Here is a 54762-nt window from a genome sequence, read left to right as displayed (position 1 = left end):
GTGGGCTTTGAGCCGGTACAGCAGGGCGGAGCGATGGGTCGAGGACGGCAGCGACGTTCCGCCGAGCCGTTCGCTCAACGCCATCGCCAGCAAGTCGACGGCCTGCTCCGACAGGGCTGCGGCGCTGTTGGGCGCGAGCCGGTCCGCGCTCTGGCAAAGCCTGAGGATGAAGTCATAGGCGAGCCGTTCAATCGGCGCGTCGGCCCCGAAGCTGATCGCTGTGAGAGTCTCGGTGCCGCCCAGCCGTCGGTGCAACATCTCGCGGGGCACCTTGAAGATGGTCTGCGAGAAGGTGTCCCTGAACTTCAGCTCGTAGGGACGTGTGGTGTCGTAGAGCGCGAACTCGCCGGGATGGATCACGGTCTCGCGGCCGTCCTGGACCACGCCACCGTCGCCGCGATTACCGAGCGCGACCAGGACGTAGTCCTGATCCGAGCGCGCGATGCGCGAGGGCGTGCGGAAGACGTGCTGGCGGTCGGAGCAGACCTCGGAGCAAGCGGCTTTCCCCAGCGAAGCCTGCGTGACCGAGCCGTGAAAGGCGCTGCCGAGGTCGGATTTGCAGTCGAGCCCGACGAAGACGTCGCAGACGATGTCCTGCCAGAGGGCAAGCCGCCGGTAACCGGGGCTGCCGTCCGTCGTGAACTGGATGGTCATCGGCCGCCCTCCCTTTCGCATCGAGCAGAAACCACTTGGCGCAGATCCAGCCTGACCGCAGGCAAGTTCCGTACCGGGGCGCTATCCATTCCAGTCGAGTTTTTGTTCCGCCGTGGTCGAGCGCGCGGCTGCCCGGCTTGGTCCAATACACTGCATCGGACGTGGTCTCGGATCAACCGGCAATGGAGGTGGCAATGGGCATCGAACATCCGAAATACAAGGTCGCGGTGGTGCAGGCGGCACCCGCCTGGCTCGACCTCGACGCCTCGATCGACAAGTCGATCGCTTTGATCAGGGAGGCCGCCGAGAAGGGTGCCAAGCTGATCGCATTTCCGGAGGCCTTCATCCCCGGTTACCCCTGGCATATCTGGATGGACTCACCGGCCTGGGCGATCGGACGCGGTTTCGTGCAGCGCTATTTCGACAACTCGCTATCCTATGACAGCCCCCAGGCCGAACGGCTGCGTGACGCCGTCCGCAAGGCCAAGCTCACCGCCGTGATCGGCCTCTCCGAACGCGATGGCGGCAGCCTCTATCTGGCGCAATGGCTGATCGGACCCGACGGCGAGACCATTGCGACACGCCGCAAATTGCGACCGACCCATGCGGAGCGCACGGTCTATGGCGAGGGCGACGGTAGCGATCTTGCAGTCCATGGGCGAGCCGACATCGGCCGCATCGGCGCGCTGTGTTGCTGGGAGCATCTCCAGCCGCTGTCGAAATACGCGATGTACGCCCAGAACGAGCAGGTGCATGTCGCGGCCTGGCCGAGCTTCTCGCTATACGATCCCTTCGCGCCAGCCCTCGGTGCCGAGGTGAACAATGCCGCCTCCCGCGTCTATGCGGTGGAAGGCTCCTGCTTCGTGCTGGCCCCTTGCGCGACGGTGTCGCAAGCCATGATCGACGAGCTCTGCGACCGGCCGGACAAGAACGCGCTGCTGCATGTGGGCGGCGGTTTTGCCGCGATCTACGGGCCGGATGGCAGCCAGATCGGCGACAAGCTCGCGCCGGATCAGGAAGGGCTCTTGATCGCCGAAATCGATCTCGGCGCGATCGGTGTGGCCAAGAATGCCGCGGATCCGGCCGGACATTATTCGCGGCCCGACGTCACGCGGCTGCTGCTCAACAAGAAGCCCTACAAGAGGGTCGAGCAGTTCGCGCTGCCGGTCGACACTATCGAGCCGGCGGACATTGGCGCGGCAGCGAGCTGATCGCTGCGATCGAGGGAGGGTACGATCATGGAATCCGCAATTCCCGCGCATCTCGAAACCCAGCGCATGCGTCACAAGCGCGTGCCGGATGATTACCAGCCGCCATATCCGTCGTTCGTGGCACGCTACAAGCCCGGGGTGGGCCGCGTCGTGATGGCCTATTTCGGCGTCCAGTATCGTGGGGCGGCGCCGGCGGCTGCGACGGAAGCGCTCGCTGAAATCGACAGGCTGTTCGCCGGCGAGAGCAGTCCCTCGCATTGGGACCGCGCGCACTATGTGGATCAGGCCGGCCACGCCAACATCGTGTCGGTGGCCTATTGGGACGACATCGCGCGCTTCGACGCCTGGTTTGCACCGGCGCGCGAGGCGTGGACCGGAAAGCAACGCGAAGGGATAGGCACCTTCATCGAGGTGCTGCGTCCCGCCGTGGCGCGGCACGAGACGCTGTTTTCCTCGCTAGGCAGGCCCGAAGGTGTCGCGGTGATTGCAGATGGCATGAGCGGCGAGGTGCAGGAGCACGCCTATTGGGGCGGCATGCGCGATCGCATTCCGCTGTCGCAAACCGATCCGATGTCGCCGGGCGGCAATCCCGAACTGGTCCATGATGGCGCGCGGTTGCGCGTAAAGGCGCACGACAATCTCTGTCTGATCCGCTCGGGTCAGGACTGGAGCGATACCGAGGCGTCCGAGCGGAAGCTCTATCTCGACGACGTCGAGCCGGTGCTGCGCGAGGGCATGGATTTCTTGCGCGACGATGGCCCTTCCATCGGCTGCTATGCCAATCGCTACATGCAGGTGCTCTCGGCCGACGGCAAGGCGAGCGAAAAATCCTACGGCCAGAGCTGGTGGAGGAGCCTGGCTGCGCTGGAGCGCTGGGCGGAATCGCATCCGACCCATGTCAAGATCTTCGGTGCGGCGATGAAATATCTGTCGACGCTGGGGCCTGCAGCGAAACTGCGGCTCTATCATGAGGTCACGGTGGCCGCGGCAGACGAGCAGTTCTTCGAATATCTGAACTGCCACGCCAAGACCGGAATGCTGGCGGCGGTGGAGACCGTCAGCGCCTAGGCCACACAATGGCCGAGCAGTTCCGGATGCGCGGCGCAGATGTGATGCGCGCCGGCGTCCCGCAGCTCGGCCTCGTTGCCATAGCCGTAGAGCACGCCGATCGCCGTCATGCCGTTGGTCCGGGCGCCGATCACGTCGTGGCTGCGGTCGCCGATCATGATCGCTTGCCGCGGATCGACTTCGGTCTCGGCGAGCGCGTAGCGCAGCAGGTCACGCTTGTCGACGCGCGTGCCGTCGAGCTCGGAGCCGAACACGCGCTCGAAATACGGCTTCAGCCCGAAATGTTCGACGATGCGGGTGGCGTAGACCGCAGGCTTGCTGGTCGCCACGAAGATGCGCGCGCCGGTTGCGGCGAGCGCCGCGAGCGTGTCGTGGATGCCCGGATAGAGTGAGTTCTCGAACAGCCCAACCTCGGAAAACCGTTCGCGGTAGAGCAGGAGCGCCTGATCAGCCAGTGCCTCGGTTCCGGTCAGCGCCTTCAGGCTCGCATGCAGCGGCGGCCCGATGCACCAGGTCAATTCGTCCTGGCTCGGGACCGACTTGCCAATTTTTTTGAGGGCATACTGGATCGAACCGGTGATCCCGGGCTTTGGATCGGTCAGCGTGCCGTCGAGATCAAAATAGATTGTCCGCATTCTGGCCGGGCTCAGCATTGCTAATTCCGGCCGTTGCTAGTTGCCTTGGGCCCCGAGATCAAGGGCCGATATTGGGAGCGACATGGCGTTGGTCGGGGCTCAGAAGCTGATCTGGTGGGTGCTCGCGGCGGCGGTCGTCATCACGCCCGTGCACGCCGAGGATGCTCCGGTCCCTCCCACGCAGCTTGGCCCCGAGGCGCCGGCGAAACCGGGAGCAGGCGAGCCTGTGCGCGAGAGCGACACACGGGAGTCGATCTGCCTGATCGTGGAGGCCGCCGCGCGTGATGCCAACCTCCCGCTGGAATTCTTCGCCCGGGTGATCTGGCAGGAGAGCCGATTCCAGGCCGATGCAGTGGGGCCCGTCACTCGCAGCGGCGAACACGCGCAGGGGATCGCGCAATTCATGCCGGGCACTGCGAGCGAGCGGGGGCTGCTCAATCCCTTTAATCCGGTCCAGGCGCTGCCGAAGTCGGCCGAGTTTCTCAACGAGCTGCGCAATCAGTTCGGTAATCTCGGTCTCGCTGCGGCCGCCTACAACGCCGGCCCGCGGCGCGTGCAGGAATGGCTCGCCGGCACCGGTGGCATGCCGGAGCAGACCCGCAACTACGTCTACGCCATCACTGGCGCGACCGTCGACGCCTGGGCCAAGGCCGGCAGCACCGGCAAGGGGCCGCCGAGCTCGCCGCCGACGAGCTGCCGCGACCTGATGGCGCTGTTGAAGCGCGCGCCGAACCCGTTCGTCGCCGAGCTCGAGCAGCATGTCGAGCTCGCCGCGGCCAAGATCTGGGGGGTGCAGCTCGCCGCCGGCTTCGACCGCAACAAGGCGCTGGCGATGTACTCCCGCGCCGTCACGCGCCTCAGCGGGGTGATCGGCGAGCGCGATCCCAGCCTGTTGAGCTCGGTGGTGCGCAGCCGCGGCTCGCACGCCTTCTACCAGGTGCGTATCGGCGCTGATACGCGCCCCGAAGCGGATGATCTCTGCAATCGCATCCGCAAAGCGGGCGGCGCCTGCTTTGTGCTGAAGAACCGGGCCGCGCGCGGATAGAAACGCAACCATACCTACCGGCGCCGCCTCCACCTGATGACCCGCCGCTCGCGATGGTCTTCATGCTGGCCGGCGAGTGCTGGTTAGGCTAAAACGCCTTCGAACAGCCAAGGAACTGAAGAGTATGGTTCGCGAAAACGAACTCCGCGGGGGCGAGATCGCCATCGAGCTGCCATCGACGGAAGATGCCGGCCTCGTCTTCATTGGTCGCATTCGCACGCCATGGACCTCGCGGCTCGAGACGCCGCGACAGGGCCGTGCGGATGGCCCGATCTGCCGGCTCGAGATCTTCGAGCCGTTCGTGCCGGCGATCAAGGGAGTCGACTTCTATAGCAATCTCGAAGTGCTCTATTGGCTCGACAAGTCGCGCCGCGACATCGTGTTGCAAAGCCCGAAGAACAACGAGAAAACCCGCGGCACGTTTTCGCTGCGCTCGCCGGTCCGGCCCAATCCGATCGGCACCTCGATCGTGAAGCTGGTCGGTATCGAGGGCAATGCCATCCTCGTGCGCGGTCTCGACTGTCTCGACAACACGCCGCTGATCGACATCAAGCCCGACCGCTGTGAGTTCACGCCGCTGGCCGCGCCGCAGCCGGGCGATTTTCAGACGGAGTGAGGATCAGTCCTTCAGCGCCGCGATCAACTTGGTCGCGTTCTCTTCCAGCACCTTCACGTCTTCCTTCCGGCTCGCGGGCGGCAGCATGGCGACACCGTCGTGGCGAGGCATCACGTGCATGTGGAGATGAAACACCACCTGTCCGCCGGCGGGTTCATTGAACTGCTGCACGGTGATGCCGTCGGCCTTGAAGGCCTTCATCGCGGCCGCCGCGATCTTGTGCGCACCGCGGGCAACATGCGCGTAGTCGTCGGGCTTGATGTCGAGAATGTTGCGGGCAGGGGCCTTCGGAATCACCAGCGTATGCCCTGTTACGCGCGGCATGATGTCGAGGAAGGCGAAGATGTGCTCGTCCTCATAGACCCTGTGGCAGGGAAACTCGCCGCGCAGGATCTTTGCGAAGATGTTGTTCGGATCGTAGGCGGTCATGGCGGCGGCTCCCGAGAACTTTGCGCTGCGACTTTTGCGCTTACTGTCACCAGCCCCGCGCGCGCGTCAAGACGGCTCGTCGATGCCTTTCCGGAAGGGACCAAGCTCGGCAAGCTCCCGTCCGGCTTCCGCAACATAGGCCCGCTCACGCTTGAGATAATCGTCGATGGCGCGGCGGAGGCCGGGATCGGCGATGAAATGGGCCGAGTGTGTCGTCCGCGGCAGGTAGCCGCGTGCAATCTTGTGCTCGCCTTGCGCGCCGGCTTCGACATTCGTGAGACCGTGTTTGATGGCGAAATCAATCGCCTGATAGTAGCAGACTTCGAAATGCAGGAAGGGATGATGCTCGACCGCGCCCCAGTTGCGGCCGAACAGCGTATCCGAGCCGATGAAGTTGATAGCGCCTGCGATCCAGCGGTCGTTGCGGCGCGCCATCACCAGCAGCACGTCCTGGCTCATGGTGTCGCCGATCAGCGAGAAGAATCCTCGGGTGAGATAGGGCCGGCCCCATTTGCGCGAGCCGGTCTCCATGTAGAACGCGAAGAAGGCGTCCCAGGCGTCCTCGGTGATGTCTTTTCCGGTGAGCCAGTGGATCGTGATCCCTGCCGCGAGCGCGTCGCGCCGCTCGCGCTTGATCGATTTGCGATGCCGTGAGTTCAGCGTCGCCAGGAAATCGTCGAAGCTGGCAAAGCCCTCGTTGCGCCAGTGGAACTGCTGGTCGGTGCGCTGGAGGAAACCGTGCCGCGCAAGCAGCTTCCACTCCGCCTCGCGCGCGAAGGTAACGTGAACGGAGGAGGCCTTGCTGACGCCGCACAGCGCCACCAACCCGCTCGCCAGCGCGTCCGCGATGCGCTCGTGGTCAACGCCGTCGCGGATCAGCAGCCGCGGTCCTGTCGCGGGCGTGAAGGGAACCGAGACCTGCAGCTTTGGATAGTAACGCCCGCCGGCGCGCTCATAGGCGTCCGCCCAGCCGCGGTCGAAAACGTATTCGCCCTGGCTGTGTGATTTCAGATAGCAGGGCACGACGCCGGCGACGCGGCCATCGATCTTGGCCACGAGGTGCCGCGGTGCCCAGCCGGTGCGGATTGTGGCTGAACCCGAGTTCTCGGCGGCCGAGAGAAAGGCGTGCGAGACGAACGGGTTGTAGGCAGGCTTTGAGAGGCCGAGGGAATCGCCTGGAAACCCGGATGAGGTTCCCACCGCATGCCCATTGCAGGCCCTGCCAGGATTGGCGCAAGCGTCCCAATCCTCCGGCGAGATTTCGCCAATGGACGGTACCGCCTCCAGGGTGATTTCGGATGATGCCATTGCGCCCAAGATCGTGCATTGCAGCAGCGACTTCAAGGGTCGGGAACATCAAGCTTACGGCACGAAGCCTTCAAAGATCATCTGATCGGCAGATTGTCCGACCCGCACCCGCTGCTCTGACGTGCGCACGGTCCAGCCGAGCAGGGCGCAACCGAAGACGTTACGGGCGATCCAGGGAGCCGGTGCCGGGAGATGATCGACCTTGAAAGCCACGAAATGGGGCTGGGTCTGGAAGCCGTGGCGCAGGTACAGCATGCCGTCGCGCTGCTCGGGGGTCAGATAGGCCCAGTACTCGTCCTCGTAGCTGCGCTGCGCGACGATGCCGCGCGGGCGGGAGGGCAGGAGTTCACGGAGCGCCAGCACTTGGTCGGGATCAAAAGACATCCCGACCGCGCGACCCTGATAGGTTGCCAGCACCTCGGCCATCCGCGTCACCAGCTTGCGGTCGCCGTCGAAGTGGCTCTTCACCTCGATCACCAGCGGCACGCGGCCGGCGACCATGGTGCAGAGATCGCTGAGCGACATCATCCGCTCTGGCGTATCCTTGAACGTGATCGCCTTCAGCTCGGCCGCGGTCTTCGCGACCACCGGGCCGCTTGCCTCGGTGAGACGGCCGAGTTCATGGTCGTGATGCACCATGGCCTCGCCGTCAGCCGAGAGCTGGATGTCGACCTCGATCGAGAAATTGGCCGCGATCGCCGCCTGCACCGCGCCGGGCATGTTCTCGACGATGCCGCGGGAAATGTCATGCAGGCCGCGATGGGCGACCGGCCGCGCTGTCAGCCAATCCGGAGCTCGCACGATGCCGGCCTCAGGCGACCTCGAAGATGCCGTCGACCTCGACCGCCGCATCCGCCGGCAGCGAGGCGACGCCGACAGTGGTGCGGGCGTGACGGCCCTTGTCACCGAAGGCGGCGACCATCAGGTCGGAAGCGCCGTTGAGCACCTTCGGCCCGTCAAGGAAGTCGGGCGCCGAGTTGATGAAGCCGCCGAGGCGCACCACACGCGTGACCTTGTCGAGATCACCGAGCGCCGCCTTCACCTGTGCCAGCAGGTTGATCGCGCAACCGCGCGCGGCCGCGGCGCCGTCCTCGACCGAAACGCCGGCGCCCAGCTTGCCCTTGGCGATCAGCTTGCCGGCGGGATCGAAGCAAACCTGGCCGGACACGAACAGCAGATTGCCGGTGCGCACGAACGGGACGTAATTGGCCACCGGGGTGGGAGCCTCGTGCAGCTTGATGCCTTGTTCCGCCAGCTTCTGCTCGACCGTGCCCGCCATGTCTCGACCTCGATGTCTGGAAAACTCATCGCCTCGGGCGCGTTTAGCGACGGCCCGGGCGCGCCATGTTTCGCCCATCGAGCCGACACATGCAAGCCGGGTCCGGAGGTTCAACGGAGAGGCGCAACTTTACGTGAAACCGCCGCAGTTGCGACGCAATGGAACGGTCATTAAAGTGTCGAATCTGCGCGTCCTCAGGGAACAGACATGGTGCACCTTTTCCGGACTTCGCTCGGTGTGATGGCGCTCGCGATGGCCGTGCTCGGCTCCGGTACCGGCGCGCATGCCTCGAGCGCTCCATTTCTCGCGCACCAGGCGCTCTACGATCTGAACCTCGTCAAATCGCGCTCCAATTCCATCAGCGGCGCGCGCGGTCGCATCCTCTACAATTTCGCCGGCAACAGCTGCGAAGGCTACACGTCCGAATTCCGCCAGGTCTCCGAACTCGACAGCGGCGAGGGCAAGATCACGCTCAGCGATCTCCGCTCCAATTCCTGGGAGGACGCCGCCGGAAAGAGCTACCGCTTCAAGATCGAAACCCGGATGAACGAGACCGAGGCCGGCCTGGTCGACGGCTCGGCGGTACGTGACGGCGACCACATCAACGTCAAGCTGAAACTGCCTGCGCCGAAGAATTTCACGCTCGACGGCAAGATCGTGTTTCCGACCGAACAGATCCAGCGCATCATTGCCGCCGCCAAGGACGGCAAATCGCTGCTGGAGCTGTCCGTCTATGATGGCTCCGACGATGGCCAGAAGGTCTACAACACGCTGACCGTGATCGGTCAGCCGATCCCCGCCGACCGTACCGCTTCGCCCGATCCGGCGACGGCGGACGAGCACATGAAGTCGCTGACGCGCTGGCCGGTGACGGTCAGCTATTTCGACCGCGACGTCCCGCAGAAGGAAGGCGAGCAGACGCCCGTTTATGCGATGTCGTTCGAGCTCTACGAGAACGGCGTCTCGCGCCAGCTCGTGCTCGACTACAACGACTTCGTGATCTCCGGCGCGATGGGCAAGTTCGACGTCAAGGACAGCAAGCCCTGCAATTGAGGGGCGAGGCTAGCCCCAAGGCTATCCCCAAGCCTAGCCCCAAGCACAGTCTCCGGCTACCCTCCCTTCCAACCATAAACTCAGGGAGCCAGCCCATGCCGAAGCTCGATCATCTCCGTCCCAGCGGCCTGCATCACAATCCCGCCTATTCCCACGTCGTCACCGCCTCCGGCGCGCGCACGATCTACATCTCCGGCCAGGTGTCGGTGGACGAGGAGGGGCGTATCGTCGGCGAGGGCGATATCGCCGCGCAGACCACGCAGGTGATGCAGAATCTCGGTCACGCCTTGAAGGCGGCCGGCGCCACCTACGCCAACGTGGTGAAGATCACGACGTTCGTCGTCGGCTACAAGCCGGAGCTGCGCCCGATCATCGGCAAGGCCCGCTCGGTGTTCTTCGAGGGCATGGAGCCGCCGGCCTCGACGCTCGTCGGCGTCACCGCGCTTGCCGCGCCGGAATGGCTGATCGAGATCGAGGCGATCGCGGTGGCGGATTGAGGTGATGCGTGACTCCGCAAAAGTGAAAAACAACCCCATGCACAGTACACACGCGGCGTGATGTTTCGCATTTGCCGAATTTCGTTTGACGCGTCGGGCAAAACAGTGGCATGATGCCATGCTGACGTGTTTCGAAAAGCGGCGAGCATCCGGGCTACAAAGGCTTCGTTCTGGAAAGCTCTTCCAGCATAGCCATCGCCTCGTGGGCGCGATCGGTAGGCACGAAGAGTGATCGTGATGAAACGGCCGACACGGCGTTCACGCTGAACCCGGCTGCGGCGAGACGCGTGGTTATGGCTGCCAGGTAGCCCACGGCATCGAGTGCGGAGTGAACCGTCAGCGTGATCAGGCGCGAGGGGAGCGCGTAAGGCAATCCGGCCGCTTCGGCTTGCTCGCGCGATATCACCAGCGTTGCTCCTTCGCGTTCGCGGAACGTCAGTATCGGGCTGATGAAGGCGGGAATGCTCGCGCTCGGCGCAATCGTGCAAAACACGAAGATGCCGTCCAGCATCTCCGGCTTCATGTTCTGCAGCAGTGCATCAAGATCGCGCTCGCCTGTCATCATCCCAGCCCTCCAGCCGCGCGAGCGGCTGTGGGAGCGACGACCAACATACCTTTGTATATCCCCTCCAATCCTTCTCATACGCCGATCTTACCCTGGTAGAATTGAGCGACGGCCGGAGATTCTTACAATTTGAATCCAGTCGGGTCATCACGAGGAGCTCAATGAACATCGTCATCCAAAAGCTCAACGGCTTGTGGCACCTCATCGTCGGGTCTTCTCAGATACGGACTCCGTTCCTGGAGACGCAGGATCGGCAGCTGGTCGTTCGTTACGCCAGGCGCGTCTATCCGGGTGCGCTCATCTTCGAAGGCGACTGAAGTCGAGCGGGACGCGGTGACTCCTGCGCCTTCTCCGGTCCGTCATAGGCGATGCCGCGGATGACGGCGGCGCTGCCGAACTTCTTGCGCAGGCTGTCCACCGCGCGCTCGGCGTGGGCGGCGCGGCGGTCGAGCATGTCGGTGTCGTCGGCGGGGGAGCCGTCGCGCAGGGCGCTGACGCCGGCGCCCATCAGGCGAAACGCGGTGCCGTCGATCTCCTTCGCCAGCATCTCGCGGCAGATCGAGAAGATCTTTGTAGCGAGCTGGGTCGGTGCCGCAATCGACTGCGAGCGGGTGCGCTGGCGGAAATCGGCGGTTTTCAGTTTCAGCGTGACGGTCGAGCCCGCAACCTCGCTGCTCTTGAGCCGCGACGACGTCCTCTCGCACAGCCGCCACAGGATCTTTTCCAGCGACGCGAAATCACTTATGTCGGTCTCGAACGTCGTCTCGCTCGAAATGGTCTTGGCGCCGCGGTCAGGCTCGACGCGGCGATCATCAATACCGCGCGCGAGCCGCCACAGCCGGCGGCCGTCACTCGGAAACTGCCGCATCAGCTCGATCTCGTCGGCCTTCTGAAGATCGGCGATGATGCGGAAGCCGCGCTGCAGAAGGCGTTCCTGCGTCGCCGGCCCGACGCCAAAGATGAAGCCAACGGGCTTTTCCGCCAGCATGATGCGTGCTTCGTCCTGATCGAGCGCGGCAAAGCCGCGCGGCTTGTCGAGATCGGAGGCGATCTTGGCCAAAAACTTGTTGCAGGACAGGCCGACCGAGACGCTGATGCCGACGTCGCGCTCGACGTTGCGGGCGAACCGCGCCAGCACCTTTGCCGGGATCATGCCGTGCACCCGCTCGGTGCCGGAGAGATCGAGAAAGGCCTCGTCGATCGAGAGCGGCTCGACCAGCGGCGTCAGCGCCTGCATCGCCTGCCGCACCTCGCGGCCGACGCGGACATACTTGGCCATGTCAGGCGGGATCACGGTTGCATGCGGACAGGCTTCCAGCGCCCTGAACATCGGCATGGCCGAGCGCACGCCATAGGTGCGCGCGATATAGCAGGCGGCCGAGACAACGCCGCGTTTTCCGCCGCCGATGATGACGGGCTTGTCGGCGATGTCGGGATTGTCGCGCTTCTCGACCGTCGCATAGAAGGCGTCGCAATCGACATGGGCGATCGTCAGGCTCGCGAGCGTGCGGTGCCGGACGAGGCGAGGGGAGCCGCAGGCGGAACAGCGCCGCCCGCCGATATCCAGATCAGCCAGGCAATCCCGGCAGAAGCACCGAGGCCCGGCCGGGTCGGGGAGGGTCACGGCACGTCGCGCTCCCAATTGGGATCGCCGAGCGCATCGCCCAGCACCTGCCGCGCTGCGGCAACGTTGGTCGGATGCAGTTCCGACGCCTTGGCAAAGGCCTTCACGGTGTCGTCATCGCGCAGCACGAAATCGAGCACGCTGAGCAGGAAATTCGGGTCCGATGCGGCGTTCCGGAGCGTCTCCGGGCCGACCCCTGTCTCGGCCAGGAACAGGCCCAGCCGCTCAGGGTCGCCCGCAACAAAGGACAGCGCCTGAATCGCAACGATTTCAGCGACTTCGCGGGGGTTGTGAACAGGCTTTTTCACGGGCCCGGTTTGCCTTTCCGTTAACTTTCGGTGTCTACTTTGGACTATGCCCGAGTCTCGAGGCTGAGTCTCGGGGTTGAGTCTTGCTGGCCAGACAAGCAACTGGAAACCACATCGCAGAAAGTGGCCCCTTGGGTTTAACGAAACTCAAGCGAATTCGAGGCTAGTTTGAATCCAGTTTTCGAAGCGCCGGAAAGCGGCGCCTGAGGCGTCACATGCATCGGTCTTTGGGACCAAACAGGAGGGCGGGATGGCTAAGACCGTCCTGATCGTGGAAGACAACGAGCTCAACATGAAGCTCTTCCGCGACCTGTTGGAGGCCCACGGCTATCAGACGTCAGGCACCAGCAACGGCTACGAGGCGCTCGACCTCGTGCGCAAGATGCGGCCCGATCTGGTGCTGATGGATATCCAGTTGCCGCAGGTCTCGGGCCTCGAGGTGACGCGCTGGATCAAGGACGATCCGGAGCTGCGCGCCATTCCCGTCGTCGCGGTCACGGCGTTCGCGATGAAGGGCGACGAGGAACGCATCCGCGAGGGCGGCTGCGAAGCCTATTTGTCCAAGCCGATCTCGGTCGGCAAGTTCATCGAGACGGTCCGGCGTTTTATCGGATAGGAAGTGAGTTCACAGTGTCCGCGCGTATCCTTGTCGTCGATGACGTTCCAGCCAACGTCAAACTCCTCGAGGCCCGACTCTCCGCCGAATATTTCGACGTGATGACCGCCTCGAACGGCACCGAGGCGCTGGCGCTGGCCCGCCGCGCCGAATGCGACATCATCCTGCTCGACGTGATGATGCCTGACATGGACGGCTTCGAAGTCTGCCATCGCCTCAAGACCGACCCGGCCACCCACCACATTCCCGTCGTGATGGTCACCGCCCTCGACAGCCCGTCCGACCGCAATCGCGGCCTGGAAGCCGGCGCCGACGACTTTCTCACCAAGCCCGTCTCCGACGTCGTGCTGATCGCGCGCGTACGTTCGCTGACGCGGTTGAAGATGATGACCGATGAGCTGCGCATGCGCGCCATCACCTCGCTCGAGATCGGCATGCAGGCGCCCGAGCGCAGCGCCATCGCCGATGCAGGCAAGGGTGGCCGCATCCTGCTGGTGGACGACCGGCCGTCCTCCTACGAGCGGCTGGGGACGATCCTCGCCGCCGAGCACACCATCGACGTCGAGCCCAATCCGACGGAAGCCCTGTTCCATGCCGCCGAGGGCAATTACGATCTCCTGATCGTTTCGCTCGACCTGAACAATTTCGACGGGCTGCGGCTCTGCAGCCAGGCCCGCTCGCTGGAGCGCACGCGCCACGTGCCGATCCTGGCGGTTGCGGAGGCGGAAAACTCCACGCGGCTGCTGCGCGGCCTCGAGATCGGGGTCAACGATTACCTGCTGCGCCCGATCGACAAGACCGAGCTGCTGGCGCGCGCCCGCACCCAGATCCGCCGCCGCCGCTACACCGATCATTTGCGCGACAACGTGCAGAATTCGATCGAGATGGCGATCACCGACGCGCTCACCGGCCTGCACAATCGGCGCTACATGGAGAGCCATCTGGCGACGCTGGCCGAGCAGGCATCCGCCCGCGGCAAGCCGCTCGCGCTGATGATCCTGGACATCGACTATTTCAAGTCGATCAACGACAATTTTGGCCACGACGGCGGCGACGACGTGCTGCGCGAGTTCGCGGTGCGCGTGCGCAAGTCGATCCGCGGCATCGATCTGGCCTGCCGCTATGGCGGCGAGGAGTTCGTCATCGTGATGCCGGAGACCGATCTCCACGTAGCCGGCATGGTCGCCGAGCGGCTGCGGCGCTCGATCGCGGGCGAGCCCTTCGCAATTCACAAGGGCACCAAGCGCGTCGAGGTCACGATCTCGATCGGGCTGACCACGCTGGAGCAGAAGGGCGAAGCGGTCGCCGACGTCCTCAAGCGCGCTGATACCGCGCTGTACCGTGCCAAGCACGACGGGCGCAATCGCGTGGTGTCGCAGGCGGCGTGAGGCCACAAACTTCGCCGTCATTCCCCGCGAAAGCGGGGAATCCCGTACGCCGTGGCTTGTCGGCCAGAACCTCACTGTCTCTGGAATACTGGATCGCCCGCTTTCGCGGGTGATGACACCGAGAGGTGCGGCGACGGTGATTACTGTCGCGGCCGCTTGCCCTTCACGGGCTTCGCTGCCTCATCGCCCACGTCCACGCCGGCATTCCGCAGCAGCACCTTCGCCGCCTCCTTCGCCGCGCGGGCCATGGCGGGATCGTCACGCACCAGATCCTGCGCGATCGAGCCGTCGACCAGCAGCACGAGTTGCGTCGCGAGCGCGTCCGCATCGGCAACACCAAGCTCGTTCAGCCGCTCGCGAAACCAGACCCGGCGGCTTTCCTTGAAGGCGATGGCGATCTTCTTCACCGCGCGGTCTGTCGGCCCGAGCTCGGCGACCGCATTGACGAACGGGCAGCCGCGAAAATCCTTCGCTGCGAAACGCCGCTCGAGCGAATCGAAGGTGCCGAGAATCTGCTCGGCCGGCGGCTTGTCGGAGGGGCGGGCGCCGACGAAGCGACGCTCCAGATAGGCCGCGATCAGCGCGTCCTTGGAGGGGAAGTGGTTGTAGAGCGTGCGCTTGGAGATGCCGATCTCGGCCGCGATGGTGTCGACGCCGATGGCGCGAATGCCTTGCAGATAGAACAGCCTGTCGGCGGTCTGAAGGATCCGCTCTTTCATCGTCTGTGGTGCGGGCGGGGGAGCCATGCGTCGACAAATATCCTCTTCGCTTGACAGCACCCGTCACCTATAGACTAATTACACAGGTCTGTGTAACCAAAATTATCGCGAAATGCAGATGCCGGCGCGCGTTCAGCGCCCACGAGGGAGACCAAAATGCCCCTGTTGCAGGTCCTGCGTCCGGCCTTGCCGATCCTGATCGGCGCCTCGATCATGCTGACGCTGAGCATGGGGTTGCGTCAGTCGCTCGGCATCTTCATGCAGCCGCTGACGCACGACATCCACCTCTCGGTGTCGGACTTCACGCTGGCGCTGGCCGTGCAGAACCTCGCCTGGGGCTTTCTCCAGCCGCTCGCAGGCGCAATGACGGTGCGCTTCGGCTTTCGTCCCATCATGATCGTGGGCGCGCTGATGTACATCGCCGGCCTCATTCTGATGGCGACGGCGAACGGCCTCGTCAGCATCATGACCGGCGCAGGCGTGCTGATCGGCACCTCGCTTGCCTGCACCGCGGCCGCAATCGCGATGTCGGTGGCGGCGCGCGCGGTGCCCGCGACGGTGCGCTCGACCGTGCTCGGCATCGTCTCCGGCGCGGGCTCGCTCGGCGCGCTGTTGTCGGCGCCGATCGGGCAGATGCTCAACGAGGGCTTTGGCTGGCGCATTGGGCTCGCCGGCTTCGTCGTCATGTCGGTGCTGATGATCCCCGCCGCCTGGTACGCCGGCCGCGTCGACGCCATTCCGCTGCCCAAGCCCGCCGTCGACGACATCGGCGACGCCACGGCCGCGTCCGTCGCGAGGGCCGCCTTCGGCAATGTTTCTTTCGTGGTGATGACCTGTGCCTATCTCGTCTGCGGCATGCAGCTCGTGTTCCTCACCACGCATCTGCCGTCATATCTGGCGATCTGCGGTCTCGATCCGATGCTGAGCGCGCAGACGCTCGGCATGATCGGCGGCTTCAACGTGCTGGGCTCGCTGTTCTTCGGCTGGGCCGGCCAACGCTGGAACAAGCTGGCGCTGCTCGGGGGCATCTACATCCTGCGCTCGCTCGCGCTTGCCTGGTATTTCATGCTGCCGGCGACATCGTTCTCGACGCTGCTGTTCGGCGCCATCATGGGCTTTCTCTGGATGGGCGTCGGCCCGCTGGTCGCCGGCGCGGTCGCGGAGATGTTCGGCCTGCGCTGGCAGGCCATGATCCAGGGCCTTGCCTTCATGAGCCACCAGATCGGCAGCTTCCTCGGCGCGTACGGAGGAGGGCTGATCTACGACGCGCTCGGCTCCTACAGCCTGGCCTGGCGCATCGGCGTGGCGCTCGGGCTTGCCGGCGGCATCATCCAGGTCGCGTTCGCGCTGATCAGGCCGGCGCCGCCGCCGGCACCGGTGCTGCGGACGGCGTAGCGACGACTCGACAGCAGCCGCTCCAATCGCGCCTATCGCGGACGCGGGCCGCGGTCCGGATGAGGCGGCCGTTGCGCATAGGGGTTCAGCAGGCACATCGCGGCAAGGCCCACAGTCTCGGCCTGACACTGTTCCCACGAACCATATCGGCACGAAATCCAGCTGACACCGCCCCTTTTCCACTGCTGAAGGCAAACCGGATCGTTGCCACCGAAGCGTTGAGCTCCAGCTGGCGTGGGCGCGGACATCATGATGCAAATGACGAGCAGAAAGGGAAGGGCGCGCATGACGTGACTCCGACGATTTGCAGATCCTGCTTCGGAACCGCGGACACAGAGAGTCCCTGCCGCCACGGCAATCATACTTCGGCACGCCCGCGCAGCAAAGGACGTGCAATGAGGTGCACTCCGTGACCAACTGTCGTTGCGCGCATGGCTGCCAGCGTTGCAAACGAGTGATCCGCATCATATCGTTGACGGTCCGACGCCGTCCTCACGGCCAATCTTCGGGAGCCAGCAAGCATGAATGTGGTCTCAGCGCCCAGTGGGATCAATCGTCCTCGAGGGCGTGTCGAGGTCGCATCTGCATGGCGAGGCGCGGAGATGAAGGCAAACCCCGATGGATGGTTGATCTCGCTTGGAGCCAGCGATATCGCGGAGCTCGAGACCGCGGCTGAATCATACCTTGGTCGGAGCAAGAAAATCGCCGACATCACGAAGGACAGCTTTCCGCTCCCTCACTTCGGCGCGCATCTGGACGATCTCAGGAGGAAGCTGCTGGTCGGGCTGGGCTTTGAAGTCATACGCGGCCTTCCGGTCGCAAAATACAGCCAGGAGTTTGCCGCGACGATCTTTTGCGGGGTGGGCGCCCATCTCGGATCGGCACGCTCCCAGAATGCGGCGGGGCACATTCTCGGTCACGTCCGCGACACGGGCGCCGATGCCAGGGATCCGAACACGCGGATCTATCAGACGTCGGAAAGGCAAACATTCCACACGGATTCGTCCGACGTGGTTGGACTGTTGTGCATTCGCGAGGCGATGGAGGGCGGCGAGTCCCTTCTCGTCAGCACATCCACAATCTACAACGAGATGTTCGACAGGCGTCCCGATCTTGCCGCCCTGTTGTTCGAACCAATCGCGACGGACCGGCGCGGCGAGGTGCCGGAGAACGAAAAGCCATATCTGCAAATCCCGGTGCTGAATTGGCATGCGGGGTTTCTGACCGGGTTCTATCAGCGTCAGTATATCGACAGTGCGCAACGCTTCGCCGATGCGCCGAGATTGACGCCTGCTCACATCGAGGCGCTCGATCTCTTTGACGCGCTGGCAAATGATCCCGATCTGCACTTTGGCATGCGGCTTCAGCCGGGGGATATGCAGTTCGTCTACAATCATGCCTTGCTGCATGACCGGACGGGATTCCGCGATTGGCCCGATGCGGGCCGGAAGCGTCACCTGTTGCGCCTTTGGCTCAGCATGGAAGGCGACCGGCCGCTGCCCGATTGTTTCAGGGAACGCTACGGTTCGATCGAAATCGGCAATCGCGGCGGCATCATCACCAAAGGCACCAGCCTGAACGTGCCGTTGGATTGAAATTCGGAATCGGGCCCCAGCCCGGCGCGGCACCGCGCCTCCACCAGAGCGGAAACGAAAACGGGGCCCAGAAGGACCCCGCAAAACTCTTCGACGCTTTGGCCGATCTTACTTGATCTTGGCTTCCTTGAATTCGACGTGCTTGCGCGCGACCGGATCGTACTTCTTCTTGACCAGCTTGTCGGTCATGGTGCGCGAATTCTTCTTGGCGACGTAGTAGAAGCCGGTGTCGGCCGAGGACACGAGCTTGACCTTGATGGTGACCGCTTTGGCCATGTTCTGAACCTCAGAAAATTGGGGAATCTGGAGCCGGCCAAACGGCCCGCGTTGGCCGGCAACCTAGCCAGAAACCGCCTGATGTCAAGGTTTCGAAGCGTTTTCGAGCGAAGCGGGCACCGGTTCGCGTGAAGAAAACGCGTCAAAACAACAACCTAGAGCCCCGGACGGGGCTCCAGGGCGGAAAACCACCCAAATCGGGCCGATTACCCCTCGAAGAAGCGGTTTTTCGGCCGGGGGAGGCCGAGATTCTCCCGCAGCGTGGCCCCTTCATATTCTTTCCGGAAAATCCCGCGGCGCTGCAGCTCCGGGACCACCTTGTCGACGAAATCGTCGAGGCCAGCGGGCAGGAACGGGAACATGATGTTGAATCCGTCGGAGCCGCGCCCGACCAGCCATTCCTCCATCTGGTCGGCGATGGTTTTCGCAGTGCCGACGAAGGAGAGCCCGCCATAGCCGCCGACGCGTTGGGCGAGCTGACGCACGGTGAGCTTGTCACGCCTGGCGAGGTCGACCATGCGCTGCCGGCCGCTCTTGCTGGCGTTGGTCTCGGGGATGTCAGGCAGCTGTCCATCCGGATCGAAGCCGGAGGCGTCGGTGCCGAGGACGACCGAGAGCGAGGCGATGGCGCTGTCGTAATGCACGCGGCTGTCGAGCAGGGCGCGCTTCTCCCTGGCCTCGTCGACGCTATCGCCGACCACGACGAAGGCGCCGGGCAGGATCTTCAGGTGCTCGGGATCGCGGCCGATCTTTTCCATGCGCCCCTTGATGTCCGCATAGAGCTTTTGTCCGTCGGCGAGGCTGCCGCCGCCGGTGAAGACGGCTTCCGCGGTCTCTGCGGCGAGCTGCCTGCCGTCCTCGGAGGCGCCGGCCTGCACGATCACGGGCCAGCCCTGCACGGGGCGCGCGATGTTGAGCGGGCCGCGGACCTTCAGATATTTGCCGTGGTGGTCGAGCACATGCATCTTCGCGGGATCGAAGAACAGCCCGCTCTCGACGTCGCGGACGAAGGCATCGTCCGCGAAGGAATCCCAGAGGCCCGTGACGACGTCATAGAACTCGCGGGCGCGCTTGTAGCGCTCGGCGTGCTCCATGTGATCGTCGAGGCCGAAATTCAGCGCTACGTCCGGGTTCGAGGTGGTGACGATGTTCCACCCCGCACGTCCCCCGCTGAGATGGTCGAGGGAAGCGAAGCGGCGGGCGACGTGATAGGGCTCGTCGAACGTGGTCGAGCCCGTCGCGATCAGGCCGATCCGTTCGGTGACCGCCGACAGCGCCGAGAGCAGCGTGAATGGCTCGAACGAGGTGACGGTGTGGCTGCGCTTGAGCGCGTTGACCGGCATGTTCAGCACCGCGAGGTGATCGGCCATGAAGAAGGCGTCGAACTTGCCGGCCTCGAGCTTCTGGATCAGCGTCTTGATGTGGCCGAAATTGAAATTGGCGTCCGGCCAGGCCCCGGGATAGCGCCAGGCGCCGGTGTGGATGCTGATCGGGCGCATGAACGCGCCAAGCTTGAGTTGCCGTTGTGCCATCGCGCCGTGGTCCGTTCTTGATGTCGTTCGCAAACACATAGGCACGCGGGGGAACTGCGCCATTGGGATGGCTGAGAAGAATTTTTTGTTTTTCGCGACAGGCTCAGCACAATCGCGTCATTGCGGGGCGCCTCGCCGCGGCGAGGGGTGGTCGGTCGAACCAATCCGCCGCTCGTGCCGACCAAGCCGTGACCTTCGCTTCCGAGGAGACTTTTCATGGCAGACGCAATGACCCTGGACGGCAGCATCATCCGGATCGACCGGCCGATGCCGTGGTTCGGCCGACTGCTGTCGCTGCCGTTGTTGGCGGCGAGCGGCTATCTGCTGTGGAATGTCGCGCTCGGCCTGCGCCAGGATTTTTTGGGCTTCGGCCGGCTTGCCGACGATCTCGTGCCGGTGCTGGTGTTTTCCGGCCTCGGACTGCTCATCGGCGTCCCCGGCCTGATCCTGCTGACCTTCCGCACCTTCGTCGTGCTCAACGAGACGCTGCGCCAGATCGTCGTCACCAGGCAGTTCGGTCCGCTGAACTTTCGAAAGTCCCGTGATCTCGCCGACTATCACTTCATCAGCATCACGGACGATTACGATCCCGAATTGACGACCTACGACGTCAATCTCTGCGGCGACAAGGGCACCGAGCCGATCACGCTTCAGAGTTTTACCAGCCGCGAGGAGGCGGACAGGCTCGCGAGCGAGATCGGCCGCGTCCTCAAGCTGCCGGCGCGCGACTATGTCGGCACCGAGCCTGATGACGACGACGCGCGCTGATCAGCTCAAAACATCCTTCTGCATCCTGCCGCCGTAGAAATGGAAGAACGGCACCGGTGCGTCGTGGCGCAAGGGGCCGGTGGCAAGGCGCGTGTGCAGCTCGTTGAGCACGTTGCGTGTCATGGGATGGAGATCCGCGAGTGGCTTCGAGCCGAGCTCGACCCACACCAATTCGACCAGTTCGGCATCCGCGTGGATCACGCCCTCGACGCGATGGGTGATCGCGGAGGCATCCGCGGTGAAGAAGCGCGTATCGAAGCGCTTGACGCGGCCGGGCGGGGTGATCGCGCGCGCGATCAGGAACAGGCTGGATGGATCGGGCAGCAGGCCCGCATCCGCGAACGGTTTCCAGGGGCCTTCGAGTTTTGCTTTCCCCTCGCTCTTGCGTCCGAGGCAGAGACCGGTCTCCTCGCAGGCTTCGCGGATGGCGGCCACTGCCAGCGATTTTGCGCGCGAGGCCGGCGTCTTGGGGCTGCCCTTGGCGAGATTGGCTTCCAGTTCGGTGGTGATGGGGGCCGCACAGGGCACGCGATAATCGTCCTTGTCGACGCGGCCGCCCGGGAAGACGAATTTTCCGGGCATGAACACCACCTTGTCGTGGCGCTTGCCGACCAGCACCTTCGGAACGGTGCCGCTGCGGTCGACCAGGATCAGCGTCGCCGCATCCCTCGGGCGGAAATAGGGATGATGATCGGCTTCCTTTTCCTCGTGGACTTTCGCCTTTTCGGCTGTCTGCGCCGTATCGCTCATATCCTCACCCAAACTGTTCTTGCTTGTTGTGCTTACACGGGCGGAATACCATCCGGCGGGTTCTCGTCAAACCCGTGCATGCGCAGAGCCCATTGCAAGCCGACCACGGCTCCTTTCACCGGCTGCAACAGCCCAAGCGACGCAAAGAAGGTGAATGGCAGATAGGCGACGTATGTCAGCCAGGCCGGCGTCGTGTAGTTGGTCTCGATCCAGAGGATCGTCGGCACGGTGATGTGGCCGACGATGACGATCACGAGATAGGCGGGCAAATCGTCGGCGCGGTGCGGCGTGAAGTCGAGTCCGCAGGACGGGCAATTGTCCGCCGTCTTCAGGAAGGCGCGGAACAGCTTGCCTTGGCCGCAACGCGGGCAGCGGCCGCGAAAACCGCGTTTCATGGCCGTCCAGAGATCGCGCTTCTCGACGAGGCCGGTCTCGCGTGTCCAGATCTTCGGGACTGTGCTCATGGTCACCATGCCTTGCCCTTCTTGCCTTTGCCCTTGTTCTTTCCCTTGTTCCTGCCCTTGTTCTTTTCCTTGCCCTTCTTCGCATTGCCGGGCTTTGGCGGCTTGCGCTTTCTATCCGGGCTGCGGCCGGGATGCGCCTTGAGCGAGGGGCGGCGTTGCGGGCCTGCTTGCCGGCGATCGCGCGGGCTCGTCTCGCTGGATGACGACAGCAGCTCGAAGCGCAGCGCGCCTGCGATCGGGGCCGCTTCGACCAGTCGGACCTCGACGACATCGCCGAGCTGGTACATGGTCCGGCTGCGCGTGCCGACCAGCGCGTGGCGGCCCTCGTCATAGTTGAAATATTCCGTGCCGAGGGATCGGATCGGGATCAATCCGTCGGCGCCGGTTTCCGCGAGTTTGACGAAGAGCCCGGCGCGGGTGACGCCGGAGACGCGGCCCTGGAAGCTCGCGCCGATGCGTTCGGCGAGATGATGCGCGATCAAGCGATCGACGGTCTCGCGTTCCGCCTTCATCGCGCGCCGCTCGGTCAGCGAAATGTGCGCGGCGACTTCGGCGAGGGTTTCCGCCGTCTCGCTGTCGGGCAGGGCGCCTTCGCCAAGCCCGAGCGCGCGGACCAGCGCGCGGTGCACGACGAGATCGGCATAGCGGCGGATCGGCGAGGTGAAATGCGCATAGCGGCGCAAATTCAGGCCGAAATGCCCGTAATTCTCCGACGAGTATTCCGCCTGCGCCTGGGCGCGCAGCACCACCTCGCTCACCAGCGGGAAGTGGTCGTGGCCCTCGAGCTGCGCCAGCACACGGTTGAACAGAGCCGGGCGCAGCGCACCGCCCTTTGCGAAGTGGACGTCCAGCGTTTGCAGGAATTCCGCGAGCGCGTGGACTTTTTCCAGCGTCGGCTCGTCATGCACGCGGTAGATCAGCGGGAGCGATTTCTTCTCCAGCATCTCGGCGGCCGCGACGTTGGCCAGGATCATGAACTCCTCGATCAATCTGTGCGCGTCGAGCCTGTCAGGCACGACGACACGGTCGACGGTGCCGTCGCTCCTCAGCAGGATCTTGCGCTCGGGCAGATCGAGGTTGAGCGGATCGCGCTCGTCGCGCGCGCGCTTGATGCAGGCGTAAGCCGCATAAAGCGGCTTGAGGATCGGATCGACCAGCGGACCGGTGGTGTCATCGGGCCGTCCGTCGATCGCGGCCTGTGCCTGTGCGTAGCTCAGCTTGGCGGCCGAGCGCATCAGGATGCGGTGAAAGCTGTGCGAGCGCTTGCGTCCGTCGGGCGCGATGATCATCCGCACGGCGAGCGCGCCGCGCGGCTCGCCCGGCACCAGCGAGCAGAGATTGTTGGAGATGCGCTCGGGCAGCATCGGCACGACGCGGTCCGGGAAATAGACCGAGTTGCCGCGGTCGAGCGCTGCGCGGTCGAGCGCGGTGCCCGGCCGGACGTAAAAGCTCACATCCGCGATGGCGACGTCGACGATGAAGCCGTCCTTGTTGTCAGGATCGGGATCCGCTTGCGCATGCACCGCGTCGTCGTGATCCTTGGCGTCAGGCGGATCGATGGTGACGAGCGGGACGTCGCGCCAGTCCTCGCGGCCTTTCAGGTTCGCGGGCTCCGCGGCCTCCGCCTCGCGCTCGGCGGCAGAAGAGAATTGCAGGGGGATATCGTGGGCGTAGATCGCGATCAGGCTGATCGCTTTCTCGGACTTGACCGAACCGAGCTTCTCCTTGACGCGGCCGGACGCCAGCCCAAAGCTGCGGGTGCGAACGATGTCGACGCTGACGAGATCGCCGTCCTGCGCGCCCTTCGTATCGGCTGCGGCGATGTTCAGCTCGCGGTCGGCAGCCTTCTTGTCGACCGGGACCAGTCGCCCGCCGCCTTCGGGCAGGCCGCGGAATACGCCGAGGATACGGCTCCTGGTCTTGTCGAAGACCTTGATGATGTGGCCGCGATAGGCCGGTCCTTCGCTCTCGTTGGTCGGTTCGACCCGCAGCAGCGCGCGGTCGCCAACGCCGGCCGTCGTGCCGGGCTTCGGCCGGCGCGGCATGACGATGAGGATTTTTGGTGGTTCGCCGCCCTCGACCTCGTCCCATTCGGTGGGGGAGGCGATCAGCTCGCCGTCAGCGTCGCGGCCGGTGATGTCGGCAACCAGCGTCGGGGGAAGTGCGTCCGGCTCCGAGACCGTATGGCGCTTCTTCTTGATGGTGCCGTCGTCGGCGAGCTCGCGCAGCAGGCGCTTGAGCTCGATGCGATCGGCGTTCTTCAGGCCGAACTCGCGCGCGATGTCGCGGGTCCCGACCTTTCCTGGATGTGCCTTGATGAAGGCGACGATGGCTTGCCTGTCGGGAAAGCCACGGTCATTCTTGCGTTTCACTTAACCTCTAATTGGTGCCGGCACTCTTCTTGGCCGGAGCTCTGGTGGCGCCTGCCTTGGTCGGCGACGTCTTGACTGCTGAAGTCTTGGCCGTCGACGCCACGCCTGCGCGCGCCTTGCTGGTGGATTCAGTTTTGGTCTTGGCCGCTTTCTTCGCGGCCGGTTTCGTCTTCGGTGCGGTGTCGTCGCCAGTCTTTGCCGCAGCCTTCTTGGCCTTGGCCGGCTTCGCGGCATTCTTCGCCGTTTTGGCTTTGCCGCCGCCCTTGGCCGCGCGCTCGTCGATCAGTGCGATCGCCTGCGCGAGCGTCACCGTGTCCTTTTCGAACTCGGCCGGGATCGTCGCGTTGACGCCGCCCGCCGTGACATAGGCGCCGTAACGGCCGCTCTTCACGGTGACGGTGCCGAGTGTCGGATGATCGCCGATCGCCTTGCCGGGATCAGAGCCAAAGCGGCGGCTCGGGCCCTTGGCGACCTTTTCCGCGATCAGCGTGACGGCGCGGTTGAGGCCGATGTCGAAGACTTCGTCGCCGGCCTCGAGGCTGGCATAGGTCTTCTCATGCTTCACGAACGGCCCGAAGCGGCCGAGGCCTGCCGTGATCGGCTGGCCTGTCTCGGGATGCTTGCCGATCTCGCGCGGCAGCGACAGCAGCTTGAGCGCAAGCTCGAGCTCGACATCGCCGGGCGAGGTGCCCTTCGGGATGCCCGCGCGCTTCGGCTTCTCGCCTTCCTCGTAATCCTTTTGCTCGCCGAGCTGGATGTAAGGGCCGAAGCGGCCGGCCTTGACCCAGACATCGCGACCCGTCTCGGGATCCTGGCCGAGCGAACGATCGGCGGTGCTCTCGCCGTCGGCGGCGAGCTGACGCGTGTAGCGGCATTCCGGATAGTTCGAGCAGCCGACGAAAGCGCCGAACTTGCCGGCCTTCAGATTCAGCCGGCCGTTGCCGCAACTCGGGCATTGCCTGATGTCACCGCCATCCGCGCGCGGCGGATAGATGTGCTGCCCCAGCATGTCGTCGAGCACGTCGAGCACCTGCGCGACGCGCAGATCCTTGATCTCGTCGACGGCACCGATGAAGCCGGTCCAGAAATCCTTCAGAACCTGCTGCCAGGAGATCTCGTTGTTGGAGATGCGGTCGAGCTGCTCTTCCAGATTGGCCGTAAAATCATACTCGACGTAGCGGTTGAAGAAGCTTTCCAGGAACGCGACGACGACGCGGCCCTTGTCCTCGCCATGCAGGCGCTTCTTCTCCAGCTTGACGTAGCCGCGGTCCTTCAGCACCTGGAGGATCGAGGCATAGGTCGAGGGCCGGCCGATGCCGAGCTCTTCCATGCGCTTGACCAGCGAAGCCTCGGAGAAGCGCGGCGGCGGCTCGGTGAAATGCTGGGTGACGGCGAGCGATTGCCGCTTGATCGCCTCGCCCTGGCTCATCGCAGGCAGGCGGCGGGAATCCTCGTCCTCCTCGTCGTCGCGGCCTTCCTGATAAAGTGTCAGAAAACCGTCGAACTTGATGACCTGACCGGTGGCGCGCAGCTCCAGCGTGCGCCCGCCCGCCTTCGCCGTGATGTCGACGGTGGTGCGCTCCAATTCGGCCGACTCCATCTGGCTCGCGATGGTGCGCTTCCAGATCAGCTCATAGAGCTTGGCCTGGTCGGCATCGAGCTTGCGGCTCATGCTGCCTGGACGTCGCGAGAGGTCGGTCGGGCGGATCGCTTCGTGCGCTTCCTGGGCGTTCTTGGCCTTGGCCTGGTATTGGCGGGGCGCATCCGGCACGTAGGCATTGCCGTAATCCTCGCCGATCACCTTGCGTGCCTGCGTGATCGCCTCCGGGGCAATCTGCACGCCGTCGGTACGCATATAAGTAATGAGTCCGGTGGTCTCGCCGCCGATGTCGATGCCTTCATAAAGGCGCTGGGCGATGCGCATGGTGTGCGCCGGCGCAAAGCCGTATTTGCGGCTCGCCTCCTGCTGCAGGGTCGATGTCGTGAAGGGCGCCTGCGGATTGCGGCGCGCCGGCTTGGCGTCGACCGCCGTCACCGCGTAGGTCGCGAGCTCCAGCGCTTTCTTGAAGTCTTCCGCTTCGGCACCGGTTCCGATGTCGAGCCGCTGGATCTTCTTGCCGTCGGCGCCGACCAGGCGCGCCTCGAAGGCATCGCCGCGCGGCGTCAGCAGGGTCGCGATCAGCGACCAATATTCGCGCGGCACGAACTTCTCGATCTCGAGCTCGCGGTCGCAGACGAGGCGTAGCGCCACGGACTGCACGCGACCGGCCGACCGGGCGCCCGGCAGCTTGCGCCACAGCACAGGGGAAAGGGTGAAGCCGACCAGATAGTCCAGCGCGCGGCGCGCCATGTAGGCATCGACCAGCGCACCGTCGATCTGGCGCGGATGCTTCATCGCGTCCGTGACCGCCTGCTTGGTGATGGCGTTGAACACCACGCGCTCGATCTTCTGATCCTTCAGCGCGCGCTTCTCCTTCATCACCTCCAGCACATGCCAGGAGATGGCCTCGCCCTCGCGATCAGGGTCGGTCGCCAGAATCAGGCGGTCGGCGCCCTTCAGGGATTTGGCGATATCGTTCAGCCGACCGGCCGCCTTGGGGTCGACCTCCCAGATCATCTTGAAATTGGCCTCGGGATCGACGGAACCGTTCTTTGCAGGGAGGTCGCGGACATGGCCGAAAGAGGCCAGAACCTCGTAGGACGAGCCCAAATATTTGTTGATCGTCTTGGCTTTCGCCGGCGACTCCACAATGACGATATTCATGTAGTTCCAGTAACTTACGGGGAAGTATGGGGCCGAAATCGACAAGATTCGGGTCGGCCGTTTCGACCCGAACATGGGTGGTGAGGCGGGTCCTGTCAAATCGAGGGCTCTTGAAAGCCCCCGCAATGGGAAAAGTTTCATATCGGAAAAGTTGTGAAATACCACCTTTGAGTTGTGGCCGGTCTCGGCGTAGTGTTCCCTCGGCGCATGGATTTTCAGGTGGGGCAGGTGGCAAAGCCAGGAAAGAGACGGGCGCGCCCCGCATCAGGCGCGCAAAAAAGCTCGCGCAACGAGGAGCCGGGGGAGGGCGGCGTCGATGAAGCCGTCACTTTCATTTCCGAGCAGGTCGGTGCCTTGCGCAAGCTCACCGAGCGCCACGAGCTCGATGTGCTGCATTACCTTCTGGGGATGACCAAGCTCGAGGCCGACGAGCATTTACGCCTGCGGAGCAAGCGCAAGCTGTCGTGAGGAGTGGTGGGACGGCGAAAGGCTTTTGCTTGCTACTCATCAACCCGTCATCCTGAGTCGGGAGTGATGGGGCGCTCAGCGCCCCATCGGGAGCCTCGAAGGATGAACGGCCGAGATGCAGCGGGGCCGTCGCCCTTCGAGGCTCGTCCCGCTTTGCAGGACGAGCACCTCAGGATGACGGGGAGAGAGTCGAGCGCGCTGCTCTAAGCTCATTGCACAAGTCCTGACACGTCGTCATTGCGAGCGCAGCGAAGCAATCCAGAGTCCCTCCGCGGAAAGATTCCTGGATTTGCTTCGCTGCGCTCGCAATGACGCTGTGGCGACAGACGTGCTCCGTCACGCCGACCGTCGTCGCGGCGCGGGCCGCGGCTTCAGCATGGTGTCGTCGGTGCTGAGCAGTCGGCCGTCCTCGGCGCGCAGTTCGAGCTTCCTCACTGGGCGGCCCTTTGCGCGATCGACCAGGATCGTCGTGATCTGCTCGGGGTGATCGTCGAACTCCTCGCTCCATTGCCGGAGCGCGACGAGGATCGGGAAGAGGCCGCGGCCCTTCGGCGTCAGAAGATATTCAGAATAGGCGCTGCCGTCGGAGGCGGGGGCTGTTTCCAGGATGCGGTGATCGACCATGGAGCGCAGCCGCGCCGACAGGATGTTCTTGGCCATGCCGAGCTTGCTCTGAAACTCGCCGAAGCGGCGCACGCCGAACAACGCCTCGCGGATGATCAGCAGCGACCACCAATCGCCGATCGCTTCCAGCGATCGTGCGATCGGGCAGGCATCGCCCTCGAAGCTCGTTCGTTTCACCATCGTCTCAGGTCCTGTCGCGTTCGCCCGATTTCGGCGCCGATCACGTGCTTGTGTGGTTGCATCATAAAACCATATGGCCTAGATGGCAATCTAGTTTCATAATGAAACCACGGAGAAGACCATGAGGCTGACGAACAAGACGGCGCTGATCACCGGCGGCAACAGCGGCATTGGACTGGCAACCGCAAAGCTGTTCGTGGCCGAGGGCGCGAAGGTGATCATCACCGGCCGCAACACGGAGACGCTGCAGGCGGCCGCGAAGCAACTCGGGCCGAATGCAATCGCGCTCGCCGCTGATGCCACCGACATTTCCGCGACCGAGGCTGCGATCAAGCAGGGCAGCGAAAAGTTCGGCAAGCTCGATATCCTGTTCGCCAATGCCGGCATTCCCGGCGGCACGCCGCTCGGCTCGGCGACGCTCGAAGTGTTCGAGAAAGTGATCAGCACCAATCTCACCGGCGTGTTCTTCACGGTGCAATCGGCGGTGCCTTACATCAACGACAACGCCTCGATCATTCTCAACGGCTCGGTGATCTCGGTGCTCGGCAATCCCGGCTACTCGGCCTATGGTGCAGCGAAGGCCGGCGTGCGGGCGATGGCGCGAATCATGGCCTCGGAGCTATCGCCGCGCGGCATCCGCGTGAATGTCGTTGCGCCGGGTGCGATCCGCACGCCGATCTGGGGCGCTGCGGTTGCAACGCCCGAGGCGGAGAGGGCATTCGAGAAGCGGATCTCGCTGGCGACGCCGCTCGGTCGTATCGGTGAACCCGATCACATTTCGAAGACGGTGCTGTTCCTCGCGTCTGACGATGCCGCGCATATTCAGGGACAGGAGATCTTCGTCGATGGCGGCGCGGTGGCCTCGCCCAGCGGCGCGCCGATCTATCGCGGTTGATCAAACGATATGAAAAATTGAATCGGCCGGCGCGCTAAGTACGGTTGCGCTGGCCGGTTCCCACGCCTGCGAGCTGTATTTCCTGAACCTTGCACGTCACGTTGAACCTTCGGACGCGTTGCAAAGACCCTTCTACGGCGGGGGTCAAAAGACTCGTTTTAAAAGGAGTCCATTATGCCGAAAGCAGCCGCACCCATTCTTTCTCCGATTTCAGCACCGCGTATTTTCACCGAGCGTTCTGCAGTTCCCGCCAAGCATTCTGATCTGTCCGAGTTCATCGGGGTCGCCATCTTCTCTGGCATCGGCCTGCTCGTGTCACTCGTCGCCGTGATCCTGGGCGTGCAGGGCGTCTGGTATTAGCTTCGCGGATCATCCGCGGCTCCATCAGCCGCCGCAGCGTGTTTGGCGGCTGATGATGTCGGCGAGGCCTCAGGCCGAACGCAGGCTCGTTGCCGCCTGAAGCGCGCCGGCGAGCGCCTTCTGGCGATGCTCCGGGCCGATCTGAATGCCATCGGCGGAGATGAATTCGAGACCGGTGATACCCATGAAGCCGAACACCCAGCGCAAATAGGTTTCGAGATGCTCGCCGGCAGCGTACGGCGTCTCGGCGCCGTAATGGCCGCCGCGCGAGACCGCAACGATCACGCGCTTGCCGCCAGCGAGTCCCTCGGGCCCGGCCGCGCCGTATTTGAAGGTTTTACCGGCCACCAGAATGCGATCGATCCAGGCCTTGAGTTGGCTCGGAATCGTGAAATTGTACATGGGCGCGCCGATCACGACGACGTCGGCGTCGAGGAACTCGTTCAGCACCGCTGCGCTCGCCGCAAGGTCGGGGCCGAGTTCAGCCGGCGCGGGCGCACCCTGGACGGCTGCAAGATGCGATGCCGAGAGATGGGCGAGCGGAGTTTGCGTCAGGTCGCGATAGATCAGGTCCAGCGATGGCGTTGCCTGCCGCAGCCGGTCAACGATGGCCGCGGAAACCTGCCTGGAGACGGAGTGAGGGCCAAGCACGCTGGAGTCGATATGGAGGAGTTTCATTTGTGGTCACCCATGGTATAGATTTGTAACCCGCACTACATGAGTGACTGCCAAATTCTCCGCAAGAACGCACTTTTTTGAGCCATGGGCACATCTTTGAGACCGACACACAGCCGTTTGCCCGCCTTGCCGCCGCGCCCCGAGCTGCCCGATCCGGATCATGCCGATTGCCGCAGCGTCGCCTCGATCCTCGCGCGCGTCGGCGACAAATGGAGCGTGTTCGTCATCATGATGCTCAGCGATGGCCCCAAGCGCTTCAATGAGCTGAAGCGCATGATCAACGGCATCTCGCAAAGGATGCTGACCCTGACCTTGCGCGGGCTGGAGCGCGACGGTCTCGTCACGCGCACGATCTTTCCGACCATTCCGCCACGCGTCGATTACGAGCTGACCGATCTGGGCCGCGGGCTGCAGCAGCCGGTGATGGCGCTCGGCGAGTGGGCGAAGACGCATCAGGAGCAGATCGCGGCGGCGCGCACGCGCTTCGACGAGCGCAGCGGCACCTAAAGCAGCGAGACGAGACCGCCGCCGTGGCGTTCGAGCCGGCCGGCTAGCTCGAGCTCCAGCAGCACCGTGCGCACGATCGCAGGCGAGGCGCCCGACATTCGCACGAGATCGTCGATCGAGATCGGGCTCGGGCCGAGCAGGCCGGTGATCTGGTCGCGATCATGGCTTTGCGGATCGCTCTCGAACGGCTCGCTGTCGGGCTCGCCTATCGGGTGCATCAGCGGCCGCTCCATGATCGGCGCAACCGCGTTGACGATGTCGGACGCTGCGGTAACCAGCGTTGCGCCCTGCTTGATCAGATCGTTGGTGCCGGCTGCGCGCGGATCGAGCGGCGAGCCGGGGACGGCGAACACCTCGCGGCCCTGTTCGGCGGCCATGCGCGCGGTGATCAGCGAGCCCGAGCGGTGCGCGGCCTCCACCACGACCACGCCAAGCGCAGCGCCGGAGATCAGCCGGTTGCGGCGCGGGAAATCACGGGCGCGCGGCTCGTGGCCGAGCGGCAACTCGGAGATCGCCGCGCCCTGCTGATCGAGGATCGCAGTGAGCAGATCGCCATGCTCGGGCGGATAGATGCAATCATGTCCGCCGGCGAGCACCGCGATCGTGCCGCGATCTACGCTCGTGCGATGCGCGGCCTGGTCGACGCCGCGGGCGAGTCCCGAGATGATGACGAAGCCGGCTTCGCCGAGTTCTCGGGCGAGCTGGCCGGCGAACTTCAAGCCCGCGCCCGACGCATTGCGCGAGCCGACGATCGCGATCATGGGCCGCATCAAGGTCGCGACGTCGCCGCGCACCGCGAGCAGCGGTGGCGCATCGTCGAGCGTCGACAGCCGATCCGGATAACCGTCCTCGCCTGGCGCGAGCCAGGCGATGCCGAATGCGCGGCTCGCCGCGAGCTCGGCCCTGGCCTCGTCGACGGTACAAATGCGCCCCGAACGCGACGCCCCGCCACGCCGTGCCAGATCGGGCAGCCGCTCCAACGCAGCTCGCGCGCTGCCAAAGTGATCGACCAGCGAGCGAAAGGTGCGCGGCCCGACATTGTCGGAGCGGATCAGCCGCAGGCGGTCGATCCGCTCTTGCTCGGTCAGCTCCACGCTTGGGTTGATGGCGTCCACGGCGTCTCCTTGTGGGCGCAGCATGGAACAACCTGAGGGCGTGAGCAACAGCGGCGTGCGCTTGCGTGGCCTTGGCGCAATGCTAAAAGCGATGCCAATAAGAAGGATTTTGCCATGATCTCACTCGCCGATCTCCAGCGCCGCATTGAAGCGGAGGAGCTTTCGCCCGATGACGCCATCGCGCAATCGCACGCGGCGATCGAGGCCAAAGACGGGGATGTTCGTGCCTTTGTCCGGCACGACAAGTCGGCGAAAGCGCAAGCGTCCGGTCCGCTGCGGGGCATCGCGGTCGGCATCAAGGACATCATCGACACCGCCAACATGCCGACCGAGATGGGCTCGGAGATCTATCGCGGGTGGCAGCCGCGCAGCGACGCGCCCGTGGTGATGATGCTGAGGCGGGCAGGGGCCACCATCATCGGCAAGACCACGACGACGGCGTTCGCCTCGCGTGATCCGACGCCGACGCGCAATCCGCACAATTTTGGCCATACGCCGGGCGGCTCGTCGTCGGGGTCGGCCGCAGCTGTCGGCGCCGGCATGATCCCGCTGGCGCTGGGCACCCAGACCGGCGGCTCGGTGATCCGACCCGCCGCCTATTGCGGCGCTGCCGCGATCAAGCCGTCGTTCCGCATGCTGCCGACGGTCGGCGTGAAGTGTTATTCGTGGGCGCTCGACACGGTCGGGCTGTTCGGATCGCGCGCCGAAGATCTCGCGCGCGGACTGCTGGGAATGACCGGCCGCACCGAATTTGCCGGCATTTCGCCGGCAAAGGCCCCGCGCATCGGCGTTGTCAGGCAGGAATTTGCCGAGGCGGTCGAGCCGGCGGCGGAAGAGGGCTTGCTGGTGGCGATCAAGGCCGCCGGGAAGGCCGGCGCCAGCGTGCGGACGATCGATCTGCCCGCGGCGTTGAAGGAGGCCTGGCGCATCCACCCGATCATCCAGGATTTCGAGGCGCATCGCGCGCTCGCGTGGGAGTTTGACGAGCATCACGACGAGATCGCACCGATGCTGCGCGCCAGCCTCGACGAGACCGTTGGACTGACGCCGAAGGAATATGACGACGCACGCCGGATCGCTCGCCGTGGCCGTCGCGAGCTTGGCGAACTGTTCGAAGGCATCGACGTGCTGCTGACCTATTCGGCGCCCGGCACCGCACCGGCCAAGGAGCTCGCCTCGACCGGTTCGCCCCGCTATAACAGGCTGTGGACGTTGATGGGCAATCCTTGCGTCAACGTGCCGGTGATGAAGGTCGGTGGCCTGCCTGTCGGCGTGCAGGTGATCGCACGCTTCGGCAACGATCCCGGCGCGTTGGCGGCGGCGTGGTTTCTGGAGAATGCGCTGGCGAAGTCAGGCTAGCGCGGGTTCGGCGGCGGGCAGGATGCGTTGGGCTTTGGCGCCTTGCCTGAGCCAGCGCTCGGCGGCCTCGCGGCCGTTTCGATGCAGCGTGCGGATGAAGCCTCGGCCGAGATCGGTGGATGAGCGCTGCGCGAGCCCGTCAACGGAGTCTTCGGCCGCGATTCTGGAGAGACGCAGCGACGGTGCAGCACGCGACTGCGCCCATGCGATTGCTGCGACCTCGGCACTGAGAGCGGCGTTCGCCGCGATCTGGTCCAGACGACGATCGATCGCGGCGAGCGTGATCGGCACGTAGCTGTCGCGCGTGGGCGTGACCTGGATGAGCAGCAGGTCGGGGGTCGTCGATTCCTGCGCGAGCTTGATCAGCGGCGGATTGCCGCCATAGCCGCCGTCCCAATAGGCCTCACCGTCGATCTCGACGGCGCAGTGAACCAGCGGCGGGCAGGTCGAGGCGAGAGCGACGTCGGCGGTCACGGCGTCATTGCCAAAAATCTGCAGCTCGCCGTCGCGGATCCGCGTCGCTGCTATCAGCAGCTTTGGACATTTCGCGTCTCGGAGCGCCGCAAAATTGACGTCGCGCGACAACGCCTGGCGCAGTGGATCGAGATCGAACGGATCGAAATGGCCCGAGCGCAGCGTCGGCCCGAAGGCGACCGAGCTTCCCGCCGGAGAGAAGCCGCCGATCAGCATCAGCGAGCGAAACGAGGCCTCGTGCATCAACCGGGTCCAGAACCGGTTCAGCCGGCTGCGCGCCGCTTCGCGGCCGCCTTCGGCGAGGCCGCCCGCGAGCAGCAGCGCGTTGATCGCGCCGGCGCTGGCGCCGCTGATGGTGTCGAGCTCGATGGAGGGCTCTTCCAGCAGCCGCTCGAGCACACCCCAGGTGAAGGCGGCGAACGTGCCGCCGCCCTGGAGCGCCAGCGACAGCTTTCGCGGCGGCCACGGCTGGGCGCGCGCCGGCGCAACAACAGGTGCGGGCGTTAGACGTGCTTGCACGATGGGATCAGGCCGCGGCGGCAGAGCAATAGGCTTTGGCGCGTGATGCGGCGAGGGCGCATCGGCCCAGATGTTGGTCGTCGAGAGCAAGCGACTTGCCGCAGAGCCCTGCGCGCCACCGTCGTCATGCGTGCCGTCAATCTTCTCGCTCATTCTGAGCACCGCGTAACGCCATTTGCTCTGTCAGGATGACAGGCATGGAACTCAGCCGCTACTCCCGGCCGGAATCGGCTGCGAGTTGCGAACAGGATTTGGCATATAATGCGGAGGCCCCGCGGCGGTATCCGTACTTTTTCAGGCTTCAGGCCTTCTCGCCGATGCGGCCTTCTTTTCCTGATTGCAAGCGCTTGATGTTCTCGCGATGCATGTAGAACAGCAGCAGGGTCAGCACCGCAAACAGCGAGGCGAGGGCGAGGTGGCCGAACCACCACAGGAACAGCGGCGTGATGAACGCCGCCACCAGCGCCGAAAGCGAGGAGTAGCGGGTGGTGAAGGCGGTCGCCAGCCAGAGCAGGCAGAACACGAGGGCGCCGGGCCAGAACAGGCCGAGCAGGATGCCGATATAGACCGCGACGCCCTTGCCGCCCTTGAACTTGAGCCAGACCGGGAAGAGGTGGCCGAGGAAGGCGCCGAGGCCGGCCAGCATCGCGGCATTGGGACCCGCGACATAGCCTGAGACCACCACGGCGGCGGTGCCCTTCAGCGCGTCGAGCAGGAGGGTCGCCGCGGCGAGGCCCTTGCGGCCCGTGCGCAGCACGTTGGTAGCGCCGATATTGCCGGAGCCGATCGAGCGCAGATCCTGCGTGCCGGCGAGCCGGGTCAGCACCAGCCCGAACGGAATCGAGCCCAGCAGATACCCGATGACCAAGGCCACCGGCAGGAATGCATCAAGCCCCATATCCGCAAATCCTTCGGAGAGAACTCTTCACCTCAGACATGCTCGAACACGGTTCGTCCACCGACGATGGTCCTGATCGCGCGGCCTGTAAAGCGGGCTTCGTCGAACGGGGTGTTCTTGCAGGGTGATTTCAGGTCGGCGGGATCGACCACCCAGGGAACGTCAAGATCGATCACGACGACGTCGGCAGGGCTTCCGACGCGCAGGGTTCCGCCCGGCAAGCCGAGCAGCTCGGCCGGCCGGGTCGACATCGCCCGGATCAGCGTCTTGAGATCGAGCTCGTCATTGTGAACCAGCCGCAGGCCTGCCGGCAGCATGGTCTCCAGGCCAATGGCGCCGGGCGCGGCTTCCGCGAAGGGCAGGCGCTTGACCTCGACGTCCTGGGGATTGTGGTCGGACATGATGACGTCGACGAGGCCGGAGGCGATCGCCTCCACCAGCGCGCGGCGGTCATCCTCGGTCCGCAGCGGCGGCGATATCTTCAAGAACGACCGGTAGGGGCCGATGTCGTTCTCGTTCAGCGCGAGATGGTTGATCGAGACCGAGGCGCTGACGGCGAGGCCGGCGTCGCGGGCGCGCTTCAGGATATCGAGCGACTCGATGCATGACAGCGCTGCTGCGTGATAGCGGCCGCCGGTGAGCGCGACGAGGCGCATGTCGCGCTCCAGCATCACGGCCTCGGCGGCCTTCGGGATGCCCATCAGGCCGAGCCGCGAGGCGAACTCGCCTTCATTCATCACGCCTTCGCCGACGAGGTCAGGGTCCTCGGTGTGGTGCACGATCAGCGCGTCGAAATCGCGGGCGTAGGTCAGCGCGCGGCGCATCACCTGCGAATTGGTGACGCTGCGGTCGCCGTCGCTGAACGCCACTGCGCCGGCGGCCTTGAGCAGGCCGAACTCGGTCATCTCCTCGCCGCGCATGCCCTTGGTCAGCGCCGCCATCGGCTGGATGTTGACGATCGCGGTGTCGCGGGCGCGGCGCATCACGAAGTCGACGGTCGCCGAATTGTCGATCACCGGCAACGTGTCGGGCTGGCAGATGATGGTGGTGATGCCGCCGGTCGCAGCCGCCTGGCTCGCGGAGGCAAAGGTCTCGCGGTGGCTGAAGCCAGGCTCGCCGACGAAGGCGCGCATGTCGATCAGGCCGGGGGCCACGATCTTGCCGGAGCAGTTGACGACGTCGGTGCCCTCGGGGACGCCGGCCGCACCGATGCCGCGGCGGGTCTCGCGGATGATGCCGTCGGCAATCAGGACGTCGCCGGGACCGTCGAAATCCCTTGAGGGATCGACGACGCGGGCGTTGGCGAGCAGGATCGGGCGGCGGTCGGTCAGCATGGGCATCACGCGTTCGGCAGGTTGCGGGCGAGCGCTTCGAGCACGGCCATGCGCACGGCCACGCCCATCTCGACCTGTTCGCGGATCAGGGACTGCGCGCCGTCGGCCACCGCGGTGTCGATCTCGACGCCGCGGTTCATGGGACCGGGATGCATCACGAGCGCGTCGGGCTTGGCGTAGCCGAGCTTCTTCTGGTCGAGCCCGAAATAGTGGAAATATTCAGAGGTCGACGGCACGAAGGAGCCGTTCATGCGCTCGCGCTGGAGCCGCAGCATCATGACGATGTCGGCGCCGTTGAGGCCCTCGCGCATGTCGCGCGCGACCTCGACGCCCATTCGCTCGATGCCTGTGGGCAGCAGCGTGGAGGGGCCGACGACACGGACGCGGGCGCCCATGGTGTTGAGCAGGATGATGTTGGAGCGGGCCACGCGCGAATGCAGCACGTCGCCGCAGATCGCGACCACGAGACCCTCGATCCGGCCCTTGTTGCGGCGGATGGTGAGCGCGTCGAGCAGCGCCTGGGTCGGATGCTCATGCGCGCCGTCGCCGGCATTGATCACGGAACCGTCGACCTTGCGGGCCAGCAGTTCCACCGCGCCCGAGGCGTGATGGCGCACCACCAGGATGTCAGGGTGCATGGCGTTGAGCGTCATCGCGGTGTCGACCAGCGTCTCGCCCTTCTTGATGGACGAGGAGGACACCGACATGTTCATGACGTCGGCGCCCAGCCGTTTGCCCGCGAGCTCGAACGAGGACTGTGTCCGGGTCGAGGCCTCGAAGAAGAGGTTCACCTGCGTCCGTCCACGCAGGACGGTGCGCTTCTTGTCAACCTGGCGGTTGAGCTCGACATATTCTTCCGACAGGTCGAGGAGGCCGGTAATGTCGGCCGCGGAAAGGCCCTCGATGCCCAGCAAATGCCGGTGGCCGAGGACGAAGGTCGATTTCGATGTCATTAAAGCGAGAGCTATAGGCGCGGATGGCGGGCGGAGCAAGCGCCAAAGCCGGGGCGGGGAGTTATCCCCCGATGTGTCGGTTTGGGCCGTGGTGACGCGTCGCCACTTCCTCCGTCATGCCCGGGCTTGTCCCGGGCATCCACGATCTTCTATCGCATTTGACGCAAATAAGGCGTGGATGGCCGGGATAAACCCGGATAAACCCGGCCATGACGACGGGGAGACATCGCGTGAAAGCAACAACGGCTGCAATCACGGCAATCGGCTTGATCTCATCCGCTTCCGCTTCCGCCCAAACACTCCCGCGCGGCTTCGTCTATCTGCGCGACGTCGATCCCAGCATCATCCAGGACATCCGCTATGCCACCGCGAACAACTTCGTCGGCCGTCCGCTCGCAGGCTACGGCGCCGCCGAATGCGTGGTGAAGCGAGAGGTCGGATTGCGGCTGAAGGCGGTGCAGCAGGAGCTCGCGTCGCAAAATCTCTCACTTAAGATGTTCGATTGTTACCGGCCGGCGAGGGCCTCGCTCGACATGGTGAGATGGTCGCAAAACGGCCATGAGACGGCGGCCGATCGGCGCTACAATCCGCGCATTGCCAAGACGGAGCTGTTTCGCCTCGGCTATATCGCGAGCCGCTCGCAGCACTCGACCGGCGCTGCGCTCGATCTCACTTTGGTCGATTTGAAGGCCGACAATTCCGCCAGGATCGATCCCGCAAAATCCTACGCCGATTGTACGGCGCCGGTGGCGGCGCGGCTGCCGGAGGGCAGCGTCGACATGGGCACCGGCTATGACTGCACTGATGCAAAAGGGCATACCGCAGCACCGTCGATCACACCGGATCAGCGCGCCTGGCGCAAGCGGCTGGTGGCGGCCATGGCCAAGCAAGGCTTTGTGAACTATTCAAAGGAGTGGTGGCATTTTTCCCTGCCTGCTGCGGGCGGGGCAGCCTATGATTTCCCGATCCAGCCGTGGCGGAACTGAATCCGCCAAGGAAACCAGATGACCCAGCCCAGCTTCGCGACCCACGAGGTTTTCAACCAGTCGCCACCGTTCGAGGATGTGAATTTATTTGCCGTGGACCGGTCGTTGGTCGACGCTGTGAAGGCGAATGGCGGAGCGGGGGCGGAGCGGGAGCTGTCCGAGTTCGGCAAGCACTGGGGCTCGGCTGCGATGGCCGACCGCGGGCGCGCGGCGAACGAGAGCACGCCGAAACTGCGCAGCTTCGACGCCAAGGGCAATCGCCGCGACCAGGTCGAGTTTCACCCCGCCTATCACGAGCTGATGGCGCACAGCGCGCACGCCGGCGTGCATAATTCGACATGGACCGCGGATGGCAAGCCTGCGGACGGTGCGGCCGAAGTCATCCGCGCGGCAAAATTCTACATGGCCTCGCAGGTCGAAACCGGCCATCTCTGCCCGATCACGATGACCCGCGCCTCCGTTGCGGCGCTGGCGATGCAGCCGGATCTGCTCGCGCGCGTGATGCCGGTGCTGTCGACGAAGAGCTACGATCCGAGCTTTTCGCCGTGGTGGGAGAAGCGCGGCATGACGCTCGGCATGGGCATGACCGAGAAGCAGGGCGGCACCGACGTGCGTGCCAACATGACGCGCGCGGTGCGCGATGGCAGCGCCTATCGCGTCACCGGCCACAAATGGTTCATGTCGGCGCCGATGTGCGATGCATTCCTCGTGCTGGCGCAGGCAGATAGCGGACTGACCTGCTTCTTCATGCCGCGCTTCGCGCCGGACGGATCGGTGAACGCGATCCAGTTCCAGCGGCTGAAGGACAAGCTCGGCAACCGTTCGAATGCGTCTTCGGAAGTCGAGTTCGTCGGCGCCTATGCCGAGCGCGTCGGCGAGGAGGGCAAGGGCATCCGCACCATCATCCAGATGGTGCAACTGACACGGCAGGATTGCGCGATTGCCTCGAGCGGCCTGATGCGCTCGGGGCTCGCGCATGCGCTGCATCACGCCCGTCACCGCAGCGTGTTCCAGAAACATCTGGCCGATCAGCCCTTGATGCAGGCCGTGCTGTCGGACATGGCGCTGCATGTCGAGGCGAGCACGGCGCTCGTCATGCGGCTCTGCCGCGCCTTCGACCGCACTCCGCACGATGCGGCGGAGGCGGCCTATATGCGGCTGCTGACGCCCGCGATCAAATACTGGACCTGCAAGAGCGCGCCGTCGTTCCTCTACGAAGCCATGGAGTGCCTCGGCGGCAACGGCTATGTCGAGGATGGTATTCTGGCACGGCACTATCGGGAGGCGCCTGTCAACGCGATCTGGGAAGGCTCGGGCAACGTGATGTGCCTCGACGTGCTTCGCGCGCTCTCGCGCGAGCCGGAGGCCGCAATGGCCGTGCTGCAATCGCTGGCCGCCGAGACGAAAGGTCTGCCGGGAGCAGGCGAGGCTGTTACATTCATCGGCAAGACCTTCCGCCGCGCCGACGGCGAGCGCGTCGCGCGGCTCGCAGTCGAGAAGCTGGCGCTGCTGGCCGCCGCTGCTGCACTCCAAGACGTGTCGTCCCACAACGCTGAACTGTTCGCCGCCACGCGCCTCGCCGCCAATCACGCCAGCATGTACGGCGCGGTGGAGCTCGACAGCGGCGACGTCCGTGCGCTGCTCGAGCGGGCGCTGCCGTGAGCCTGCCAACAGAAAGTCTTGTGATGGACTCCCTCAATCCCGATCATCCGCCGCTGACCGAGACGGCCGCACCGCTGCGGGTCTGGAAGTTCTGGGGCACGGCACTGTGGGGCCTGCTCATCTTCGTCGCCATGTTCGTCGGCCAGGTCGGGGCGATCCTGCTGTTGATAAGAATGCGCGGTCTGCCGCTCGACATGGCCTCGATCCAGTCGGTCGGCCGCGAGCCGCAGGCGCTGGCGCTCTCGGTCACCATGGGCTTGCCGGCGACGCTCGCGGCGGTGTGGCTCGCCATCCGCATCAAGCGGGCCTCTTTCGTCGACTATCTTGCGCTGCGCTGGCCGTCCTGGGGGCAGCTGTTGCTTGGCACCGCCGGCCTCATCCTGGTCGTGATGGGCTGGGAGGTGGTGTCGCGATCCCTCGGTCGCGAAGCGACGCCTGGCTTCATGACCGATCTCCTCAAATCGGGCCGTGACAGCGGCGCTGCGTTATTGCTGCTGTTCGCCTTCAGCGTGGCGGCGCCGATGTCGGAGGAGGTGCTCGCACGCGGCTTCCTGTTCCGCGGCTGGTCGGCAAGCTTCCTGCGCGTGCCCGGCGCGATCATCTTGTCGTCACTGGTGTGGACGGCGGTACATCTGCAATACGACCTGTACTTCCTCGCAGAAGTTTTCTCGATCGGCCTGTGGTTCGGCTACATGCGCCACCGCTCCAACTCGCTCTGGCTCACCATCGTGCTGCATGCGCTCAACAACATGACCGCGGTGGTGCTGACGATGTGGCTGGCGCAATAGCTGCTCGTCTCGGACTCCGTCATTGCGAGCGCAGCGATGCAATCCAGAATCTTTCGGCGGAGGCACTCTGGATTGCTTGGTCGCAAGAGCTCCTCGCAATGACGAGGTGAGAGAGGTGGCGCTCTCGACCAAGAGTTCTACGCCACCAGCGCGATCGCGATCGGCATCGTGATCGCCGCCAGAATCGTCTGCAGCGTGATGATCTGCGCCAGCAGCGGTGCATCCCCGCCCATCTGGCGGGCCAGCACATAGGCACTCGGCGAGGTCGGCACCGCCCCGCAGATCGCGATGATCGCGAGGTTGGTGCCCGTGAGCCCAAAGCAGCGGGCGAGCGTTAGTGCGAGCAGCGGCATCAAGACCAGCTTGAACGCCACGCCGACCGTTACGCCCAGGCTCGGGCGGAGCAGGCCCTTGAGCTGGAGACCGGCACCGGTGACGAGCAGGCCGATGGGCAGCGAGGAGCGACCGAGCGCGTCGGCGACCTCGTGCCAGATCTTTGGCAGTGGCACATGGACGACGTTGATGACGAGGCCGATGGCGCAGGCCCAGATCAGGGGATTGCGGATCACGGTCATCGCGATCGCCCGCGCGGATTGCTTCTTGGGCGAAGCGTAATGCGCCAGCACGGCGACGCTGAACACGTTGACCAGCGGGATGATCGCGATCATCGCGACCGAGGCCAGCGCCAGTCCGACGTCGCCGTACAGATTGGCCGAGACCGAAAGGGCGACATAGGTCTGCCAGCGCGTTGCGCCCTGAAAGATCGAGGTGAAGGCGGGGCCGTCGATATCGAGCCGTGACAGGGCCGGCCGCAACGCGAGGCAGAGCAGCGACATCGCCAGCGCCGACAGCAGCAGCGCACCGCCGACGCCGGCGACCGGCACTTTCGAGAGATCGGCCTTCACCAGCGTCTGGATCAGCAGCATTGGAAACAAGACAAAATAGGTCAGCCGCTCCAGCCCGTGCCATTGCGTGTCGAGCCGCATCAGGCTGTGCCGGAGCACGACGCCGAGCATGATGAGGATGAAGACGGGCAGCAGCGCCGCGATCACGGCCGCCATGGATCAGCCCGTCCCCGGGCTGCCGCGCAGATTGGCGAGCCGGTCGAGCGCGCCTTGCAGGATGAAGATGGCGGCGTGCTCGTCGATCACCTCGGCGCGCTTGGCGCGGCTGACATCCATGCCGATCAGCTCGCGCTCGACCGCGGCGGTCGACAGGCGCTCGTCCCAGAGGCCGATCGGGAGGGTGGTCAGATTGGCAAGGTTGCGGGCAAACGCCCGGGTCGATTGCGCGCGCGGGCCCTCGCTGCCGTCCATGTTGATGGGCAGGCCGAGCACGAAGCCGACCACCTTGCGTTCGGTGGCGATGGCAAGCAGGCGGGCTGCATCCTGCTTGAACTGCTTGCGCTGGATGGTCTCGACGCCGGTCGCGAGCCGCCGGTCCGGATTGGATACGGCAACGCCGATGGTCTTGGTGCCGAGGTCAAGGCCGATCAACCCGCCGCGTTCGGGCCAGTGGGTTGCAGCATCGACGAGGGGCAGGATAAGAGCGGGCATGGCACTAGCGCATATCATGCGTCACGCCGCGGAGTGAACCCACAACGATGGATGCATTGACAGTGTTCGGGCTGTTTGCCGTGACGGCGATGCTGATCACTTATGCCCTCGAAGACCGCAGCCATTGGTCCGTGCTGCTATTCGCAATGTCCTGTGCGCTAGGATCCGCCTACGGATTCCTGCAAGGGGCTTGGCCGTTCGGCCTGGTCGAGGCGATCTGGGCCGTTGTCGCGCTGCGGCGGTGGCGGATCAGGCCGCGATGATGTCGTCGTCCTTGGTCAGGCAGGACAGAAAGCCTTGAAGCGCGCTGGTTTGATGGCCGGCGCGACGCTGGACGAACAGCGTCTCGACGCGCCCATGTGACGGGCTCAGCGTATGCATCGTCACGCTGCCGTTCATGGCGCTGCGCTCGATGACCGCACGGGGCAGGAGCGTGACGCCCATGTCGGCGGCGACGCAGCCAATCATGCCGTCGAGCGTGCCTAGCTCGAAGCGCGCTGCTGACGGCCAGCCGAACTCGACGAAGATCTGCTCGAGGCGCTGACGGTAGGTGCAGCCGGTCCGGAACACCAGCGCCGTCGGGCCTGACTCAGGCGTGCCGGCGCGCAGCTCGGCGAGCGAGCCCCAGCGCCGCGCGCTGACCAGCACCAGCTCCTCTCGGAACGCGCTGGTGGCGGTAAGGTCATCGTGCGCGATAGGCCCAGCGACGAACGCGCCGTCGAGCGTGCCTTCGAGCACGCTCGCGACAAGATCGGCGGTCGGCGACGTGCGAAGGCTGAGGCGCACGGCCGGAAAGCGACGGTGGAAATCGGCGAGCAGCGGCGGCAGCCGCACCGCAGCCGTCGTCTCCATCGAGCCGATCGAAAGCGGCCCCTTCGGCTCGCCGTCGTCCCGGGCGGCGAGGGCGGCTTCTCGCGACAACGCGGCCATTCGTTGCGCATAAGGCAGGAGGCGCTTGCCGGCGCCCGTCAGCGCCATGCCGCGGCTATGGCGTTCGAACAGCGGCGTGCCGATCTCGGCCTCCAGGGCCTTGATGCGCTGGGTGACATTGGATTGCACCGTGTTGAGCTCTTCGGCGGCGCGCGTGATGCCGCCGGTGCGGGCGACAGCGGCGAAGGTCTGGAGATCGCTCAGTTCCATGGCATCGTTTCGCTTTTGCGATGGCAGCGTTCGCTACAATTCATTTTTCGAGAATGCTAATTGGGCCTAATCTTCCTGTCCAGTGCGGGAGACCTCATGCCGATCACTACGCCGCTGACGGAGCTTCTCGGGATCAGGCATCCGATCCTCTCGGCGCCCATGGACACGATTGCCGGCAGCCGGTTAACCCGCGCCGTCAGCGAGGCCGGAGGGTTTGGCATTCTGGGCGGTGGCTACGGCGACCGGGGGCGGCTGCAGGCTGAGGCGGCGGAGCTTAGGGGATTTGCACCGTTCGGGATCGGATTCATCACCTGGAGCCTGGCCAAGCAGCCGGAGCTTCTCGACATCGCGCTCGATGCGCGCCCGCAGGCCGTCATGCTGTCGTTCGGCGATCCCGCGCCGTTCGCACCGCGCATCAAGGCGAGCGGCGCGCGATTGATCTGCCAGGTGCAAACTGAGGCGATGGCAAAGCAGGCGCTCGATGCCGGCGCAGAGATTTTGATCGCACAGGGGACGGAGGCGGGTGGCCATGGCGCTTCGCGCACCACGGTCGGTATCGTGCCTGATATCGTCGACCTCGCGGCCGGACGCGTGCCGGTCGTGGCGGCCGGCGGGATCGCCGACGGCCGGGGTCTTGCGGCGATGATGATGCTAGGTGCATCCGGCGTGCTGATCGGCACGCGCTTCTATGCGAGCGTTGAGGCCAATGGCGCGGAAGGGGCGAAGCAGCGCATTCGCACGGCTGACGGCAACGGGACCGTGCGCGGAGTCGTCCCCGACTGGTCGCGAAAACTGTTCTGGCCGGCGCCGTTCACCGCGCGCACGCTGGTCAACAGCCATATCAAGGCCTGGACCGGCCGCGAGATCGAGCTGCTGCAACGCGCGGACGAGATTGTGAAGGACTATGCGGCGGCAAAAATGGCGGGCGATTTCGAAATCGCGGCCGTCTTTGCCGGAGAAGCGGTGGGCCTGATCCATGATATTCCCCCCGCTGCCGAGATCGTCGAACGGATCGCCGCTGAGGCCGAGCAGTTGCTGGAAGGACGACGAAATTCGGTGGTCGGTGCTTTCCCTTCTCCCCATGTGGGAGAAGGTGGCGCGCAGCGCCGGATGAGGGGTTCTATCCACGGAGAGTAAAGTCAAATCCGAGGCGTAGCATCCGCGGATGCAAACCCCTCACCCGTCTCGCCGCTATCGCGGCGATCCACCCTCTCCCACAAGGGGACAGGGAAGAGCGAATACGAGGCAAGAACCATGTGGCCTGACCGTCGACTGATCGATCTCTTCAAGACCGAATTTCCGATCGTGCTGGCGCCGATGGCCGGCGTGATGGATGCCGAGCTGGTGATCGCCGTGGCTCAGGGCGGCGGACTTGGCTCGTTGCCGAGCGCGATGCTGTCGCCGGAGAAGGCGCGCGAGCAGGTCAACATCATCCGCCAGCGCGTGAAGGCGCCGGTGAACATGAATTTCTTCTGTCACACGCCGGTCGATCTGACGGCCGAGGCCGAAGCGCGCTGGAAGCAGCGGCTCGCTGGTTATTACACCGAGCATGGCCTCGATCCCGCGGCGCCGATCAACGCCGCGAACCGCGCGCCGTTCGATGCCGCGTTCTGCGAGGTGGTCGAGGAGCTGAAGCCTGAAATCGTCAGCTTTCATTTCGGCCTGCCGGAGCCGACGCTGCTCAAGCGCGTCAAGGCGGCGGGCTGTCTCGTCATCTCATCCGCCACGACGGTGAAGGAAGCGGTCTGGCTCGAACAGCGCGGCGTCGATGCGGTCATTGCGCAAGGCGCCGAAGCCGGAGGCCATCGCGGCATGTTCCTGACCGACAAGATCTCCGAACAGCCCGGGACCTTCGCGCTGGTGCCGCAGGTCGTCGATGCCGTGAAGGTGCCGGTGATCGCTTGCGGAGGCATCGCCGATGGGCGCGGTATTGCCGCAGCCTTCGCACTTGGTGCTTCTGGCGTGCAGATCGGCAGTGCGTATCTGCGCTGTCCGGAGTCCAAGGTGAGCGCGGGCGGCCGCAAGGCGCTCGCTGAGGCGGGCGACGATTCCACCGTCATCACCAATGTCATGACCGGACGCCCGGCGCGCGGTGTCCAGAATCGCCTGATGCGCGAGGTCGGGCCGATCTCGCCGGATGCGCCGCCGTTTCCCCATGCGGCGACCGCGCTGGGACCGCTGAAGGCGGCCGCCGAAAAGCAGGGCAGGGTGGATTTCACCAATCTCTGGGCCGGCCAGGCCGTGGCCCTTGGCCGTGAGGTCCCCGCGGCCGAATTGACCCGGGATCTTGCCAGATCGGCGCTGGCTCGCCTGAAGGCGCTGGCCGGGTAGGTTCCAGCCCCGGTTGCGGCGCAAAACCAGCCTCTGCTATACGGCACATAGGTTTTGCCGTGAGAGGCCATATATAATGTCCGTCGACGCCGCTACCGTCCGCCGCATCGCGCATCTGGCGCGCATTGCGGTTTCCGAGGACGAGGTTCCGCATCTGCAAGGCGAGCTCAACGCCATGCTCGCCTTTGTCGAGCAGCTCTCGGAGGTCAATGTCGAGGGCGTGGAGCCCATGACCTCGGTCGCCCCGATGCAGATGAAGAAGCGGCAGGACGTGGTCGATGACGGCGGGATCGCCGACGATATCGTTGCCAACGCGCCTGCGGCCGAAGGTCACTTCTTCCTGGTGCCGAAGGTCGTCGAGTAGCATAGCGTTGTCGAGCGAAGTGGAATCCGGTTCGCGTCAAGAAAACGCGTCAACTAATGACTCTTAGGACGCCGTGCGATGTGCATGCTTTGCGACGATGAGAAGGCCTATCAGGCCTACATGAACTACCTCGACAAGATGGAACGGCAGGGTAAGGCTGCCGATCCCAACGTCGCCGTCAATGCCGTGCTCGACGAAATGCAGGCCGCCGCGAATGCGGCCGCCAAAAAAGACGACCCGGCCAACGACAAGACCCTGTCTCCTTTTTTCTGTAGCCCGATCAATAAATGACCGATTTGACATCGCTGACGCTCGCCGAGGCCCGCAAGGGCCTCGCCGACAAGACTTTCACGTCGCTCGAGCTGACCGACGCGCATCTGAGCGCGATCGAGAAAGCGCGCCTGCTCAATGCCTTCGTGATGGAGACGCCGGACCAGGCGCGGGCCATGGCGCGCGAGGCGGACGGCAAGATCGCCAAGGGCGACGCCGGTCCGCTCGCCGGCATCCCGCTCGGCATCAAGGATCTGTTCGCGACCAAGGGCGTGCGCACCACGGCGTGCTCGAAGATCCTCGGCAATTTCGTGCCGACCTATGAGTCGACCGTCACCTCGCAGCTCTGGCGCGACGGCGCCGTCATGCTCGGCAAGCTCAACAATGACGAGTTCGCGATGGGGTCGGCGAACGAGACCTCGTGCTTCGGTCCCGTCGGCAATCCCTGGCGGCGTGAGGGCTCCAATACCACCCTGGTGCCGGGTGGCTCGTCCGGCGGCTCGGCGTCGGCCGTTGCTGCGCTGCTGTGCATGGGCGCGACCGCGACCGACACCGGCGGCTCGATCCGCCAGCCGGCGGCGTTCACCGCGACCGTCGGCATCAAGCCGACCTATGGCCGCTGCTCGCGCTGGGGCATCGTCGCCTTCGCCTCTTCGCTCGACCAGGCCGGCCCCATTGCGCGCAGCGTGCGCGACAGCGCGATGCTGCTGCGCTCGATGGCCGGCCACGATCCGAAGGACACGACTTCGGTCGATATTGCCGTGCCTGATTATGAAGCCGCGATCGGCAAATCCGTGAAGGGCATGAAGATCGGCATTCCGAAGGAGTATCGTCTCGACGGCATGCCGGCCGAGATCGAGAAGCTCTGGAGTGAGGGCGCGGCGTGGCTGAAGGCGGCCGGCGCCGAGCTGGTCGAGGTGTCGCTGCCGCACACCAAATACGCGCTGCCGGCCTATTACATCGTGGCGCCGGCGGAGGCCTCCTCCAACCTCGCGCGTTACGACGGCGTCCGCTACGGCCTGCGCGGGCAGGGCAAGACCATCACCGAGCTCTACGAGAACACCCGCGCCGAAGGTTTTGGCGCCGAGGTGCGCCGCCGCGTCATGATCGGCACCTATGTGCTCTCGGCCGGCTATTACGACGCCTATTATCTGCGCGCCCAGAAGGTGCGCACGCTGATCAAGAGGGATTTTGAGGATTGCTTCGAGAGGGGCGTCGACGCGATCCTCACCCCGGCGACGCCGTCGGCGGCCTTCGGCATCGGTGAGAAAGGCGGGGCCGATCCGGTCGAGATGTATCTCAACGACGTCTTCACGGTCACTGTGAACATGGCGGGCCTGCCGGGCATTGCCGTGCCATCAGGCAAGGACAGTCAGGGCCTGCCGCTCGGCCTGCAACTGATCGGCCGTCCCTTCGAGGAGGAGACGCTGTTCTCGCTCGGCGAAGTGATCGAGCAGGCGGCCGGCCGCTTCACGCCCGCGAGGTGGTGGTGAATGTCGCCGGCTTCATCGCAAGCCTCGACGGCGCGGCACCCGCGCCGGAGTTGAGCGCGCCGCTCACGGGCCTCTGGTGGGCTGCGAAGGGCGACTGGGACCAGGCGCACAAGATCGTCCAGGACGAGAGCAGCCGCGAGGCGGCCTGGGTGCACGCGTATTTGCACCGCGTCGAAGGCGATCTCGGCAATGCCGGCTACTGGTACCGCCAGGCCGGCCAGGTCGCGGCAAAGGATTCATTGGAAGCGGAGTGGGAGCGGATCGCTGCCACGCTGCTCGGGAGCAGGACATGAGCACGGCTACGCACAAGCTTCTCAAGGGCGCCACTGGCGACTGGGAGATGGTCATCGGCATGGAGATTCACGCCCAGGTCACATCAAAATCAAAATTGTTCTCGGGCGCCTCGACTGCGTTCGGTGGTGATCCAAACACCCAAGTGTCGCTGGTCGATGCGGCGATGCCGGGCATGCTGCCTGTGATCAACGAGGAATGCGTCAGACAGGCTGTCCGGACCGGGCTCGGTCTCAACGCAAAGATCAATCTGCGTTCGGTGTTCGACAGGAAAAACTATTTCTATCCGGACCTGCCGCAGGGCTACCAGATCAGCCAGTACAAGTCGCCGGTCGTGGGCGAGGGCGACGTGCTGGTCGAGCTCGACGGTGGCCGCAGCGTCTCCATCGGCATCGAGCGGCTGCATCTGGAGCAGGATCCGGCAAAGATGCAGCACGACAAGCTGCCGTCGCAGTCCCTGATCGATCTCAACCGCTGCGGCGTGGCGCTGATGGAGATCGTTTCCAAGCCCGATATCCGCGACGCCGAGCAGGCCAAGGCCTATGTGACCAAGCTGCGCTCGATCATGCGCTATCTCGGCACCTGCGACGGCGACATGGAGAAGGGATCCTTGCGCGCCGACGTCAACGTCTCCGTGCGCAAGCCGGGCGCGCCGCTCGGCACCCGCTGCGAGATCAAGAACCTGAACTCGATCACCTTCATCGGCCAGGCCATCGAGTACGAGGCGCGGCGCCAGATCGAGATTTTGGAGGACGGCGGCAAGATCGACCAGGAAACGCGGCTCTACGACCCCAACAGGGGCGAGACGCGCTCACTGCGGTCGAAGGAAGAGGCGCATGACTACCGCTACTTCCCCGATCCGGATCTGCTGCCGCTGGAGTTCTCGCAGAGCTTCGTGGACGAGCTGAAGGCATCGCTTCCCGAGCTGCCGGACCAGAAGAAGGCGCGTTTTGTCGCCGACTTCGGCCTCTCGGATTATGATGCGGGCGTGCTGGTGGCCGAGCGCGAGAGCGCTGTGTTCTACGAGACGGTGCTCGACAGGCTCGCCAACCGCGCCCGCGACGGGAAGATGGCGGCCAACTGGGTCATCAACGAGCTGTTCGGCCGTCTCAACAAGGAGGGCCGTGATATTACGGACTCTCCTGTGACGTCCGAGCAGCTGGCGGCGATCATCGACCTGATCGGCGAAGGCACGATCTCGGGCAAGATCGCCAAGGATCTGTTCGAGATCGTCTGGCAGGAGGGCGGCGACCCGCGTGCGCTGGTCGAAAGCCGCGGCATGAAGCAGGTCACGGATCTTTCGGCGATCGAAAAGGTTGTCGACGACATCATCGCGGCCAATCCCGACAAGGCTGCGCAGGTGAAGGACAAGCCGCAGTCGCTCGGCTGGTTCGTGGGCCAGGTGATGAAGTCTTCAGGCGGCAAGGCCAACCCGCAGAGCGTCAACGATCTGCTCAAGTCCAAGCTCGGCATCTGACGTCACGCGTTCGGACGAGGTGACGGACGCGCCTCGTCACCTCGCTTGACCCGGTGATGCGACGCTTGCGCGCATCATCTGCGGCAATCATCAGCTGCTCAAAGGCGCGCAGCGCCGCCGAATCGCCACCGCGCGATTCGCGCAAAACGGCGACCTGCACGCGCCCCGACGAGCGCTCCCGCCGTTAAGCATGAAAATAATTTCGTTGCCAAAATTCGCGACTCAGAGTCCGCGACTCGGCTCTGCTGCGCGACCGCGTGCTTCGCAGCGTCCATCATCGCGCTGAACGCGCGAGATGTGCGTGCGCAGAATAATGCTTGTTGCATAGGATTTTCTGGCACTCGCGGCGCTTGCCGACGTCGATGTCGAGAGAAGCATTTGCAATCGGCGACGCGAGTGGCTGCCGACTGGCAAATCAAGCGCGGCTGGCGCACGCGCGCTGCGTCGTCAACACTTCCTTAAGTGAGAAGATGTTTTTTTCGTCGTGTTGGTGTATTTGGGGTGAGCGCACATTCGATCCCCGAATGCGCGCAGCGATTAAAGCCATCTCACACATCGGAGGGCAACATGGCCAAGAAAGCGAAGAAGGCGAAGAAGGCGAAGAGCGCAGTGAAGAAGACTGCGAAGAAGACCCGCAAGGTCGCGAAGAAGAAGAAGTAACTTCGACTTCTGAAGTTGCCGGCTCCTAGCAGCCGGCACGTCATCAGCGCCTCCTGGAGGTTCTGGTCGACGATAGAGGGTGTCGGCGAGACATCAGGTCAACGGTCGGATCGTTCAGCTTCGCGGGCTTGCCCGCCAGGTACGGTCCGGCAGAAGAAACAAGTTTTCTTCGTTCGGTGCGGTCTCCCTGATAAGGGCTCCGCAATTCCACACGCGGCCTTCGGGCTCATTTGGAATCTGGTCCTGACGTGTTCGCCGACGCCCTCGTTGCCTGAGGCCGGGGTATTGCCGGCAATCCCTTTCCCGACATTGCTGATCTGACCGCGATCGCCGCACCGTTCTGCGTAGAGGCAGGGGAGGGCTGCGATGCATTGTCGTTGCCGCGACGGCGCCAAGCTCGAGGCGGCCCATTTCCTCGTGCCGCCCCCACAAATTGTAACCACAGCACACGCGCCACCGCGCGCGATGGTTATCGATGTCCCAAAATCCTGGGGTAAACAGAGTCTGAGGAAACGCAGAAGTACCTGCAAATCATGGACTTCTTGAGATTATCGCGCGCGCGGCGCGGCTTCCCGTTTACGTCTGCTTCATCGCGATACTTAAACTGCCATTCAAATTTGCCCGCCATCATCGCCTCCAACAAGCCGGCAAACGGCATCGGGCAAGAAGCCCTGGGGATGAGTTGAACAGCGCACGATCCCAGACGGGATTTTGCACATCAGAGCTGGACGGGAGCCGCGCTCCGGGGATTCGAGGCGGCATAAGAAAAAGGGGATGCGTTATGTTTCAGGGTACTTTCGATCTCGATACGGCGACGCCGATCGATGCGACCGCGCTCTCAGACGTTCTGTTCGAGCGCGGACTCTATTGGGCGAGCGGCCGCTCGGGTCTGATCGACCTCGTCGCCGCGCACAAATGGTTCAATCTTGCTGCCCTGAACGGCCGCCAGGACGCCGTTGCGCTACGCCAGGAAGTGGCGGAGCAGATGTCGGAGGCCGAGATCTCCGCCGCGCAGCGAGAGGCGAGGGCGTGGGCGTCCGCGCACTGAGCGGTGCAGCCCCCGACGCGGGAACTGGACTTCGACTTGTTCGGGAGGTCCGGTTCGTTGTGATGCGATGAAGCCGCTAGACCGCGAACGAGGCCGGCGCTTCGCCAGCGCAGTGCCGACGCCACATTTCATTGAAGGCTTTTTCGACGTGCCGCGTCATGCGGGCCGTGTCGAATAGCGGCCAAGTGGTCCGCTGCGACGCCAGCTTGCTCCTCAGGGCGCTTCGCAGTTCGGAATCATGCGCGATCCGAAGCGCCAAGCCCTCATAGTCGTCCAATGACCGCGTCACCAGTTCAGGAAGCGCGACAGCAGTCAGGATGCTGGCTGCAACGCGTCCCGCAAAGGCGGTGCCGAGGCAGGTCACGACCGGCAAGCCAGCCCAGAGAGCGTCGCTGGCCGCCGTATGGGCATTGTACGGCAGTGTGTCCAGGTACAGATCGGCGAGCTGGTGGCGCGCCAGGTGCGCGTCGGCAGGCACATGCGGGGCGAACACGATCCTCTCTGCTGCGATGCCGCGCGCAACGGCCTCACGCTTCAGGTTCTCGCTGGCGATCGGGTCCGCATCAAGCAGCCAAAGGACGCTGCCGGCGGTCTTTGCAAGCAGCCTCATCCAGACATCGAACAGCACGGGCGTGATCTTGGACGTTCTGTTGAATGCACAGTAGACGAATGCATCGTCTGCCAGCCCGACTTCGCTCCGGGCCGGTACATTTGCGAGCGACCGCCTCGAGTCGGTCGGCTGATAGCTGTCCGGGAGATAAATCACCTTCTCGGCGTAATGGTTCTGCTCTGCTTCGGGGACGATGATCGGGTCGGCCATGACGTAGTCCATGTAGGTTGCGCCCATCGTGCCGGGGTAGCCGAGATAGTTGACCTGGATGGGAGCCGCCCGGCGCGCCAGGATCTTCGGCCGCGCCCCAGCGGTGAAGCCTCCGAGATCAACGAGGATCTCGATGTCGAGCTGGCGTATCCGCTCGACCACGTCCTCGTCGGGAAGATGGTTGACGTCTTCGAAGCGCTCGAATGCGGCCTTCAGGCGATCGCGCAACTCGCTCCGGTCGTCGATTCCGAGGGAAATGGCGCTGACCTCGAAGCGCTCGCGGTCGTGCTCCTCGATGGCTCCGACCATCAAGTGCCCGATGGCGTGATTGCGAAAATCGGCAGACATGTACCCGATCCGCAGCCGGGAAACCGGTGACGGCGTTCTGGGTCTCGCGGCACCTCGCTCCGGGGCGACTCTGGCGACAAATGTCTTCGCACAGGTCAATTGGTGTGCGGGAGACGACGAAGCGTGGAGGAACGTGAAGGGATCGACCGCCACACCGGATTCGACGGCCTCGTCCAGGCCGGCCTGTTCACGTTCGAAACTGCGCCAGTCGGCGCGCTTCCGCCTGAAATCAACGAGCTTGCTCAACGCGAACGGAAAGGCCTTGTTGAGGGCGACCGTTCTTTCGAGCGCTCCGATCGCTTCGTCGTGTCGGCCCATTTGGCCAAGGACCTCAGACAAGACGAAATGGTACTGTGGATTCGACGGTTCGAGCGCGAGCGCACGTTGGTAGCTGTCATGCGCTTCGTCGAGCTGACCGAGCTGCTGGAACGCGCTGCCCTGGTTTGCGAACGCTGCACCCGACGGCGCGATCGCAATGGCGCGATCGAATTCCGCGATGGCGGCGTGAGGCTCCTTCCGTGCTAGCAGGATCGCTCCGCGATTGAGATGCGCGTCGGCGAAATTCGGCGAAAGGGCAATCACTTTCGCAAACCAGGCGAGCGCATCATCTGTCTTATCCAGGACGCGCAGCACATTGGCGTAGTTGAAGAGAACATCGGGATCACCGGGATTGGCGCGGGCAGCCTTCTTGAGCAATGGCTCGGCGTCGGAGAAATTGCCGCGCTGAGCGTGCAACAGCCCCATCATATGGAGGGCGATGGGATGCGTTCTGCTTCCCCTCAGGATGGTCGCGTAGGCCCGTTCCGCATCCGACAGATTGCCCAAACGCTGCGCCGCAATTGCCTGGCCCAGAATAGCCGACGGATGAAGTGAGGAGGGGGCCGAAGCTCCCCTGTTGCGGCTCTGCTGCGACATGTGATTGAGGTTCCGGGCCCGATGACGGGTCTGTGCGGTGGCGGAGGGGCGCTCAAACACTAGTCGCAATTGCAGGATGAGACAACCTCCAGCCGTCATCCCGTTTCGCTTCGTCCTCGGCTTCCATCGCCCAACGAAACCTGCGAGCTAGGTGCGCTCACTCTTGGGAGGGCACGAATCGGGTTGAGTTCAATCGCGGAACCTTGCGTCAGGCTCTCGCTGCCGCGCCCCGATGCTTCAGGTGAAACAGTTCACTGAGATTGATTCTGCTGGGTGGCGGAGAGGGAGGGATTCGAACCCTCGATACAGCTTGAGACCGTATGACGCTTTAGCAAAGCGTTGCCTTCAGCCACTCGGCCACCTCTCCGGTGCGAGCCTTATGCATCTAATTGCTTGGGCCGGTCAATTTGGAAGCGTGTGTTTTCGCTCGAATATTCCCAACGATTTCCGCCGATGCGGGATTCCCCTGACCTTCTTGGGTTCCCAGCCATATTAAGTGTGTCCGTGACACACGCCCGCGGTGGCGCCGGATTGCAGTTGTTTCCGGGGCGCCGAGCCTTCCGGGATGACACATCCCGCTTGTCTCCGCATTCCAATGATTCGGGTGTTCCGACCCGGGGCTGTGCGTAAGCAGGCCCGGACACGACCAAACGGGAATTTCGACCGCAAACGGAACCCGTCAAAAAAGCTAAGCAAAAACAGTTCATTAGAAATATCGCGCGATCACATCTGCGTGTTAATTGTGCAACACCCGTCGAGAAATACGCATGATAGGCCCGTTTCGGAGCGATCTCTTGTTGTGTGTGCAACGGCGTTCAGTTGTTGTGATCCGGCGACGGAGGGGGGCATCCCGAGGTCGTCCCGTTTAGGTCTTTCGCTTAAGTCCCTCGTGTTCATGCGGGTGTGTCCGAAGACGCGAAGGTGGCCAGGGCGGTGATTTAGAGGGGGTTGGGGAATTGGCCGTTCGGGTCAGTGACCTTCCCTGAAAGACCAACTTGGAGGTTTAACATGAACTTTAAGGGCCTTTTGCTCGGCTCAGTGGCGGGTCTGCTCGCCGTTGGCGGAGCGCAGGCGGCCGATCTTCCGTTGAAGGCCAAGGCCGTCGAATACGTGAAGATCTGCTCCCTGTACGGTGCAGGTTTCTACTACATCCCCGGCACCGACACCTGCATCAAGCTGGGTGGTTACGTCCGCGCGGACATGATCCTTGGCGGCGCGAACGACTACGGCTTCCGGTTTAGCTCGGGCACCTTCAACGGCGGCTCGAACAACCGTCTGACGAACTACTACTACAGCCGCGCTCGTATGGACCTCACGG

57 protein-coding genes, 1 tRNA gene and 1 pseudogene (1 of these 59 only partly in view) are annotated in these 54762 nt (G+C 64.4%); 30 read left to right on the top strand and 29 right to left on the bottom strand.

Annotated elements, in window-relative coordinates; genetic code table 11:
* A pseudogene (locus tag BM222_RS29430) lies at positions 1 to 654 on the bottom strand (AraC-like ligand-binding domain-containing protein); it reaches 302 nt to the left of the window's first position.
* Positions 655 to 848: 194 nt separating this feature from the next.
* Here BM222_RS29430 and BM222_RS29425 point away from each other — a divergent pair.
* Positions 849 to 1865, top strand: a complete 1017-nt coding sequence (locus BM222_RS29425) for a carbon-nitrogen hydrolase family protein (protein ID WP_092236116.1) — start codon at positions 849 to 851, stop codon at positions 1863 to 1865.
* A 27-nt stretch (positions 1866 to 1892) separates the two neighbouring features.
* Positions 1893 to 2933 carry a phenylacetaldoxime dehydratase family protein gene (locus BM222_RS29420; RefSeq protein WP_092236031.1) on the top strand — a complete coding sequence of 347 codons (1041 nt, stop codon included), beginning with the start codon at positions 1893 to 1895 and terminating at the stop codon, positions 2931 to 2933.
* Here BM222_RS29420 and BM222_RS29415 read toward each other — a convergent pair.
* Positions 2930 to 3568 (bottom strand): HAD family hydrolase, encoded by a 639-nt coding sequence (locus tag BM222_RS29415; protein ID WP_092236028.1) that lies wholly within the window; start codon positions 3566 to 3568, stop codon positions 2930 to 2932. The two genes, BM222_RS29420 and BM222_RS29415, sit on opposite strands and share 4 nt — an antisense overlap.
* 82 nt (positions 3569 to 3650) lie before the next feature.
* Here BM222_RS29415 and BM222_RS29410 point away from each other — a divergent pair, with 82 nt between their 5' ends.
* Together BM222_RS29410 and tsaA are read left to right on the top strand one after the other, a co-directional pair.
* Entirely contained in the window at positions 3651 to 4613 is a 963-nt protein-coding gene (locus BM222_RS29410) for a lytic transglycosylase domain-containing protein (protein WP_092236025.1), read from the top strand.
* A gap of 124 nt (positions 4614 to 4737) precedes the next feature.
* A complete protein-coding gene (gene tsaA, locus BM222_RS29405) occupies positions 4738 to 5229 on the top strand; it encodes a tRNA (N6-threonylcarbamoyladenosine(37)-N6)-methyltransferase TrmO (RefSeq protein WP_092236021.1) in 492 nt (163 codons plus the stop codon).
* A gap of 3 nt (positions 5230 to 5232) precedes the next feature.
* Here tsaA and BM222_RS29400 read toward each other — a convergent pair whose 3' ends face one another.
* The 4 genes from BM222_RS29400 to BM222_RS29385 form a co-directional block, all read right to left on the bottom strand.
* A complete protein-coding gene (locus BM222_RS29400; protein ID WP_092236018.1) occupies positions 5233 to 5658 on the bottom strand; it encodes an HIT domain-containing protein in 426 nt (141 codons plus the stop codon).
* Between the two features lie 66 nt (positions 5659 to 5724).
* The gene (locus BM222_RS29395) at positions 5725 to 6966 is read right to left on the bottom strand and encodes a GNAT family N-acetyltransferase (RefSeq protein ID WP_092236112.1); all 1242 of its coding nucleotides are present in this window, start codon (positions 6964 to 6966) and stop codon (positions 5725 to 5727) included.
* A 54-nt stretch (positions 6967 to 7020) separates the two neighbouring features.
* Positions 7021 to 7767, bottom strand: coding sequence for a glycerophosphodiester phosphodiesterase (locus BM222_RS29390; protein WP_092236016.1), 747 nt, complete (start codon positions 7765 to 7767; stop codon positions 7021 to 7023).
* Between the two features lie 10 nt (positions 7768 to 7777).
* A complete protein-coding gene (locus BM222_RS29385; RefSeq protein ID WP_092236013.1) occupies positions 7778 to 8245 on the bottom strand; it encodes a RidA family protein in 468 nt (155 codons plus the stop codon).
* Between the two features lie 207 nt (positions 8246 to 8452).
* Between BM222_RS29385 and BM222_RS29380 the strand changes: the two genes are divergently transcribed.
* A complete protein-coding gene (locus BM222_RS29380) occupies positions 8453 to 9298 on the top strand; it encodes a cell envelope integrity EipB family protein (protein WP_092236010.1) in 846 nt (281 codons plus the stop codon).
* Positions 9299 to 9393: 95 nt separating this feature from the next.
* Positions 9394 to 9795, top strand: a complete 402-nt coding sequence (locus BM222_RS29375; protein ID WP_092236008.1) for a RidA family protein — start codon at positions 9394 to 9396, stop codon at positions 9793 to 9795.
* 154 nt (positions 9796 to 9949) lie between these two features.
* Here the strand turns inward: BM222_RS29375 and BM222_RS29370 are convergent, their stop codons facing one another.
* Entirely contained in the window at positions 9950 to 10357 is a 408-nt protein-coding gene (locus BM222_RS29370) for an ACT domain-containing protein (RefSeq protein ID WP_092236109.1), read from the bottom strand.
* A gap of 164 nt (positions 10358 to 10521) precedes the next feature.
* On the opposite strand from BM222_RS29370, the gene BM222_RS41410 reads away from it, so the two are divergent.
* Positions 10522 to 10677, top strand: coding sequence for a hypothetical protein (locus BM222_RS41410; protein WP_177243544.1), 156 nt, complete (start codon positions 10522 to 10524; stop codon positions 10675 to 10677).
* Here BM222_RS41410 and BM222_RS29365 read toward each other — a convergent pair.
* Both BM222_RS29365 and BM222_RS29360 read right to left on the bottom strand, forming a co-directional pair.
* On the bottom strand, positions 10644 to 11984 hold the full coding sequence (locus BM222_RS29365; RefSeq protein ID WP_092236005.1) for a DNA polymerase IV: 1341 nt from the start codon (positions 11982 to 11984) through the stop codon (positions 10644 to 10646). The genes BM222_RS41410 and BM222_RS29365 overlap by 34 nt on opposite strands.
* Positions 11981 to 12292: a DUF3572 domain-containing protein gene (locus BM222_RS29360; protein WP_092236002.1), complete on the bottom strand. Its 312-nt coding sequence runs from the start codon at positions 12290 to 12292 to the stop codon at positions 11981 to 11983. Before BM222_RS29360 ends, BM222_RS29365 begins: the two co-directional genes overlap by 4 nt.
* A 250-nt stretch (positions 12293 to 12542) precedes the next feature.
* Between BM222_RS29360 and BM222_RS29355 the strand changes: the two genes are divergently transcribed.
* Both BM222_RS29355 and BM222_RS29350 read left to right on the top strand, forming a co-directional pair.
* Positions 12543 to 12908, top strand: coding sequence for a response regulator (locus tag BM222_RS29355; RefSeq protein ID WP_008566616.1), 366 nt, complete (start codon positions 12543 to 12545; stop codon positions 12906 to 12908).
* A 14-nt stretch (positions 12909 to 12922) separates the two neighbouring features.
* Complete coding sequence (locus tag BM222_RS29350) at positions 12923 to 14296, top strand: PleD family two-component system response regulator (protein WP_092235998.1); 1374 nt, start codon at positions 12923 to 12925, stop codon at positions 14294 to 14296.
* 140 nt (positions 14297 to 14436) lie between these two features.
* Here BM222_RS29350 and BM222_RS29345 read toward each other — a convergent pair whose 3' ends face one another.
* Positions 14437 to 15042: a TetR/AcrR family transcriptional regulator gene (locus BM222_RS29345; protein WP_092235995.1), complete on the bottom strand. Its 606-nt coding sequence runs from the start codon at positions 15040 to 15042 to the stop codon at positions 14437 to 14439.
* A gap of 129 nt (positions 15043 to 15171) precedes the next feature.
* On the opposite strand from BM222_RS29345, the gene BM222_RS29340 reads away from it, so the two are divergent.
* Positions 15172 to 16410 carry an MFS transporter gene (locus BM222_RS29340; protein WP_092235991.1) on the top strand — a complete coding sequence of 413 codons (1239 nt, stop codon included), beginning with the start codon at positions 15172 to 15174 and terminating at the stop codon, positions 16408 to 16410.
* A gap of 32 nt (positions 16411 to 16442) precedes the next feature.
* On the opposite strand, the gene BM222_RS29335 is transcribed toward BM222_RS29340, so the two are convergent.
* A complete protein-coding gene (locus BM222_RS29335; protein WP_092235987.1) occupies positions 16443 to 16697 on the bottom strand; it encodes a DUF3551 domain-containing protein in 255 nt (84 codons plus the stop codon).
* A gap of 234 nt (positions 16698 to 16931) precedes the next feature.
* On the opposite strand from BM222_RS29335, the gene BM222_RS29330 reads away from it, so the two are divergent.
* Positions 16932 to 18005, top strand: a complete 1074-nt coding sequence (locus BM222_RS29330; RefSeq protein ID WP_092235984.1) for a TauD/TfdA family dioxygenase — start codon at positions 16932 to 16934, stop codon at positions 18003 to 18005.
* A 108-nt stretch (positions 18006 to 18113) separates the two neighbouring features.
* Here BM222_RS29330 and rpmG read toward each other — a convergent pair whose 3' ends face one another.
* Together rpmG and BM222_RS29320 are read right to left on the bottom strand one after the other, a co-directional pair.
* Positions 18114 to 18281 (bottom strand): 50S ribosomal protein L33, encoded by a 168-nt coding sequence (gene rpmG / locus BM222_RS29325; protein ID WP_057756569.1) that lies wholly within the window; start codon positions 18279 to 18281, stop codon positions 18114 to 18116.
* Positions 18282 to 18487: 206 nt separating this feature from the next.
* Positions 18488 to 19813, bottom strand: coding sequence for an LLM class flavin-dependent oxidoreductase (locus BM222_RS29320; RefSeq protein ID WP_092235980.1), 1326 nt, complete (start codon positions 19811 to 19813; stop codon positions 18488 to 18490).
* A 216-nt stretch (positions 19814 to 20029) separates the two neighbouring features.
* Between BM222_RS29320 and BM222_RS29315 the strand changes: the two genes are divergently transcribed.
* On the top strand, positions 20030 to 20581 hold the full coding sequence (locus tag BM222_RS29315; protein ID WP_092235976.1) for a hypothetical protein: 552 nt from the start codon (positions 20030 to 20032) through the stop codon (positions 20579 to 20581).
* On the opposite strand, the gene BM222_RS29310 is transcribed toward BM222_RS29315, so the two are convergent.
* The 4 genes from BM222_RS29310 to topA are packed head-to-tail and all read right to left on the bottom strand — an operon-like array spanning position 20582 to position 26931.
* Entirely contained in the window at positions 20582 to 21331 is a 750-nt protein-coding gene (locus BM222_RS29310; protein ID WP_092235973.1) for an NUDIX hydrolase, read from the bottom strand.
* A 32-nt stretch (positions 21332 to 21363) separates the two neighbouring features.
* Positions 21364 to 21804, bottom strand: coding sequence for a DUF983 domain-containing protein (locus BM222_RS29305; protein WP_092235970.1), 441 nt, complete (start codon positions 21802 to 21804; stop codon positions 21364 to 21366).
* Positions 21798 to 24167, bottom strand: a complete 2370-nt coding sequence (gene rnr / locus BM222_RS29300) for a ribonuclease R (protein WP_092235965.1) — start codon at positions 24165 to 24167, stop codon at positions 21798 to 21800. Before rnr ends, BM222_RS29305 begins: the two co-directional genes overlap by 7 nt.
* Before the next feature lie 7 nt (positions 24168 to 24174).
* Complete coding sequence (gene topA, locus BM222_RS29295; protein ID WP_092235961.1) at positions 24175 to 26931, bottom strand: type I DNA topoisomerase; 2757 nt, start codon at positions 26929 to 26931, stop codon at positions 24175 to 24177.
* Between the two features lie 228 nt (positions 26932 to 27159).
* On the opposite strand from topA, the gene BM222_RS29290 reads away from it, so the two are divergent.
* Positions 27160 to 27399 carry a hypothetical protein gene (locus BM222_RS29290; protein WP_092236107.1) on the top strand — a complete coding sequence of 80 codons (240 nt, stop codon included), beginning with the start codon at positions 27160 to 27162 and terminating at the stop codon, positions 27397 to 27399.
* Between the two features lie 336 nt (positions 27400 to 27735).
* Here BM222_RS29290 and BM222_RS29285 read toward each other — a convergent pair whose 3' ends face one another.
* Positions 27736 to 28203 (bottom strand): winged helix-turn-helix transcriptional regulator, encoded by a 468-nt coding sequence (locus BM222_RS29285; RefSeq protein WP_092235955.1) that lies wholly within the window; start codon positions 28201 to 28203, stop codon positions 27736 to 27738.
* 121 nt (positions 28204 to 28324) lie between these two features.
* On the opposite strand from BM222_RS29285, the gene BM222_RS29280 reads away from it, so the two are divergent.
* Together BM222_RS29280 and BM222_RS29275 are read left to right on the top strand one after the other, a co-directional pair.
* Complete coding sequence (locus tag BM222_RS29280) at positions 28325 to 29098, top strand: SDR family NAD(P)-dependent oxidoreductase (protein ID WP_092235951.1); 774 nt, start codon at positions 28325 to 28327, stop codon at positions 29096 to 29098.
* Between the two features lie 174 nt (positions 29099 to 29272).
* Positions 29273 to 29458 carry a hypothetical protein gene (locus tag BM222_RS29275; RefSeq protein WP_092235949.1) on the top strand — a complete coding sequence of 62 codons (186 nt, stop codon included), beginning with the start codon at positions 29273 to 29275 and terminating at the stop codon, positions 29456 to 29458.
* A 69-nt stretch (positions 29459 to 29527) separates the two neighbouring features.
* Here BM222_RS29275 and BM222_RS29270 read toward each other — a convergent pair whose 3' ends face one another.
* The gene (locus BM222_RS29270) at positions 29528 to 30136 is read right to left on the bottom strand and encodes an FMN-dependent NADH-azoreductase (RefSeq protein WP_092235946.1); all 609 of its coding nucleotides are present in this window, start codon (positions 30134 to 30136) and stop codon (positions 29528 to 29530) included.
* Between the two features lie 84 nt (positions 30137 to 30220).
* Here BM222_RS29270 and BM222_RS29265 point away from each other — a divergent pair, with 84 nt between their 5' ends.
* Positions 30221 to 30643 (top strand): winged helix-turn-helix transcriptional regulator, encoded by a 423-nt coding sequence (locus BM222_RS29265; protein ID WP_092235943.1) that lies wholly within the window; start codon positions 30221 to 30223, stop codon positions 30641 to 30643.
* Here BM222_RS29265 and dprA read toward each other — a convergent pair.
* On the bottom strand, positions 30640 to 31782 hold the full coding sequence (gene dprA, locus BM222_RS29260; protein ID WP_092235940.1) for a DNA-processing protein DprA: 1143 nt from the start codon (positions 31780 to 31782) through the stop codon (positions 30640 to 30642). The two genes, BM222_RS29265 and dprA, sit on opposite strands and share 4 nt — an antisense overlap.
* 90 nt (positions 31783 to 31872) lie before the next feature.
* Between dprA and BM222_RS29255 the strand changes: the two genes are divergently transcribed.
* Positions 31873 to 33117: an amidase gene (locus tag BM222_RS29255; RefSeq protein ID WP_092235937.1), complete on the top strand. Its 1245-nt coding sequence runs from the start codon at positions 31873 to 31875 to the stop codon at positions 33115 to 33117.
* On the opposite strand, the gene BM222_RS29250 is transcribed toward BM222_RS29255, so the two are convergent.
* The 4 genes from BM222_RS29250 to BM222_RS29235 all read right to left on the bottom strand — a co-directional run bounded on the left by BM222_RS29250 (position 33109) and on the right by BM222_RS29235 (position 37295).
* The gene (locus BM222_RS29250) at positions 33109 to 34263 is read right to left on the bottom strand and encodes a patatin-like phospholipase family protein (RefSeq protein WP_092235934.1); all 1155 of its coding nucleotides are present in this window, start codon (positions 34261 to 34263) and stop codon (positions 33109 to 33111) included. The two genes, BM222_RS29255 and BM222_RS29250, sit on opposite strands and share 9 nt — an antisense overlap.
* 148 nt (positions 34264 to 34411) lie before the next feature.
* Positions 34412 to 35008 carry a glycerol-3-phosphate 1-O-acyltransferase PlsY gene (gene plsY / locus BM222_RS29245; RefSeq protein WP_092235931.1) on the bottom strand — a complete coding sequence of 199 codons (597 nt, stop codon included), beginning with the start codon at positions 35006 to 35008 and terminating at the stop codon, positions 34412 to 34414.
* Positions 35009 to 35040: 32 nt separating this feature from the next.
* Positions 35041 to 36342, bottom strand: coding sequence for a dihydroorotase (locus BM222_RS29240; RefSeq protein WP_092236104.1), 1302 nt, complete (start codon positions 36340 to 36342; stop codon positions 35041 to 35043).
* Between the two features lie 5 nt (positions 36343 to 36347).
* The gene (locus BM222_RS29235; protein ID WP_092235927.1) at positions 36348 to 37295 is read right to left on the bottom strand and encodes an aspartate carbamoyltransferase catalytic subunit; all 948 of its coding nucleotides are present in this window, start codon (positions 37293 to 37295) and stop codon (positions 36348 to 36350) included.
* A gap of 230 nt (positions 37296 to 37525) precedes the next feature.
* Between BM222_RS29235 and BM222_RS29230 the strand changes: the two genes are divergently transcribed.
* The 3 genes from BM222_RS29230 to BM222_RS29220 are packed head-to-tail and all read left to right on the top strand — an operon-like array spanning position 37526 to position 40731.
* Positions 37526 to 38281, top strand: a complete 756-nt coding sequence (locus tag BM222_RS29230) for a M15 family metallopeptidase (protein ID WP_244547302.1) — start codon at positions 37526 to 37528, stop codon at positions 38279 to 38281.
* An 18-nt stretch (positions 38282 to 38299) separates the two neighbouring features.
* Positions 38300 to 39943, top strand: coding sequence for an acyl-CoA dehydrogenase family protein (locus BM222_RS29225; protein ID WP_092235921.1), 1644 nt, complete (start codon positions 38300 to 38302; stop codon positions 39941 to 39943).
* A 23-nt stretch (positions 39944 to 39966) separates the two neighbouring features.
* Entirely contained in the window at positions 39967 to 40731 is a 765-nt protein-coding gene (locus BM222_RS29220; protein WP_092235919.1) for a CPBP family intramembrane glutamic endopeptidase, read from the top strand.
* A 137-nt stretch (positions 40732 to 40868) separates the two neighbouring features.
* Here the strand turns inward: BM222_RS29220 and BM222_RS29215 are convergent, their stop codons facing one another.
* Positions 40869 to 41792 carry an AEC family transporter gene (locus tag BM222_RS29215; RefSeq protein ID WP_092235916.1) on the bottom strand — a complete coding sequence of 308 codons (924 nt, stop codon included), beginning with the start codon at positions 41790 to 41792 and terminating at the stop codon, positions 40869 to 40871.
* Between the two features lie 3 nt (positions 41793 to 41795).
* The gene (gene ruvX, locus BM222_RS29210) at positions 41796 to 42287 is read right to left on the bottom strand and encodes a Holliday junction resolvase RuvX (RefSeq protein WP_177243543.1); all 492 of its coding nucleotides are present in this window, start codon (positions 42285 to 42287) and stop codon (positions 41796 to 41798) included.
* Between the two features lie 47 nt (positions 42288 to 42334).
* On the opposite strand from ruvX, the gene BM222_RS29205 reads away from it, so the two are divergent.
* On the top strand, positions 42335 to 42550 hold the full coding sequence (locus BM222_RS29205) for a hypothetical protein (RefSeq protein WP_092235912.1): 216 nt from the start codon (positions 42335 to 42337) through the stop codon (positions 42548 to 42550).
* Here BM222_RS29205 and BM222_RS29200 read toward each other — a convergent pair.
* Positions 42537 to 43427: a LysR family transcriptional regulator gene (locus BM222_RS29200; protein WP_092235909.1), complete on the bottom strand. Its 891-nt coding sequence runs from the start codon at positions 43425 to 43427 to the stop codon at positions 42537 to 42539. The two genes, BM222_RS29205 and BM222_RS29200, sit on opposite strands and share 14 nt — an antisense overlap.
* A gap of 96 nt (positions 43428 to 43523) precedes the next feature.
* Between BM222_RS29200 and BM222_RS29195 the strand changes: the two genes are divergently transcribed.
* The 8 genes from BM222_RS29195 (at position 43524) to BM222_RS29150 (ending at position 51361) form a co-directional block, all read left to right on the top strand.
* Positions 43524 to 44564, top strand: a complete 1041-nt coding sequence (locus BM222_RS29195) for an NAD(P)H-dependent flavin oxidoreductase (protein WP_092235905.1) — start codon at positions 43524 to 43526, stop codon at positions 44562 to 44564.
* 117 nt (positions 44565 to 44681) lie between these two features.
* Positions 44682 to 45758 carry an NAD(P)H-dependent flavin oxidoreductase gene (locus tag BM222_RS29190; RefSeq protein ID WP_092235903.1) on the top strand — a complete coding sequence of 359 codons (1077 nt, stop codon included), beginning with the start codon at positions 44682 to 44684 and terminating at the stop codon, positions 45756 to 45758.
* A gap of 76 nt (positions 45759 to 45834) precedes the next feature.
* Positions 45835 to 46122 carry an Asp-tRNA(Asn)/Glu-tRNA(Gln) amidotransferase subunit GatC gene (gene gatC, locus BM222_RS29185; RefSeq protein ID WP_092235900.1) on the top strand — a complete coding sequence of 96 codons (288 nt, stop codon included), beginning with the start codon at positions 45835 to 45837 and terminating at the stop codon, positions 46120 to 46122.
* A 78-nt stretch (positions 46123 to 46200) separates the two neighbouring features.
* The gene (locus tag BM222_RS29180; protein ID WP_092235898.1) at positions 46201 to 46413 is read left to right on the top strand and encodes a hypothetical protein; all 213 of its coding nucleotides are present in this window, start codon (positions 46201 to 46203) and stop codon (positions 46411 to 46413) included.
* Positions 46410 to 47885: an Asp-tRNA(Asn)/Glu-tRNA(Gln) amidotransferase subunit GatA gene (gene gatA / locus BM222_RS29175; RefSeq protein ID WP_092235895.1), complete on the top strand. Its 1476-nt coding sequence runs from the start codon at positions 46410 to 46412 to the stop codon at positions 47883 to 47885. The genes BM222_RS29180 and gatA overlap by 4 nt, the downstream gene beginning before the upstream one ends.
* A complete protein-coding gene (locus tag BM222_RS29170; RefSeq protein WP_092235892.1) occupies positions 47876 to 48178 on the top strand; it encodes a hypothetical protein in 303 nt (100 codons plus the stop codon). The genes gatA and BM222_RS29170 overlap by 10 nt, the downstream gene beginning before the upstream one ends.
* The gene (gene gatB / locus BM222_RS29165; RefSeq protein ID WP_092235889.1) at positions 48175 to 49653 is read left to right on the top strand and encodes an Asp-tRNA(Asn)/Glu-tRNA(Gln) amidotransferase subunit GatB; all 1479 of its coding nucleotides are present in this window, start codon (positions 48175 to 48177) and stop codon (positions 49651 to 49653) included. Before BM222_RS29170 ends, gatB begins: the two co-directional genes overlap by 4 nt.
* Positions 49654 to 51094: 1441 nt before the next feature.
* Positions 51095 to 51361: a hypothetical protein gene (locus BM222_RS29150; protein ID WP_092235881.1), complete on the top strand. Its 267-nt coding sequence runs from the start codon at positions 51095 to 51097 to the stop codon at positions 51359 to 51361.
* A gap of 76 nt (positions 51362 to 51437) precedes the next feature.
* On the opposite strand, the gene BM222_RS43445 is transcribed toward BM222_RS29150, so the two are convergent.
* Together BM222_RS43445 and BM222_RS29140 are read right to left on the bottom strand one after the other, a co-directional pair.
* Positions 51438 to 53444, bottom strand: a complete 2007-nt coding sequence (locus BM222_RS43445) for an O-linked N-acetylglucosamine transferase family protein (RefSeq protein ID WP_177243542.1) — start codon at positions 53442 to 53444, stop codon at positions 51438 to 51440.
* Between the two features lie 274 nt (positions 53445 to 53718).
* Positions 53719 to 53811: transfer RNA gene (locus BM222_RS29140), tRNA-Ser, on the bottom strand.
* A 641-nt stretch (positions 53812 to 54452) separates the two neighbouring features.
* Here BM222_RS29140 and BM222_RS29135 point away from each other — a divergent pair.
* Positions 54453 to 54762 (top strand): porin (locus BM222_RS29135; RefSeq protein ID WP_177243541.1); only part of this gene is annotated, 310 nt, incomplete at its 3' end.

The sequence above is a fragment of the Bradyrhizobium sp. Gha genome (genome assembly GCF_900113735.1).
In the GTDB taxonomy this organism is placed as follows: domain Bacteria; phylum Pseudomonadota; class Alphaproteobacteria; order Rhizobiales; family Xanthobacteraceae; genus Bradyrhizobium.
This window is presented reverse-complemented; position numbering and strand designations above follow the sequence as displayed.

Excerpts from the sequence above, each read along its gene's own strand:
- BM222_RS29380 (WP_092236010.1), top strand. The coding sequence starts at position 8,453 with ATGGTGCACCTTTTCCGGACTTCGCTCGGTGTGATGGCGCTCGCGATG.
- BM222_RS29200 (WP_092235909.1), bottom strand. The coding sequence starts at position 43,427 with ATGGAACTGAGCGATCTCCAGACCTTCGCCGCTGTCGCCCGCACCGGC.
- BM222_RS29285 (WP_092235955.1), bottom strand. The coding sequence starts at position 28,203 with ATGGTGAAACGAACGAGCTTCGAGGGCGATGCCTGCCCGATCGCACGA.
- BM222_RS29190 (WP_092235903.1), top strand. The coding sequence starts at position 44,682 with ATGTGGCCTGACCGTCGACTGATCGATCTCTTCAAGACCGAATTTCCG.
- BM222_RS29310 (WP_092235973.1), bottom strand. The coding sequence starts at position 21,331 with ATGAGCGATACGGCGCAGACAGCCGAAAAGGCGAAAGTCCACGAGGAA.
- BM222_RS29205 (WP_092235912.1), top strand. The coding sequence starts at position 42,335 with ATGGATGCATTGACAGTGTTCGGGCTGTTTGCCGTGACGGCGATGCTG.
- plsY (WP_092235931.1), bottom strand. The coding sequence starts at position 35,008 with ATGGGGCTTGATGCATTCCTGCCGGTGGCCTTGGTCATCGGGTATCTG.
- BM222_RS29415 (WP_092236028.1), bottom strand. The coding sequence starts at position 3,568 with ATGCGGACAATCTATTTTGATCTCGACGGCACGCTGACCGATCCAAAG.
- BM222_RS29265 (WP_092235943.1), top strand. The coding sequence starts at position 30,221 with ATGGGCACATCTTTGAGACCGACACACAGCCGTTTGCCCGCCTTGCCG.
- BM222_RS43445 (WP_177243542.1), bottom strand. The coding sequence starts at position 53,444 with ATGTCGCAGCAGAGCCGCAACAGGGGAGCTTCGGCCCCCTCCTCACTT.
- gatB (WP_092235889.1), top strand. The coding sequence starts at position 48,175 with ATGAGCACGGCTACGCACAAGCTTCTCAAGGGCGCCACTGGCGACTGG.
- BM222_RS29410 (WP_092236025.1), top strand. The coding sequence starts at position 3,651 with ATGGCGTTGGTCGGGGCTCAGAAGCTGATCTGGTGGGTGCTCGCGGCG.
- BM222_RS29235 (WP_092235927.1), bottom strand. The coding sequence starts at position 37,295 with ATGACATCGAAATCGACCTTCGTCCTCGGCCACCGGCATTTGCTGGGC.
- tsaA (WP_092236021.1), top strand. The coding sequence starts at position 4,738 with ATGGTTCGCGAAAACGAACTCCGCGGGGGCGAGATCGCCATCGAGCTG.
- BM222_RS29250 (WP_092235934.1), bottom strand. The coding sequence starts at position 34,263 with ATGAGCGAGAAGATTGACGGCACGCATGACGACGGTGGCGCGCAGGGC.
- BM222_RS29320 (WP_092235980.1), bottom strand. The coding sequence starts at position 19,813 with ATGGCACAACGGCAACTCAAGCTTGGCGCGTTCATGCGCCCGATCAGC.
- BM222_RS29420 (WP_092236031.1), top strand. The coding sequence starts at position 1,893 with ATGGAATCCGCAATTCCCGCGCATCTCGAAACCCAGCGCATGCGTCAC.
- ruvX (WP_177243543.1), bottom strand. The coding sequence starts at position 42,287 with ATGCCCGCTCTTATCCTGCCCCTCGTCGATGCTGCAACCCACTGGCCC.
- BM222_RS29280 (WP_092235951.1), top strand. The coding sequence starts at position 28,325 with ATGAGGCTGACGAACAAGACGGCGCTGATCACCGGCGGCAACAGCGGC.
- BM222_RS29270 (WP_092235946.1), bottom strand. The coding sequence starts at position 30,136 with ATGAAACTCCTCCATATCGACTCCAGCGTGCTTGGCCCTCACTCCGTC.
- rpmG (WP_057756569.1), bottom strand. The coding sequence starts at position 18,281 with ATGGCCAAAGCGGTCACCATCAAGGTCAAGCTCGTGTCCTCGGCCGAC.
- BM222_RS29150 (WP_092235881.1), top strand. The coding sequence starts at position 51,095 with ATGTTTCAGGGTACTTTCGATCTCGATACGGCGACGCCGATCGATGCG.
- BM222_RS29335 (WP_092235987.1), bottom strand. The coding sequence starts at position 16,697 with ATGCGCGCCCTTCCCTTTCTGCTCGTCATTTGCATCATGATGTCCGCG.
- BM222_RS29345 (WP_092235995.1), bottom strand. The coding sequence starts at position 15,042 with ATGGCTCCCCCGCCCGCACCACAGACGATGAAAGAGCGGATCCTTCAG.
- BM222_RS29330 (WP_092235984.1), top strand. The coding sequence starts at position 16,932 with ATGAATGTGGTCTCAGCGCCCAGTGGGATCAATCGTCCTCGAGGGCGT.
- BM222_RS29315 (WP_092235976.1), top strand. The coding sequence starts at position 20,030 with ATGGCAGACGCAATGACCCTGGACGGCAGCATCATCCGGATCGACCGG.
- BM222_RS29220 (WP_092235919.1), top strand. The coding sequence starts at position 39,967 with ATGGACTCCCTCAATCCCGATCATCCGCCGCTGACCGAGACGGCCGCA.
- BM222_RS29275 (WP_092235949.1), top strand. The coding sequence starts at position 29,273 with ATGCCGAAAGCAGCCGCACCCATTCTTTCTCCGATTTCAGCACCGCGT.
- BM222_RS29340 (WP_092235991.1), top strand. The coding sequence starts at position 15,172 with ATGCCCCTGTTGCAGGTCCTGCGTCCGGCCTTGCCGATCCTGATCGGC.
- BM222_RS29305 (WP_092235970.1), bottom strand. The coding sequence starts at position 21,804 with ATGGTGACCATGAGCACAGTCCCGAAGATCTGGACACGCGAGACCGGC.
- BM222_RS29240 (WP_092236104.1), bottom strand. The coding sequence starts at position 36,342 with ATGCTGACCGACCGCCGCCCGATCCTGCTCGCCAACGCCCGCGTCGTC.
- BM222_RS29355 (WP_008566616.1), top strand. The coding sequence starts at position 12,543 with ATGGCTAAGACCGTCCTGATCGTGGAAGACAACGAGCTCAACATGAAG.
- BM222_RS29425 (WP_092236116.1), top strand. The coding sequence starts at position 849 with ATGGGCATCGAACATCCGAAATACAAGGTCGCGGTGGTGCAGGCGGCA.
- BM222_RS29215 (WP_092235916.1), bottom strand. The coding sequence starts at position 41,792 with ATGGCGGCCGTGATCGCGGCGCTGCTGCCCGTCTTCATCCTCATCATG.
- BM222_RS29370 (WP_092236109.1), bottom strand. The coding sequence starts at position 10,357 with ATGACAGGCGAGCGCGATCTTGATGCACTGCTGCAGAACATGAAGCCG.
- BM222_RS29180 (WP_092235898.1), top strand. The coding sequence starts at position 46,201 with ATGTGCATGCTTTGCGACGATGAGAAGGCCTATCAGGCCTACATGAAC.
- BM222_RS29385 (WP_092236013.1), bottom strand. The coding sequence starts at position 8,245 with ATGGCGGGCACGGTCGAGCAGAAGCTGGCGGAACAAGGCATCAAGCTG.
- BM222_RS41410 (WP_177243544.1), top strand. The coding sequence starts at position 10,522 with ATGAACATCGTCATCCAAAAGCTCAACGGCTTGTGGCACCTCATCGTC.
- topA (WP_092235961.1), bottom strand. The coding sequence starts at position 26,931 with ATGAATATCGTCATTGTGGAGTCGCCGGCGAAAGCCAAGACGATCAAC.
- BM222_RS29395 (WP_092236112.1), bottom strand. The coding sequence starts at position 6,966 with ATGGCATCATCCGAAATCACCCTGGAGGCGGTACCGTCCATTGGCGAA.
- BM222_RS29255 (WP_092235937.1), top strand. The coding sequence starts at position 31,873 with ATGATCTCACTCGCCGATCTCCAGCGCCGCATTGAAGCGGAGGAGCTT.
- BM222_RS29375 (WP_092236008.1), top strand. The coding sequence starts at position 9,394 with ATGCCGAAGCTCGATCATCTCCGTCCCAGCGGCCTGCATCACAATCCC.
- gatC (WP_092235900.1), top strand. The coding sequence starts at position 45,835 with ATGTCCGTCGACGCCGCTACCGTCCGCCGCATCGCGCATCTGGCGCGC.
- gatA (WP_092235895.1), top strand. The coding sequence starts at position 46,410 with ATGACCGATTTGACATCGCTGACGCTCGCCGAGGCCCGCAAGGGCCTC.
- BM222_RS29400 (WP_092236018.1), bottom strand. The coding sequence starts at position 5,658 with ATGACCGCCTACGATCCGAACAACATCTTCGCAAAGATCCTGCGCGGC.
- BM222_RS29225 (WP_092235921.1), top strand. The coding sequence starts at position 38,300 with ATGACCCAGCCCAGCTTCGCGACCCACGAGGTTTTCAACCAGTCGCCA.
- BM222_RS29195 (WP_092235905.1), top strand. The coding sequence starts at position 43,524 with ATGCCGATCACTACGCCGCTGACGGAGCTTCTCGGGATCAGGCATCCG.
- dprA (WP_092235940.1), bottom strand. The coding sequence starts at position 31,782 with ATGCTGCGCCCACAAGGAGACGCCGTGGACGCCATCAACCCAAGCGTG.